Source organism: Halomonas halophila, assembly GCF_030406665.1.
GTDB lineage: Bacteria > Pseudomonadota > Gammaproteobacteria > Pseudomonadales > Halomonadaceae > Halomonas > Halomonas halophila.
Map to the genome: position 1 here is coordinate 1,630,861 of NZ_CP129121.1, position 55,529 is coordinate 1,686,389.

The 55,529-nt window shown below is 68.0% G+C and carries 52 protein-coding genes and 3 tRNA genes (2 of these 55 only partly in view); 27 read left to right on the top strand and 28 right to left on the bottom strand.

Features of this window, described 5'->3' with window-relative positions; translation table 11 throughout:
- Nucleotides 1-1,017 carry the 3' portion of an AI-2E family transporter gene (locus tag QWG60_RS07485; RefSeq protein WP_046080266.1) on the top strand. 60 nt of this gene lie to the left of the window's left edge, so 1,017 of the gene's 1,077 nt are visible here — the last part of the coding sequence; its start codon lies off the left edge, out of view; the stop codon is at nt 1,015-1,017.
- On the top strand, nt 1,014-1,715 hold the full coding sequence (hda, locus tag QWG60_RS07490) for a DnaA regulatory inactivator Hda (protein WP_046080267.1): 702 nt from the start codon (nt 1,014-1,016) through the stop codon (nt 1,713-1,715). Before QWG60_RS07485 ends, hda begins: the two co-directional genes overlap by 4 nt.
- Before the next feature lie 35 nt (nt 1,716-1,750).
- On the opposite strand, the gene ehuB is transcribed toward hda, so the two are convergent.
- The 3 genes from ehuB to QWG60_RS07505 form a co-directional block, all read right to left on the bottom strand.
- Nucleotides 1,751-2,611, bottom strand: a complete 861-nt coding sequence (gene ehuB, locus QWG60_RS07495) for an ectoine/hydroxyectoine ABC transporter substrate-binding protein EhuB (RefSeq protein ID WP_146908257.1) — start codon at nt 2,609-2,611, stop codon at nt 1,751-1,753.
- Nucleotides 2,612-2,701: 90 nt separating this feature from the next.
- The gene (locus QWG60_RS07500; protein ID WP_246124651.1) at nt 2,702-3,250 is read right to left on the bottom strand and encodes a hypothetical protein; all 549 of its coding nucleotides are present in this window, start codon (nt 3,248-3,250) and stop codon (nt 2,702-2,704) included.
- 147 nt (nt 3,251-3,397) lie between these two features.
- Nucleotides 3,398-3,766: a phasin family protein gene (locus QWG60_RS07505; RefSeq protein ID WP_146908260.1), complete on the bottom strand. Its 369-nt coding sequence runs from the start codon at nt 3,764-3,766 to the stop codon at nt 3,398-3,400.
- A 199-nt stretch (nt 3,767-3,965) separates the two neighbouring features.
- On the opposite strand from QWG60_RS07505, the gene QWG60_RS07510 reads away from it, so the two are divergent.
- On the top strand, nt 3,966-5,345 hold the full coding sequence (locus tag QWG60_RS07510; RefSeq protein WP_107182007.1) for a class II fumarate hydratase: 1,380 nt from the start codon (nt 3,966-3,968) through the stop codon (nt 5,343-5,345).
- Nucleotides 5,346-5,369: 24 nt separating this feature from the next.
- On the opposite strand, the gene QWG60_RS07515 is transcribed toward QWG60_RS07510, so the two are convergent.
- The 5 genes from QWG60_RS07515 to phnD all read right to left on the bottom strand — a co-directional run bounded on the left by QWG60_RS07515 (nt 5,370) and on the right by phnD (nt 10,069).
- On the bottom strand, nt 5,370-6,434 hold the full coding sequence (locus tag QWG60_RS07515) for an endonuclease/exonuclease/phosphatase family protein (RefSeq protein WP_146908263.1): 1,065 nt from the start codon (nt 6,432-6,434) through the stop codon (nt 5,370-5,372).
- A 161-nt stretch (nt 6,435-6,595) separates the two neighbouring features.
- Nucleotides 6,596-7,405: a phosphonate ABC transporter, permease protein PhnE gene (gene phnE / locus QWG60_RS07520; protein WP_146908265.1), complete on the bottom strand. Its 810-nt coding sequence runs from the start codon at nt 7,403-7,405 to the stop codon at nt 6,596-6,598.
- Nucleotides 7,399-8,205 (bottom strand): phosphonate ABC transporter, permease protein PhnE, encoded by an 807-nt coding sequence (gene phnE / locus QWG60_RS07525; RefSeq protein ID WP_146908268.1) that lies wholly within the window; start codon nt 8,203-8,205, stop codon nt 7,399-7,401. Before phnE (QWG60_RS07525) ends, phnE (QWG60_RS07520) begins: the two co-directional genes overlap by 7 nt.
- The gene (gene phnC / locus QWG60_RS07530; protein ID WP_035598623.1) at nt 8,192-8,989 is read right to left on the bottom strand and encodes a phosphonate ABC transporter ATP-binding protein; all 798 of its coding nucleotides are present in this window, start codon (nt 8,987-8,989) and stop codon (nt 8,192-8,194) included. The genes phnE (QWG60_RS07525) and phnC overlap by 14 nt, the downstream gene beginning before the upstream one ends.
- 78 nt (nt 8,990-9,067) lie before the next feature.
- Nucleotides 9,068-10,069: a phosphate/phosphite/phosphonate ABC transporter substrate-binding protein gene (phnD, locus tag QWG60_RS07535; RefSeq protein WP_082090964.1), complete on the bottom strand. Its 1,002-nt coding sequence runs from the start codon at nt 10,067-10,069 to the stop codon at nt 9,068-9,070.
- A gap of 123 nt (nt 10,070-10,192) precedes the next feature.
- On the opposite strand from phnD, the gene QWG60_RS07540 reads away from it, so the two are divergent.
- A complete protein-coding gene (locus QWG60_RS07540) occupies nt 10,193-10,780 on the top strand; it encodes a histidine phosphatase family protein (protein WP_046080274.1) in 588 nt (195 codons plus the stop codon).
- Between the two features lie 37 nt (nt 10,781-10,817).
- On the opposite strand, the gene glpD is transcribed toward QWG60_RS07540, so the two are convergent.
- Complete coding sequence (gene glpD, locus QWG60_RS07545) at nt 10,818-12,356, bottom strand: glycerol-3-phosphate dehydrogenase (RefSeq protein WP_146908271.1); 1,539 nt, start codon at nt 12,354-12,356, stop codon at nt 10,818-10,820.
- Nucleotides 12,357-12,509: 153 nt separating this feature from the next.
- On the bottom strand, nt 12,510-13,268 hold the full coding sequence (locus tag QWG60_RS07550; protein ID WP_035598632.1) for a DeoR/GlpR family transcriptional regulator: 759 nt from the start codon (nt 13,266-13,268) through the stop codon (nt 12,510-12,512).
- 214 nt (nt 13,269-13,482) lie between these two features.
- On the opposite strand from QWG60_RS07550, the gene glpK reads away from it, so the two are divergent.
- From glpK to QWG60_RS07570, 4 genes are all read left to right on the top strand, one after another.
- Nucleotides 13,483-14,991 carry a glycerol kinase GlpK gene (glpK, locus tag QWG60_RS07555; RefSeq protein WP_046080276.1) on the top strand — a complete coding sequence of 503 codons (1,509 nt, stop codon included), beginning with the start codon at nt 13,483-13,485 and terminating at the stop codon, nt 14,989-14,991.
- A gap of 111 nt (nt 14,992-15,102) precedes the next feature.
- Nucleotides 15,103-15,179 (top strand) — tRNA-Val (locus QWG60_RS07560).
- Nucleotides 15,180-15,195: 16 nt separating this feature from the next.
- A tRNA-Val gene (locus QWG60_RS07565) sits at nt 15,196-15,272 on the top strand.
- 21 nt (nt 15,273-15,293) lie between these two features.
- Nucleotides 15,294-15,370, top strand: a tRNA-Val gene (locus QWG60_RS07570).
- A 121-nt stretch (nt 15,371-15,491) separates the two neighbouring features.
- On the opposite strand, the gene QWG60_RS07575 is transcribed toward QWG60_RS07570, so the two are convergent.
- From QWG60_RS07575 to QWG60_RS07590, 4 genes are all read right to left on the bottom strand, one after another.
- Nucleotides 15,492-15,947 carry a GAF domain-containing protein gene (locus QWG60_RS07575; protein WP_146907576.1) on the bottom strand — a complete coding sequence of 152 codons (456 nt, stop codon included), beginning with the start codon at nt 15,945-15,947 and terminating at the stop codon, nt 15,492-15,494.
- A gap of 86 nt (nt 15,948-16,033) precedes the next feature.
- The gene (locus QWG60_RS07580) at nt 16,034-16,849 is read right to left on the bottom strand and encodes a MetQ/NlpA family ABC transporter substrate-binding protein (protein ID WP_146907574.1); all 816 of its coding nucleotides are present in this window, start codon (nt 16,847-16,849) and stop codon (nt 16,034-16,036) included.
- A 234-nt stretch (nt 16,850-17,083) separates the two neighbouring features.
- Nucleotides 17,084-17,737, bottom strand: a complete 654-nt coding sequence (locus QWG60_RS07585) for a methionine ABC transporter permease (RefSeq protein ID WP_035598641.1) — start codon at nt 17,735-17,737, stop codon at nt 17,084-17,086.
- Nucleotides 17,718-18,767 (bottom strand): methionine ABC transporter ATP-binding protein, encoded by a 1,050-nt coding sequence (locus QWG60_RS07590; protein WP_035598734.1) that lies wholly within the window; start codon nt 18,765-18,767, stop codon nt 17,718-17,720. Before QWG60_RS07590 ends, QWG60_RS07585 begins: the two co-directional genes overlap by 20 nt.
- A 443-nt stretch (nt 18,768-19,210) precedes the next feature.
- Between QWG60_RS07590 and QWG60_RS07595 the strand changes: the two genes are divergently transcribed.
- The 9 genes from QWG60_RS07595 (at nt 19,211) to QWG60_RS07635 (ending at nt 28,164) form a co-directional block, all read left to right on the top strand.
- Nucleotides 19,211-19,840, top strand: coding sequence for a riboflavin synthase subunit alpha (locus tag QWG60_RS07595; RefSeq protein ID WP_107182004.1), 630 nt, complete (start codon nt 19,211-19,213; stop codon nt 19,838-19,840).
- Between the two features lie 181 nt (nt 19,841-20,021).
- Entirely contained in the window at nt 20,022-21,326 is a 1,305-nt protein-coding gene (locus QWG60_RS07600; protein ID WP_035598646.1) for an NCS2 family permease, read from the top strand.
- A 21-nt stretch (nt 21,327-21,347) separates the two neighbouring features.
- The gene (locus tag QWG60_RS07605; RefSeq protein ID WP_016854700.1) at nt 21,348-21,893 is read left to right on the top strand and encodes an adenine phosphoribosyltransferase; all 546 of its coding nucleotides are present in this window, start codon (nt 21,348-21,350) and stop codon (nt 21,891-21,893) included.
- 4 nt (nt 21,894-21,897) lie between these two features.
- Nucleotides 21,898-22,377 carry a xanthine phosphoribosyltransferase gene (gene gpt, locus QWG60_RS07610; protein ID WP_035598737.1) on the top strand — a complete coding sequence of 160 codons (480 nt, stop codon included), beginning with the start codon at nt 21,898-21,900 and terminating at the stop codon, nt 22,375-22,377.
- 3 nt (nt 22,378-22,380) lie between these two features.
- On the top strand, nt 22,381-23,067 hold the full coding sequence (gene ung / locus QWG60_RS07615; protein ID WP_107182003.1) for a uracil-DNA glycosylase: 687 nt from the start codon (nt 22,381-22,383) through the stop codon (nt 23,065-23,067).
- 226 nt (nt 23,068-23,293) lie between these two features.
- Nucleotides 23,294-23,923 (top strand): uracil phosphoribosyltransferase, encoded by a 630-nt coding sequence (gene upp, locus QWG60_RS07620; RefSeq protein WP_046080281.1) that lies wholly within the window; start codon nt 23,294-23,296, stop codon nt 23,921-23,923.
- Between the two features lie 270 nt (nt 23,924-24,193).
- Nucleotides 24,194-25,438: a uracil-xanthine permease family protein gene (locus QWG60_RS07625; protein ID WP_146907571.1), complete on the top strand. Its 1,245-nt coding sequence runs from the start codon at nt 24,194-24,196 to the stop codon at nt 25,436-25,438.
- Nucleotides 25,439-25,587: 149 nt separating this feature from the next.
- Nucleotides 25,588-26,769 (top strand): acyl-CoA dehydrogenase, encoded by a 1,182-nt coding sequence (locus tag QWG60_RS07630; RefSeq protein WP_046080283.1) that lies wholly within the window; start codon nt 25,588-25,590, stop codon nt 26,767-26,769.
- Nucleotides 26,770-26,916: 147 nt separating this feature from the next.
- Nucleotides 26,917-28,164 carry a CaiB/BaiF CoA transferase family protein gene (locus QWG60_RS07635; protein WP_146907569.1) on the top strand — a complete coding sequence of 416 codons (1,248 nt, stop codon included), beginning with the start codon at nt 26,917-26,919 and terminating at the stop codon, nt 28,162-28,164.
- A 40-nt stretch (nt 28,165-28,204) separates the two neighbouring features.
- Here the strand turns inward: QWG60_RS07635 and ppsR are convergent, their stop codons facing one another.
- Nucleotides 28,205-29,038 (bottom strand): posphoenolpyruvate synthetase regulatory kinase/phosphorylase PpsR, encoded by an 834-nt coding sequence (gene ppsR, locus QWG60_RS07640; protein WP_035598661.1) that lies wholly within the window; start codon nt 29,036-29,038, stop codon nt 28,205-28,207.
- Nucleotides 29,039-29,268: 230 nt separating this feature from the next.
- Here ppsR and ppsA point away from each other — a divergent pair, with 230 nt between their 5' ends.
- From ppsA to QWG60_RS07665, 5 genes are all read left to right on the top strand, one after another.
- Nucleotides 29,269-31,641: a phosphoenolpyruvate synthase gene (gene ppsA / locus QWG60_RS07645; RefSeq protein ID WP_107182000.1), complete on the top strand. Its 2,373-nt coding sequence runs from the start codon at nt 29,269-29,271 to the stop codon at nt 31,639-31,641.
- A gap of 141 nt (nt 31,642-31,782) precedes the next feature.
- Nucleotides 31,783-32,334, top strand: a complete 552-nt coding sequence (locus QWG60_RS07650; protein ID WP_107181999.1) for an anti-virulence regulator CigR family protein — start codon at nt 31,783-31,785, stop codon at nt 32,332-32,334.
- 63 nt (nt 32,335-32,397) lie between these two features.
- Nucleotides 32,398-34,764 carry a Lon protease family protein gene (locus tag QWG60_RS07655; protein WP_146907567.1) on the top strand — a complete coding sequence of 789 codons (2,367 nt, stop codon included), beginning with the start codon at nt 32,398-32,400 and terminating at the stop codon, nt 34,762-34,764.
- Complete coding sequence (locus tag QWG60_RS07660) at nt 34,757-35,512, top strand: hypothetical protein (protein WP_052719407.1); 756 nt, start codon at nt 34,757-34,759, stop codon at nt 35,510-35,512. The genes QWG60_RS07655 and QWG60_RS07660 overlap by 8 nt, the downstream gene beginning before the upstream one ends.
- Nucleotides 35,513-35,574: 62 nt before the next feature.
- Nucleotides 35,575-36,111: a hypothetical protein gene (locus tag QWG60_RS07665; protein ID WP_146907565.1), complete on the top strand. Its 537-nt coding sequence runs from the start codon at nt 35,575-35,577 to the stop codon at nt 36,109-36,111.
- On the opposite strand, the gene QWG60_RS07670 is transcribed toward QWG60_RS07665, so the two are convergent.
- From QWG60_RS07670 to acnB, 3 genes are all read right to left on the bottom strand, one after another.
- Complete coding sequence (locus QWG60_RS07670; protein WP_146907563.1) at nt 36,108-37,988, bottom strand: glycerophosphodiester phosphodiesterase family protein; 1,881 nt, start codon at nt 37,986-37,988, stop codon at nt 36,108-36,110. The genes QWG60_RS07665 and QWG60_RS07670 overlap by 4 nt on opposite strands.
- 85 nt (nt 37,989-38,073) lie before the next feature.
- Complete coding sequence (rraA, locus tag QWG60_RS07675) at nt 38,074-38,559, bottom strand: ribonuclease E activity regulator RraA (RefSeq protein ID WP_107181994.1); 486 nt, start codon at nt 38,557-38,559, stop codon at nt 38,074-38,076.
- 196 nt (nt 38,560-38,755) lie between these two features.
- On the bottom strand, nt 38,756-41,359 hold the full coding sequence (gene acnB / locus QWG60_RS07680; protein ID WP_046080293.1) for a bifunctional aconitate hydratase 2/2-methylisocitrate dehydratase: 2,604 nt from the start codon (nt 41,357-41,359) through the stop codon (nt 38,756-38,758).
- 254 nt (nt 41,360-41,613) lie between these two features.
- On the opposite strand from acnB, the gene QWG60_RS07685 reads away from it, so the two are divergent.
- From QWG60_RS07685 to QWG60_RS07695, 3 genes are read left to right on the top strand one after another with little or no spacing between them, the layout of a single operon-like run.
- Entirely contained in the window at nt 41,614-42,048 is a 435-nt protein-coding gene (locus QWG60_RS07685; RefSeq protein WP_046080294.1) for a DUF1289 domain-containing protein, read from the top strand.
- Nucleotides 42,049-42,079: 31 nt separating this feature from the next.
- Entirely contained in the window at nt 42,080-42,715 is a 636-nt protein-coding gene (gene miaE / locus QWG60_RS07690; RefSeq protein ID WP_046080295.1) for a tRNA-(ms[2]io[6]A)-hydroxylase, read from the top strand.
- A gap of 33 nt (nt 42,716-42,748) precedes the next feature.
- A complete protein-coding gene (locus QWG60_RS07695; protein WP_146907561.1) occupies nt 42,749-46,648 on the top strand; it encodes an AAA family ATPase in 3,900 nt (1,299 codons plus the stop codon).
- Between the two features lie 132 nt (nt 46,649-46,780).
- On the opposite strand, the gene QWG60_RS07700 is transcribed toward QWG60_RS07695, so the two are convergent.
- Genes QWG60_RS07700 through queC form a run of 4 tightly spaced genes read right to left on the bottom strand, consistent with a single transcriptional unit; the run spans nt 46,781 to nt 49,293 of the window.
- Nucleotides 46,781-47,050: a YkgJ family cysteine cluster protein gene (locus QWG60_RS07700; RefSeq protein WP_146907583.1), complete on the bottom strand. Its 270-nt coding sequence runs from the start codon at nt 47,048-47,050 to the stop codon at nt 46,781-46,783.
- A gap of 14 nt (nt 47,051-47,064) precedes the next feature.
- Nucleotides 47,065-47,910, bottom strand: a complete 846-nt coding sequence (locus QWG60_RS07705; protein ID WP_107181993.1) for a 6-carboxytetrahydropterin synthase — start codon at nt 47,908-47,910, stop codon at nt 47,065-47,067.
- Nucleotides 47,910-48,551 carry a 7-carboxy-7-deazaguanine synthase gene (gene queE / locus QWG60_RS07710; protein ID WP_046080530.1) on the bottom strand — a complete coding sequence of 214 codons (642 nt, stop codon included), beginning with the start codon at nt 48,549-48,551 and terminating at the stop codon, nt 47,910-47,912. The genes QWG60_RS07705 and queE overlap by 1 nt, the downstream gene beginning before the upstream one ends.
- Nucleotides 48,544-49,293, bottom strand: a complete 750-nt coding sequence (gene queC, locus QWG60_RS07715) for a 7-cyano-7-deazaguanine synthase QueC (protein WP_046080298.1) — start codon at nt 49,291-49,293, stop codon at nt 48,544-48,546. Before queC ends, queE begins: the two co-directional genes overlap by 8 nt.
- A gap of 200 nt (nt 49,294-49,493) precedes the next feature.
- Here queC and trhP point away from each other — a divergent pair, with 200 nt between their 5' ends.
- Both trhP and QWG60_RS07725 read left to right on the top strand, forming a co-directional pair.
- Complete coding sequence (gene trhP / locus QWG60_RS07720; protein ID WP_146907559.1) at nt 49,494-50,882, top strand: prephenate-dependent tRNA uridine(34) hydroxylase TrhP; 1,389 nt, start codon at nt 49,494-49,496, stop codon at nt 50,880-50,882.
- Nucleotides 50,883-50,962: 80 nt separating this feature from the next.
- Nucleotides 50,963-51,373 carry an SRPBCC family protein gene (locus QWG60_RS07725; protein WP_146907557.1) on the top strand — a complete coding sequence of 137 codons (411 nt, stop codon included), beginning with the start codon at nt 50,963-50,965 and terminating at the stop codon, nt 51,371-51,373.
- Nucleotides 51,374-51,463: 90 nt separating this feature from the next.
- Here QWG60_RS07725 and QWG60_RS07730 read toward each other — a convergent pair whose 3' ends face one another.
- The 6 genes from QWG60_RS07730 to QWG60_RS07755 all read right to left on the bottom strand — a co-directional run.
- Nucleotides 51,464-51,700, bottom strand: a complete 237-nt coding sequence (locus tag QWG60_RS07730; RefSeq protein ID WP_146907555.1) for a DUF2789 domain-containing protein — start codon at nt 51,698-51,700, stop codon at nt 51,464-51,466.
- A 108-nt stretch (nt 51,701-51,808) separates the two neighbouring features.
- Nucleotides 51,809-52,861 (bottom strand): asparaginase, encoded by a 1,053-nt coding sequence (locus tag QWG60_RS07735; RefSeq protein ID WP_146907553.1) that lies wholly within the window; start codon nt 52,859-52,861, stop codon nt 51,809-51,811.
- 77 nt (nt 52,862-52,938) lie between these two features.
- Nucleotides 52,939-54,162 carry an MFS transporter gene (locus QWG60_RS07740; RefSeq protein ID WP_246124615.1) on the bottom strand — a complete coding sequence of 408 codons (1,224 nt, stop codon included), beginning with the start codon at nt 54,160-54,162 and terminating at the stop codon, nt 52,939-52,941.
- A complete protein-coding gene (locus QWG60_RS07745) occupies nt 54,149-54,682 on the bottom strand; it encodes a hypothetical protein (protein WP_046080303.1) in 534 nt (177 codons plus the stop codon). The genes QWG60_RS07740 and QWG60_RS07745 overlap by 14 nt, the downstream gene beginning before the upstream one ends.
- A gap of 3 nt (nt 54,683-54,685) precedes the next feature.
- Nucleotides 54,686-55,189 (bottom strand): hypothetical protein, encoded by a 504-nt coding sequence (locus QWG60_RS07750; RefSeq protein ID WP_035598708.1) that lies wholly within the window; start codon nt 55,187-55,189, stop codon nt 54,686-54,688.
- Between the two features lie 59 nt (nt 55,190-55,248).
- On the bottom strand, nt 55,249-55,529 hold the final stretch of the coding sequence (locus tag QWG60_RS07755; protein ID WP_035598710.1) for a DEAD/DEAH box helicase. Its footprint extends 1,081 nt past the window's final position; 281 of the gene's 1,362 nt are visible here — the last part of the coding sequence; its start codon lies off the right edge, out of view; its stop codon occupies nt 55,249-55,251.

Below are 55,529 nucleotides of genomic sequence, written 5' to 3' on the forward strand. Positions count from 1 at the left end.
AGCATCGAGCCGGTGCTGATGCCGTTCTTCGTCAGCATGGTGCTGGCCTATCTTGGCGACCCGCTGGCCGACCGGCTGGAAGAGAAGGGGCTGTCGCGGCGACTGGCGGTGTCGCTGGTGTTCCTGCTGCTGACGCTGATCATCGTGCTGACGCTGCTGCTGGTGATTCCGCTGCTGGGGCGTCAGATCGGCCAGCTGGCCCAGCTGCTGCCGGCGGCCCTGGACTGGGTGCAGGTCACGGTGCTGCCCGAGTTCCGCGAACTCACGGGCATCGACCTGGGCACCGATTTCGACCAGCTGCGTCGGGCGTTGCTCGACAACTGGCGCGAAACCGGCACCGTGGCCGCGACCCTGCTGGCCAAGGCCTCGAAATCGGGGCTGGCGCTGGCGGCCTGGATCGGCAACCTGGCGCTGATCCCGGTGGTGACCTTCTACCTGCTGCTCGACTGGGACGTGCTGGTGGCCAAGCTGCGCGGTTCGCTACCGCGCCAGTGGGAGCCGGCGGCGGCGCGCCTGGGCCACGAGTGCGACGAGGTGCTGTCGGCCTTCCTGCGCGGCCAGCTGATCGTGATGCTGTGCCTGGGCGTCATCTACGCCGTCGGCCTGACCCTGCTGGGGCTCAAGTTCGGCCTGCTGGTCGGCCTGCTGTCGGGACTGGCCAGCATCGTGCCCTACCTGGGCGTGATCGTCGGCATCAGCGTCGCTGGCCTGGTGGCCTTCTTCCAGTTCGGCGACTGGCTGATGCTGCTCGCCGTGGCCGGGGTCTTCGGCTTCGGCCAGCTGGTCGAGAGCACGGTGCTGCAGCCCAAGCTGCTGGGCGACAAGATCGGCCTGCACCCGGTGGCGGTGATCTTCGCCGTGCTGGCCGGCGGCCAGCTGTTCGGCTTCACCGGCATCCTGCTGGCGCTGCCGGTGGCCGCCGTGGTGATGGTGGTGTTGCGTTATCTTCACGAGCATTATAAAAACAGCACACTTTACGATGCGGGACGCGGCCCCCAGGACGAGGAGTCACCATGAGTCGATCACCCGCGCAGCTCCCGCTGGGCGTGGGGCTGCGTGACGACGCCACCTTCGCCAACTTCCACCCCGGCCCCAGTGCCACCCTGGTCGATCACCTGACGCGGCAGCTGGACGACGACGGCGAGCCCTTCCTGTACCTGTGGGGCGGCGAGGGCGTGGGTCGCAGTCACCTGTTGCAGGCCGCCTGTCACGCCGCCTCGGACCGCGACCGTCGCGCGCTTTACCTGCCGCTGGAGGAGCTCGGCCATTTTCCGCCGCTGATGCTGGAGGAAGTGGAACGTCTCGATCTGGTCGCCATCGATGACCTGGAGCGCGTGGTGGGGCGCAAGCGCTGGGAAGAGGCACTGTTCCACGCCTTCAATCGCCTGCGTGACGCGGGCAAGCGGCTGGTGATCGCCGCCGAGGCGCCACCGCGTCAGCTGGCGGTCAAGCTGCCCGACCTGGCCTCACGGCTGACCTGGGGTATGACCTTCCACGTACAGGGGCTGGGCGACGACGACCGCCTGACCGCCCTGCAGCTGCGGGCTCGGGTGCGCGGCATGCAGCTGCCGGATGAGGTGGCGCGCTACATCCTCCATCGCGGGCCGCGCAGGCTGGAAGCGCTGTTCGATGCCCTGGAAACTCTCGATCGCGCCTCGCTCTCCGCCCAGCGCAAGCTGACCATTCCCTTCGTCAAGCAGGCGCTGGGCTGGTAGCAGGGAGATGACGTTCACCCCTGATGGCGACACAGTCAGTCGGTATCGAAGCGGAAGGCGTTGAGGACGTCGTCCTGGGTGAAGCCATAGCCTTCCAGAGTGTCTTCCCAGGCCTGGGTATTGCGATAGTCGAGCAGCACCTCGTCGAAGGCGTCGCGTAGCGTGGTGGCGTCCTTCGGGAAGGCGAAGGCGCCCCAGCTGCGCACGATCTCCCCTTTCACCTTTGGATCCTCGAAGCCCTGCACGATCTCGACGCCGGGGTGCTGTGCGTCCAGTTGGCTCACGGTGAGTCCGGTGCCGGCGTAGGCGTCGGCCCGGTCGGCGAGCAGGGTGTCGATGGCCGCCGCATTGTCTTCGATGCTCACTACCCGGTCATCCGGGACGCCCAGCGCCGACATGATGTCGACCTGGGTCGCGCCGGCGAGTACCGCGACGCGAATGTCGTCGCGTTCGGTGAAGTCCTGGTAGCCGTTGATCTCGAGCGGATTGGAGGCGCGCACCAGCAGGCCTTCCCCGTAGGAGGTATTGGGGGCCGAGAACAGCACCCGCCGGCAGCGCTCGGGGCGAATCGCCATCTCGGCAGCCGCCATGTCGAAGCGGCCCTCCTCGAGGCCGGGTATCAGGTCGCCGAAGGCGGTCACCTCCCACTCGATGTCGTCGATGCCGAGTTCACCGAGCACATGGCGGGCGACGTCGGGGCCTGCTCCTCTTGCCTCGCCGTTCTCATCCAGGTAGCCATAGGGCGCTTCGTCGGCCACCGCGACCCGAATGCCACCGCGCGCCTGAAGCGTGTCGAGGTCGGCTGCGAACGACTGGATGGCGACGGTCATCGCCAGCGGCAGTGCCGCCCAACGGACGCGCGTGGTCCAGTCGGCGTCGTACATGCTCCGTTTCATGTCGTGTCTCCTGTCCGACCTGGCGACGCAGGGCGACGCAGGCCTCGACTTCAGGGTAGAAGCCTGCCGGGAGGGGTGCCATCGGAGGCGTCAGCGATTGAGCCGTACCTCGCGATGCTGGCCGTCGGAGAGCGACACCTGATGGACGATCACCCGGCGCTTGCCGCTGGTGGGGTCGACCACGCTGCCGGAGACATAGAAGCTGCCGGACGGCAGGCCGCGCAGCATGAAGTAGCCGTCGCCGTCGGTGCGGGCGGTGTGGGTGTAGGCCCGGGCCCGTGGGTCGGCGGGCTCCACCGCGCGTCCGGCCAGGGCCTGTTCGGCGGCCTCGGCGGAGTAGGTGGTGATCGGCGCCACCGAGACCGTCTCGCCGCGGCCGACCACGGTGCCCGAGACGGTGTCCAGGGTCAGCCGGCCGCTGAGGGCGGCGCTGCCGGTCTTCTCCAGGGCGGCGTACTCGTCGGCGGGGAAGGCCACCTGGCGTGGCACGCGGCCCTCCGGCGACGGTGCCGTGTCGGGGGCCCGCTCGCCGATGTCGATCACCTCGGCGGGGCCGCGCCGCGTGGCGCCGTCGGGCGGCAGTATCTGGCAGCCGGTGAGGATCATGCCCATCAGGATGGGCAGGAAGGCAGGTCGCATGGCGCACGTCGTTGCGCGGTTCATCGTACTGGTCATCGCACTCTCCCGTGAGGGTTGGCCCTGTGCGGGGGAGAGCTTAACGCATATGCACAACGAAAGGGCCACCGCCGATGGCGGTGGCCCTGGGAGACTGTCTGACCCTGGGGCTTACTTGGCGGCCTTGGTCGCGGTCTCGGTGGCCTGCTTGACGTTCTCTTCGGTCAGCTTCTGGCTCTGCTGGACGAAGTCCTGCTGCAGGGAGACGACCTTCTCGGCGTCGCCCTTCAGGCGCTCGGTGAGGTCCTTGGCGACCTTCTGCTGGCCTTCCATGTAGGTGCGCAGGCCTTCGGCATCCTTGACGTCGAGCAGGGCGCGAAGCTGGGCCATGCCGGTTTCGCTGTAGGCGCGACCGGCCTCGAGCTGGGCGTTGGTCAGCTTCTCGGCGAAATCCACGGACAGGCTGGCATAGGCACGGGCCGGGCCGAAGAACATGGACTCGAACTGTTCGGTGAACTGCTTGGTATCGAAGTTTTGCATCGTCTTCGCCTCCTGTGATGGCGCACGTTGCGAAGGCCTGGGCGGGATGCCATCGCCTTCTCTCTTCTGTTGCAATGCACAATAGCAGCGCATTTTGTGCAGTGCAACATCTCCGTTTCGGCTTTTCGTCGTGTCGGCGTCTTGCAAGCCGGCGGGCGCGCCACCATGGTGACAGGAGACCATCAGCCAGGAGGCGAACATGAGCGAGCACCGCATCGAGCGCGACAGCATGGGCGAGCTGGAGGTCCCGGCCGATGCCCTCTACGGCGCCCAGACCCAGCGGGCGGTGAACAACTTCCCGGTCTCCGGCCGGGCGATGCCGACCGGCTTCATTCATGCCATCGCCCGCATCAAGCTGGCGGCGGCCCGGGTCAATCGCGACCTGGGGCTGCTGGACGCGGCCCGGGCCGAGGCCATCGAGGCGGCCGCGGAGGCGGTGATCGCTGGCGACCACGACGACCAGTTCCCGGTGGACGTCTTCCAGACCGGCTCCGGCACCTCCAGCAACATGAACGTCAACGAGGTGATCGCCCATCTGGCCAGCCGCGATGGCCTGGAGGTAGGGCCCAACGATCATGTCAACATGGGCCAGTCGAGCAACGACGTCGTGCCCACCGCGCTGCATCTCTCGGCGGCGCTGGGCGTGGCCTGCGAGCTGCGCCCGGCGCTGGTGCACCTGCGCGGGACCATCGACGTGCGCGCCGAGGCGCTGGACGGCGTGGTCAAGACCGGTCGCACCCACCTGATGGATGCCATGCCGCTGCGCCTGAGCCAGGAACTCGGCGGCTGGTCGAGCCAGGTCGGCCAGGCCATCGAACGCTTCGACGACGCCATGGGGCGACTGTGCCGGTTGGCCCAGGGCGGCACCGCGGTGGGCACCGGCATCAACGCCCATCCCGAGTTCGCCAGCCGGATGGCCCAGGAGCTCGGCCGGCAGACCGGGCTTGCGCTTGCGCCCAACGACAGCTTCTTCGCCAGCCTCGGCAGCCAGGACGCCGCGGTGGAGCTCTCCGGCCAGCTCAAGGCGCTGGCCTGCACGATCATGAAGATCGCCAACGACCTGCGTTGGATGAACTCGGGGCCGCTGGCGGGGCTTGGCGAGATCGAGCTCGAGGCGCTGCAGCCGGGCAGCTCGATCATGCCGGGCAAGGTCAATCCGGTGATTCCCGAGGCCGCCGCCCAGGCCGCCGCCCAGGTGATCGGCCACGACGCGGCGGTGACGGTGGCGGGGCAGAGCGGCAACTTCCAGCTCAATGTCATGCTGCCGCTGGTGGCGGACAACCTGCTGGATTCGATCACCCTGATGCGCAATGCCGCCTGGCTGCTGGCCGACCGCGCCATCGCCACCTTCAAGGTGCGCGAGGATCACCTGAGCGAGCCGCTGTCGCGCAATCCGATCCTGGTGACCGCGCTGAACTCGGTGATCGGCTACGACGCCGCGGCGGCCATCGCCAAGAAGGCTTACCAGGCGGGGAGGCCGATCATCGACGTGGCGGACGAGGAGACCGACCTCGGCCGCGAGGAGCTCGAGCGGCTGCTCGATCCGGCGGCGCTGACCCATGGCGGCATCCCGGGCTAGCCCTCGGCGAGGTGGCCGGGAGCGTCAGTCGTCCTGCTCGCGCTCCCGGGCCTCTTCGATGGTCACCACTGCGTCTCGATGCTCTTCGGTCGTCGCTGTCGGGTTGTCGTGCTCGTCGGCGCGGGAGGGGCGATAGCAGAGCGTGGTCAGGATCGGGAAGTGGTCCGAGCCGAAGGGTGACAGGCGCCGCATGCGCCGGAGGGTGAAATGCTCGCTGGCGAAGACGTGATCCAGCGGCCAGCGCAGCAGCGCGTGCTGGGCATGGAAGGTGCTGAACATGCCGCGCCCGCGGCGCGGATCGAGCATGCCGCTGACCCGGCAGAACAGCCGGGTGCTGCGGGACCAGGCCACGTCGTTGAGATCGCCCGCCACCACGGTGGGCACCGGGTCCTGGTGGATGAGCTTGGCCACCAGCATCAGCTCTCCATCCCGCCACAGCGACTCCTCGCTCTCGCTGGGCGCCGGCGGGCGCGGGTGCAGGGCGTGGAAGCGGATGTGATCGCCACTCTCCAGCTCGATGCCGCAGTGGATCGAGGGGATGTCGTCCTGGATCAGCCACTTGACCTTCGGGTCGACCAGCGGCCGGCGCGAATACAGGTGCATGCCGTAGAGGTTGTCCAGCGGCACGCGCACCGCATGCGGCCAGTCGTCGCCGAGTCCCTTGTCGAGGCGCTCGCCCCACCAGGCGTCGGACTCCAGCGTCAGGATCAGGTCGGGGTCCTGCTCGCGGATGATCGCGAGCAGGGCCTCGCTCTGGCGGTTGGGGGTCAGCACGTTGGCCACCAGCAGCGTCAGGCAGCGGTCCGGTCGGTCGTTCCGGGCGCGCTTCACCTGCACCGGCCACAGCGGCGTCCAGGGCAGGATGTAGCGCAGCTGGATGGCGAACACGATGACGCCCGTGGCGGCGATCCAGGGCGTCACGGCCGCATCGGCCAGCGGCGAGGCCAGCGCGCAGGCGGCGCCGGCGAGGCCGATCTGCAGGCGGGGAAACTCGCAGGCCCGCAGCCACCACCAGTGCCCGGGCACCCGGGCGATCAGGCTGGCCAGCAGGAGAAGGGCGGCGATCCCGCCGAGCAGCCATCCGTGCATGTCGCGTCATCCCTCCGGCATGTCCACCTCGAAAGGGCGTGACCTCACGCCCTCCTCAACATGATGCAACTCGCTCTCCGCTGATCGGTGCCGAGCCATCGCGGTGGCTGAAAGCAGGACCTCGGCCAAGCCCGCTCCAGCCGTCAGGATGGCGCCGGCCGCTAGAGCACCTTGCGGCGCAGCAGGCCTGTCACCGCCTCCCCGACCAGCACCAGCGCGATGATGGCGATGAGGATCGTCGCCACGGTAGGCCAGGCGAAGGTGTCGATGGAACCCTGCAGGATGACCCCGATGCCGCCGGCGCCCACCAGTCCCAGCACTGTGGATTCGCGGATGTTGATATCCCAGCGCAGGATGACGATGGCGAAGAAGGCCGGCATGACCTGGGGCACCACCGCATAGGCGATCACCTTGGCCTTGGAGGCGCCGGTCGCCTCCATGGCCTCCACGGGGCGGCGGTCGATCTCCTCGATGGCCTCGCCCATCAGTTTGCCGATGAAGCCTACCGAACGGAACATGATGGCCAGTATGCCCGCGAGCACCCCAGGGCCGAAGATCGCCACGAACAGCAGTGCCCAGATGATGGTGTTCACCGAGCGGCTGGAGACCTGGATGAAGCGCCCCAGCCACAGGCAGGCGCGGTTGGGCGTGGTGTTCTGCGCAGCGATGTAGGAGACCGGCAGGGCGATGAAGATGGTGAGCATGGTCGCGAGGGTGGCGATGTGCACCGTCTCGATCATAGCATCCGCGATCTCGGCGAGCCGGGTCGGATCCGGCGGCCACATGCGCGCGCCCAAGCTCGAGATCTGGTTGGGGGCGTCCCATACCCATGGCCAGAAGATATCGATGTCGCTGACGGCCCAGACCACCACCATCAGGGTCAGCAGCATCACGCCGTAGCGGATCAGCCGCTGCTTGGGATTGTGCCGTCGCCAGATGCGATCGGCCAAGAGGTCGGTATCGTCTACCATATCTTCTTCCTTACCCAGCCGCTGACGCCTTCGCTGGCCAGGATCACCGCGATGATCACCAGCAGGATGGCGAAGGCGAAGTCATAGTCGTAGCGCCCGAAGGCGTTCATCAGGGTGCTGCCGATGCCGCCGGCGCCGACGATGCCGACCACCGCTGAGGCTCGAAGGTTGCTGTCGAGCTGATACATGGAGAGTCCTACCTGGCGGGGCAGGATCTGCGGGAAGACGGCGTAGAAGAGCGTCGTCAGATAGCCGGCGCCGGTGGAGCGCATCGCCTCCACCTGTCCCCAGTCGATCTCCTCGGCGAGCAGCTTGCCGACGAAGCCGATGGAGTAGAGGGTCAGCGTCAAGATCCCCGCCAGCGGGCCGAAGCCCACCGCCGCGACGAACAGGATGGCCACGATCACCGGGTGGAAGCTGCGCGAGACGATGATCACCGCGCGCCCCAGCAGGTAGATCGGCAGCGGTGCGACGTTTCGAGCCGCCATCACCGCGAACGGCACCGACAGCAGCACGCCGAGCAGCGTCGCCAGGATGGCGATCTGCAGGCTCTCGGTGAAGCCGGTGAGCAGCAGGTCGAAGCGCGACAGGCTCGGCGGGAAGCCGCCGCCGAAGATGCGCGCCGCCCGCGGAAGCCCCTCGCTGATGCGCTCCCAGTTGAAGGGCAGGCTGCCGAAGGCCCACACCAGGTAGGCCGCCAGCACCACCAGCAGGCCGTAGCGCACCAGCGGGTTGGCGATGAAGGGTGGCTTGCGCCAGGTGCGCGGCGTGGCGCGCGCCTCGCGGTCAGGACTGGCCATCGCGCACCTCCTCCGCGGGGGGCGGGGCGAGTTCGTCTTCCGGCGCCTCGATACCGCCGTAGATGGCATCCAGGGCGGCCTTGTCGAAGTCCGCAGGAGCACCGTCGAAGATCATGGTGCCGTGGCGCAGCCCGACGATACGGTCGGTGTAGGTCCTCGCCTGCGCCACGTTGTGGATGTTGATCAGCACCGGCAGCGCGAGCTCGCTCGCCAGGCTCTGCAGCAGCACCATGATCTGCTCGGAGGTACGAGGGTCGAGCGAGGCCGTGGGCTCGTCGGCGAGCAGCACCTCGGGCTCCTGCATCAGTGCCCGCACCACGCCGACGCGCTGGCGCTCGCCGCCGGATAGCTCGTCGGCACGCTTGTTGGCGTAGTGGGCGATTCCCACGCGCTCCATCAGCACGAAGGCGCGCTCGATGTCCGCCTCCGGGTAGCGCCGGGTGATGGCCTGGAAGAGGTTGACGTAGCCGAGTCGACCGGCCAGCACGTTCTCCATCACGGTGAGACGGTCGATCAGGTTGAAGCCCTGGAAGACCATGCCGATCTTGCGTCGGGCGCGGCGCAGTTCTCCGTGGCGCAGCGTGACAAGCTCGGTACCGTTGAGCTTGATCGAGCCCGAGGTCGGCTCCACCAGGCGGTTGATACAGCGCAGCATGGTGCTCTTGCCGGCGCCGGAGGCTCCCACGATGGAGACGACGCTGTTGCCTTCCACGGTCAGGTCGAGTCCCTTGAGGACCGGCTCGTCGCGGCCGTAACGCTTGATCAGGTTGGATATCTCTAGCATGAGGGGTCCGTCGAGAAAGGATCATCAAGACGTCGACGCCGGCCCTGCGGGAAGGCCGGCGCCGCTGACTCGTGAAGGTTACTGGAGGTTGTCGGGGGTGTACTCGACGCCGTTGGCACTCTGGATCGTGCGGATGACCTTCCAGTTGTCCTGATAGTTGATGGGGACGAACTTCTCGACGCCCTCGAATTCCTCGCCAAGCTCGGTGCCTGTGAACTCGAAGCTGAAGAAGGCCTCCTCGATCTTCTCGACCAGGTCGGGATGCAGGTTGTGGGCGTAGTTGTAGGAAGTGGTCGGGAAGCTGTCCGACTCGTAGATGATCTTGACGTCTTCCGGATCGTAGAGGCCGCGGGCGGCCATGCGATCGACCACCTCCGAGGCCACCGGAGCCGCGTCGTAGTCCTGGGCCACTACCCCGAGCATGGATTGATCATGACTGCCGGAGTACACCACCTCATAGTCTTCGCCGGGCACGATGTCCATTTCGGGGAACAGTGCCCGCGGCGCCTGGTTGCCGGAGTTGGAGGTCGGCGAGGTGTGGGCGACGCGCTTGCCCCTCAGGTCCTCCATCTCGTCGATGCCGGAATCGACGTGGGTATAGAGCTGCAGGGTGTAGCCGAAGCGACCGTCGTCAGAGCCCATCAGCGCGAAGGGCACGGCGCCCGCCAGGTTGACGGCGAAGGGGGTCGGGCCGGTGGAGAAGCCGGCGATGTGCAGGCGGCCGCTGCGCATGGCCTCGACCTGGGCCGAGTTGGACTGCACGGCGAAGAAGCGTACGTCGCGTTCGGTCACCTCCTCAAGGTGCTCGATAAACGGCTGCCAGATGTCGGAGTAGATGGCCGGATCCTCGACCGGAGTGTAGGCGAAGATCAGCGTGTCGGGATTGGCCCATTCGGACTCGTCTGTCGGCCGGTCGGCGACCATGTCGCCATTCTCGTCGCAGTAGATATTGGCCAGTGCGCCGCGCTCGCACTCCTCCTGCGCCTGGGCCTGGCTCGCCAGCATGGCCAGCGGCAGCAGCGTGGAGAGGGCGATGGGGACGAGCGAGCGATTTCCGGGGCGAGCGGAAGGGTAGATCATGGCGTGCCTCACGATTATTGTTTTAGGGCATGTGGTGTGTTGCATGTTCGGATATCGACATCAGCGAGCCACTGATGATTGATTCCGAATAACCTCTTTCAATCTAGGGTTTGTTACGAAACCATGTCAAACACTTTCCCCGGCGCCGACGGCGCCTGGCGCAACCGCTACCTGCTGATGCGTCACGGGCACAGCCAGGCCAACCAGGAGGGGCGGATCATCAGCTCGCCCGCGCTCGGCCTGACGGGGTTCGGCCTCTCGTCCCAGGGGCATGCTCAGCTCGACCAACTGCTGGCCGACTGGCGCTGGGCCAGGCCCCGGCGCATCCTGCACTCGGACTTTCTGCGGACCGCCGAGACTGCCGAGCGCGTCGCCACGCATTTCGGCCTGGCGCTCACCGTCGAGCCGCGCCTGCGGGAGCGTCATTTCGGCGAGCTCGAGGGGCAAAGCGACGCGCGCTATGCCGAGGTCTGGGCGCTCGACGCTCAGGATCCGACGCTGCGCCAAGGGGGCGTCGAGGCCGTGGCCGAGGTGGCGGCGCGCATGCGCGCCGTGATCGACGAGATGGAGGCGCGCCACCGCGACGAGACGATCCTGCTGGTCAGCCACGGCGATCCGCTGCAGATCCTGCTGACCGCCCTGGAGGGGCGCGCGCTGAGCCTGCACCGGGAGCGGGAGCCCCTGGCGCCGGCCAGCATCACGTCTCTATAAGTTCGCCGTCGCCACAACGACGCGCCTGGGGCCGGGCTCAGGCGGGGTGGCGGGCGCCCGCATCCGATGTCTCGGGGCCGAGCGTGGCGGACGGTAGTGCGGCCTCGAGGTAGTCGTTCAATCGCTGTCGCTCGGTGTCGGTGACTCGAAGCGCCAGCTTGGTGCGTCGCCAGAGAATGTCCTCGGCGCTGCGTGCCCACTCCTGCTCGACCAGATAGTCGACCTCGGCGGCGGTCAGGCCGGCCCCGAAGGCCTCACCCAGGGCCGCCTGACTGTCGCGGCCGTCGAGGAAGGCTCGGCACAAGGTGCCGTAGGTGCGGGAGAAGCGACGCGCCTGGTGGGCTTCCAGATAGGGATAGTCGACGAGCAGACGAGCCTCGAAGCTCGTTGGGTCGTCGATCTCGCCCCCTGGCAGCGGTGCCGCGGCAGTCCAGGGAGGGTGCATCCCGGTCAGGAAGGGGGAAAGCATCTCGAGGGCCGCCTCGGCCAGCTTGCGGTAGGTGGTGATCTTGCCACCGAAGACCGACAGCAGCGGGGCGCCATGAGTGTCGAGGTCCAGGGTGTAGTCCCGGGTCATGGCCGACGGGTCGGCGGACTCGTCATCGCAGAGCGGGCGCACGCCGGCGAAGGTGCGGATGACATCGTGGCGGGTCAGGGGAGTCTCGAAGTGGTCGTTGACGACATCGAGCAGATAGTCGATTTCCTCGTCGCTGGCTTCGACCCGGGCGGGATCGCCCTGGTATCGCCGGTCCGTGGTGCCGATCAGGCTGAAATCTTCCTCGTAGGGCAGCACGAAGACGATGCGCTTGTCGGTGTTCTGCAGAATGAAGGCGCGATCGTCGTGATTGCGCCGCGGGACGATGAGGTGGCTACCCTGGATCATGCGTACGCCGTAACGCGACGTGCGCGGTGTCATGCCGCGAATGACGCCTTCCACCCAAGGGCCTGCCGCATTGATCAGCGTGCGCGCGTGTCGCGTGAAGCGCGTGCCGCTTTCCGCGTGCTCCAGTTCGATTTCCCAGTGGCCATCGACCTCCCGAGCGTTGACGCATCGGGTGCCGACCATGATCTCGGCGCCTTGTTCGCGCGCCTGGATGGCGTTGAGGACCACGAGTCGAGCGTCGTCTACCCAGCAGTCGGAATACTCGAATCCTCGGGACAGATCGGTGGACAGTCCCAGTTCCGGCGTCAGGCGGAGCCCCTGTGACGCCGGCAGGCGTTCACGCCTGCCGAGATGGTCATACAGGAACAGGCCGGCACGGAGCATCCAGGCCGGACGCAGATGGGAGCGGTGGGGCAGGATGAAGCGCAGTGGCCAGATGATGTGGGGCGCCTTGGCGAGCAGTACCTCACGTTCGCGCAGCGCCTCGCGCACCAGTCGGAATTCGTGATGTTCCAGGTAGCGCAGTCCGCCATGGATCAGTTTGCTGCTGGCGGACGAGGTGGCACTTGCCAGGTCCGATTGTTCGCAAAGGCCGACCGAGAGGTCGCGCCCGGCCGCATCGGCGGCGATGCCGGCGCCATTGATGCCGCCGCCGATCACGAACAGATCCAGAATGTCGGGAGACGTCGCCATATCATGCTCCGTCGGGCGCAGGCCCTTGTGAAATATCGGTGATGTTGGAAAGCGAAAATAGGGTATTTGGAAGCGAACATCAAGCGGGCGTCATGCGAACCGCGTTGCCCCGAACGAGGGGGCTGGCGGCGGCGGAGGGCGGGCAGGGTGCGCTCAGGCGAGGTGCAGGGCGACGTCGTGCTGGCGAAGCAGTTCCTGGATGCGCTCAGAAGGCGGTCGGTCGGTGAACAGCGCATCGAGCTGGGAGAGGTTGCCCTGGCGCACGACGGGGTTGCGCTGAAACTTGGAATGGTCGGCGGCCAGGAAGACCTGACGAGAGTTCTGGATGATCGCCTGGGCCACGCGGACTTCCTGGTAATCGAACTCGAGCAGCGAGCCGTCTTCGTCGATGCCGCTGATGCCGATGATCCCGAAGTCGACCTTGAACTGATGGATGAAGTCGATGGTCGCCTCGCCGATGATGCCGCCGTCCCGCGAGCGGACCTGGCCGCCGGCGACGATAACGTTGAAATCTTCCTTGCGCTGGAGGATGGCGGCCACGTTGAGGTTGTTGGTGATGACCTCGAGGCCGCTGTGATCGAGCAGGGCTTCGGCAACGACTTCGTTGCTGGTGCCGATGTTGATGAAGAGCGAAGCGTGATCGGGGATATGCTGGGCGAGCAGATGCGCGATGCGCTGCTTGGCTTCCAGGTTCAGGTTCTTGCGCATCGCATAGGCGGTGTTGACCGTGCTGGATTCGAGGCCGGCGCCGCCGTGAACACGCCGGAGCTGGCCTTCCCCGGACAGTCGGTTGAGATCGCGGCGGATCGTCTGCGGGGTGACGGCGAAATGCTCGGTGAGCTGCTCGATGCTGGCGTAGCCCTGGCGTCGAACGAGTTCGACGATGCTGTCCTGGCGCTGCTGTGGGGTCATGCTAACTCCTTGAAGGTTGGCTATCTGCGCCAACCCGGACGCCGCTGCAGGCTGATGCTCGGCCCGTGGGGGCGCCGAAAGTCTTAGTCGTGAGGCGGCATCGCCAATTGAGTGCTATCAGTCGCTAGCGTAATCTTTTGATCATAATTGAACATTTTTCGGTGAAAAAGCGAAAGTGTTCCCGTGACAACGAGCCATCTCAGGATGCTTTCTCATGGCTTCTTACCTGCTTGCTATCGACCAGGGGACCACCAGCTCGCGCGCGATACTCTTCGATCGAGAGAGTCGCGGCATCGCGATGGCCCAGAGCGAGTTTCCTCAGCGGTTTCCGGCCGACGGATGGGTCGAGCACGACCCCGAAGCCATCTGGGAGAGCGTGCTGGCGACCTGTCGCGAGGTGATCGCCGAGCAAGGAGTGGCCATCGAGGAGATCGCCGGGATCGGCATCACCAATCAGCGGGAGACCACGCTGCTGTGGGATCGGGAAACCGGCAAGCCGCTTCACGACGCGATCGTATGGCAGGATCGGCGTACCGCCGAACACTGCCAGCGGCTTAGAGACGCCGGGCATGCCGAGCTGGTGCAGGCGCGTACCGGGCTTCTGATCGATCCCTATTTCTCGGCCACCAAGCTGGCCTGGCTGCTGGATAACGTCGAGGGTGCCCGGGAGCGAGCCGAGCGTGGCGAGCTGGCATTCGGCACGGTGGATACCTTCCTGATCTGGCGTCTCACCGGTGGCCGGGTGCACGCGACGGATGCGACCAATGCGTCGCGCACAGCACTGTTCGACATTCATTCGCAGCGCTGGGACCCGGATCTGATGGCGCTGTTCGATATCCCGGCCAGCCTGCTACCCGAGGTCAAGGACTCCAGTGACGACTTCGGTCGCACCGATGCCCATTGGTTCGGCGGCGAGCTGCCCATTGCCGGGGTGGCGGGTGACCAGCAGGCGGCCCTGGTGGGCCAGGCTTGCTTTCGCCCCGGCATGGGCAAGAGCACCTATGGCACCGGCTGCTTCATGATCGTCAACACCGGCGAGCGGGCGGAAGTCTCGCGGAATCGCCTGCTCACGACAGTGGGTTATCGCCTGAATGGCGTTCCGACCTATGCCATGGAGGGCAGTATCTTCGTGGCTGGAGCGACCGTCCAATGGCTGCGTGACGGGCTGAAGCTGTTCGCCGATGCGTCCGAGACCGAGTCCCTGGCGCGTGAGACCAAGAGTAGTAACAGCGTGTATCTGGTGCCGGCCTTTACCGGGTTGGGGGCGCCGCACTGGGATCCCAAGGCCCGCGGTGCGATCCTCGGGCTGACCCGAGACACCGGCATTGCCGATATCGTGGCCGCCGGCCTCCAGGCGGTCTGCTATCAGACGCGGGATCTGCAGGTGTGCATGAGTGACGACATGCGCACGCCGCCGGGCACCCTTCGGGTGGATGGCGGCATGGTGGTCAATGGCTGGGTGATGCAGTTTCTGGCCGACATGCTGGGCGTGCAGGTGGACCGTCCGGGCATTCTCGAGACCACGGCGCTTGGGGCGGCTTATCTGGCCGGTCTGCGACTTGGCTGGTACCGGGATCTCGAGGAGATAGCGGCACTCTGGCAGAGCGAGCGCAGCTTCTTCCCGTCAATGGAGGAGGGCGAGCGCGAGCGCCTCTATAGCGGTTGGCTGGAAGCGGTGGAACGCGTGCGCTGTGACCCTGAAGGTGCAGCGCCAAGCTCCTGATCCACCGTGACTTGTTTGTGTCGTGCCTGGAAAAAGCGCTTGCATATTTTTGCAGGGTCCGTAGAATACGCATCCGTTGTCACGGCACAGATCGCCGGAAACAGCGACAGTAGGACCATAGCTCAGTTGGTTAGAGCGCCACGTTGACATCGTGGAGGTCGGCGGTTCAAATCCGCCTGGTCCTACCAACGCGACATCGATAGCAGGACCATAGCTCAGTTGGTTAGAGCGCCACGTTGACATCGTGGAGGTCGGCGGTTCAAATCCGCCTGGTCCTACCATCGCGCCGCGACATCGACAGCAGGACCATAGCTCAGTTGGTTAGAGCGCCACGTTGACATCGTGGAGGTCGGCGGTTCAAATCCGCCTGGTCCTACCAGATTCCGCAAAAACGCCCCGAGGCTTACGCTTCGGGGCGTTTTTCGTTGTGCCTATGGCTCGGGCGGGGGGCGATGCGCTTCCGCCCGGCGGCATTTGCGGCCGCCGGGCGGAGCAAGTCCCTAGCCGAGATCGCTGCGCTCGATGAACACCTTCACCAGGGCCTCGAGGCCGGCCTGGTCGTCGGCGCCGAAGCGGCCGCGGGTCGGGCTGTCCAGGTCGAGCACGCCCCACAGGCGGTCGTTGACCACGATCGGGATCACCAGCTCGGCCCGGGAGGCGGCGTCACAGGCGATGTGGTCGGGGATAGCGTGGACGTCCTCGACGCGCTGTGTCTCGCGGGAGCGCGCCGCGGCGCCGCACACGCCCTTGCTGAACGGAATCGGATGGCAGGCGGGCTGGCCCTGGAAGGGGCCGAGCGACAGCACCTCGGGCTGGCGCTGCAGGTAGAAGCCGGCCCAGTTCAACTCGGGCACCTGCTGCATGATGAAGGCGCAGGTCTGGGCGCTGTTGGTCAGCCAGTCACGGGTGTCCAGCAGGGCGTCGAGCTGGCGGGCGAGCAGGGCGTAATCGGTCATGGTCTCTCCTTCAACGACAGGGGCCGGCTCAGCGGCCGGCCCCATCGGTAGCGTGATCTGCGATCGCGCTGGTCTGGCTCTTCGGTTTACTCGGCCTGTTCCGCTTCGTCGATCCAGCCGGGCACGGCGGCGCCGTCGAACAGCTCCTCGGCCTTGGCGGCCACTTCGTCGCTCTGGTAAGCGTCGACCAGCTGCTGGATCGCCTCGCGGTCCTCGTCACCGGCGCGCACGGCGATCAGGTTGACGTAGGGGGAGTCCGGGCCTTCCTTGATCAGGGCATCGTCCAGGCTCAGGCCGGCCGGCTGGGCGAAGGTGTTATTGATGAAGGCCATGTCCACATCGGGCAGCACGCGGGGCAGCTGGGCGGCCTCGATCTCGCGGAAGTCGAAGTCGTGCGGGTTCTCGACCACGTTCAGCGGGGTGGCCTCGAGGTTCGCCGGATCGTCCAGGGTGATCAGGCCCAGCTCGTGCATCAGGATCAGCGAGCGGCCCTCGTTGGTCGGGTCGTTGGGCAGGGCGATGGTGGCGCCGTCCGGCAGCGCGTCGATGCTGTCGAACTTCTCGGAGTAGGCGCCGATCGGATAGACGAAGGTGCGGCCGGCGATGGCGAAGTCGTAGCCGCGGTCGTCGATCATCGACTGCATGTACGGCTCGTGCTGGTAGGCGTTGGCATCCAGGCTGCCGTCGGCCAGCGCGGCGTTGGGCGTGACGTAGTCGGTGAACTCGACGATCTCGACGTCCAGGCCGTACTCGCGCTCGGCGACGTCGGCGGCGACCTGCATGACGTCGGTCTCGGGGCCGGCCACGGTGCCGACCTTGATGCCGTGCTCGTCGGCGTTGGCCTGGCCGATCGCGAGGGCCAGGGCGGAAGCGGCGAGGCCGCCGATCAGGATGCTGCGCATATATTAAACCTCCTATCGTATTGCTTTGATACTAAAGGAATAAGCAGGGTAATTTAAATATCTTTTCGTTATTTGACAGATGCCATCTCGAAGGGTGGCGCTGATTGACGTCGCGAGCGAAGACAGGCTGGTTGCCGCCGGAGCGCAGCTCCCGGAGTGTAGCCTGCTACATGAGGAGAGCGAGCACCGCCGGCGGCCAGGATGTCGAGCGCAGCAGTCAATCAGTGTCGGCCCTCACTTGTGATCGCTCTTGCGCACTAGATAGTCCCCCAGGCTCTGGAAGCCCTGCACCATGACCACCAGGATCACCACGGTGATGAGCATGATGGTGGGGTTGAAGCGATTGTAGCCGTAGCGGATGCCTAGATCGCCCAGGCCGCCGCCGCCTACCGCGCCGGCCATGGCGGAGTAGCTGATCAGGGTCACGACGGTCACGGTCAGGGCGGTGAAGATACCGCCGCGGGCTTCGGGAAGCAGCACTCGGGTGATGATCTGCCAGGGCGTGGCGCCCATGGACTGGGCGGCTTCCACCAGGCCCGGCGGGATCTCGTTCAGCGCGCCTTCGACCAGGCGTGCCACGAACGGGATGGCGGCGATGGTCAGCGGCACCACCGCGGCGTTGGTGCCGATGGAGGAGCCGACCAGGGTGCGGGTGAAGGGGATGATGGCCACCATCAGTATGATGAAGGGCACCGAGCGGCCGACGTTGGTGATGATGCCCAGCACGCCGTTGAGCGCCGGCTGGGCCAGTACCTGGCGGGGTCGGGTGACGTTGAGCAGCACGCCTAGCGGGATGCCCACCGCGGCGGAGATCAGTCCGGAGATCGCCACCATGTAGAGGGTGTCTAGGGTGGCTTCGAGGATCAGTTCAATCATCGCGCTGGACATGGCCGAGCACCTCCACCTTCAGGTCATGGGTTTCCAGGTAGGCGATGGCGCGACGCGTCTCGTCCGCGTCGCCCATCAGTTCGGCGATCATCAGGCCCAGGGTGCGATCCTGGATCGACTCCACCTTGGCCTGAAGAATGCTGACGTCGACGCCGCACTCACGGGCCAGCCGCGAGATCAGCGGCGTGGAGACGGCGTCGCCGGAGAAGGCCAGGCGTACCACCGGATGCGTCTTCGCACCGGGCGACTCCTCAAGGCGTTCGACCAGCGTGCGTGGCGGCTCGAGCTCGAGGAAGTCGTTGAGGAAGTCGCGCCCAAGCCGGGTGCCGGGGGCGGTGAAGAAGTCGCCGACGTCGGCTTCCTCGACCAGCTCGCCGCCGGAGATCAGGCTGACGCGATGGCAGATGGTCTTGACCACCTCCATCTCGTGAGTGATCAGCAGGATGGTCAGCCCGAGCTTCTGGTTGATGTCCTGCAGCAGCTCCAGGATCGCGCCGGTGGTATGCGGGTCGAGCGCCGAGGTGGCCTCGTCGCACAGCAGCACCCGCGGACGGCTGGCCAGCGCCCGGGCGATGGCCACGCGCTGCTTCTGGCCGCCGGAGAGCTGGGCCGGGTAGTGGCTGGCCTTGTCGGCCAGGCCGACGAGCTCCAGCAGTGGCGTGACGCGCTCGCGGATTTCCGCTTTCTTCACGCCCATCAGCTCCAGCGGCAGCGCGACGTTGTCGAAGACGGTGCGCGAGGTCAGCAGGTTGAAATGCTGGAAGATCATGCCGATGCGATGGCGCGCCTGGTTGAGCGCGTCGCGGGACAGGCCGGTGAGTTCCTGGCCGTCCACCGTGACGGTGCCCGTGGTGGGGCGCTCGAGCAGGTTCACGCAGCGGATCAGGGTCGACTTGCCGGCGCCGGACAGGCCGATCACGCCGTGGATCTGCCCCTGGGGCACGTGCAGGTCAACGGGCTTGAGCGCTTCGACGCCGTCGCGCTTGCCCTTGGTGAAGTAGGTCTTGGATACGTTCTGGAGTCGAATCATCTGGGCCACCGGGGTGGCGCCGGGGGAGGGGCGGGCCGTCAGCCGGCGAGCGGCCAAAAAAAAGGCCACCCTGACGGGTGGCCATCAACGCTGGACACACCCTTTTAGCTGCACTTCCTGCCGCACGGCTCGAAAACCATGCGTCAGCGGCGCCCGCAATCCGGGTCCAAATCGGCGCCGTCAAAATGTGCGCGTATCCTAGGGTTCGAACGGGCGTATGTCAAACCATTTGGTCCAAGTTGGTGTTCGCTAGCCGGGCTGATGGTGAGAATACCCAGAAAAACGCCTGAGACAGGAAAAACGTCTGGCGTAAGGGGCAGGAAGGGGCATCCGGTCGCTCCCGCGCCTCACCGGTGCCGCCATGGACGCCAGGTGTTGCCTTTCCCTACACTGATCGCCTTTGCGCCCGTCCGGGCGGCATGACACGAGAGGAAGATCAGCACATGTTCACAGGCATCGTGCAGGGCATCGCCGAGGTAGTGGCCATCGAGGAGGCGGAAGCCTTCCGCACTCATGTAGTGCGCCTGCCGGGGGCGCTGGGCGAGGGGCTCGAGATCGGCGCCTCGGTGGCCCACAACGGGGTCTGCCTGACCGTCACCGAGATCGAGGGCGAGCGCGTCAGCTTCGACCTGATGCGCGAGACGCTGCGCGTCACCAACCTCGGCGAGCTGGCCGTCGGCGACCGGGTCAACGTCGAGCGCGCGGCGCGCTTCGGTGACGAGATCGGCGGCCACGCCATGTCAGGCCACGTGATCGCCACCGCCGAGCTGGTGTCCCTCGACGAGGCGCCCAACAACCGCCGGCTGTGGTTCGAGCTGCCGGAGTCTCTGGGCCGCTTCGTGTTCGACAAGGGCTACATCGGCGTCGACGGCGCCAGCCTGACCATCGGCGAGGCGCGGCCGGCCACTGCCGAGCACGCCCCGCGCTTTTGCGTCGATCTGATCCCCGAGACCCTGGCGCGCACCGTGCTTGCCGACCGGGTGCCGGGCGACCGCGTCAACATCGAGATCGATCCCCAGACCCAGGCCATCGTCGAGACGGTGGAGCGGGTGATGGCCTCTCGCGACGCCTGAGGCGTTCAGCGTGCGTTGGCCAGTCCGCTGGCCAGCGTTCCAAGCATCCCTTATATATCAGGAAGCCGTGCCGCATCGCCGGTAGCGGATGGCGCCTCGATTCCCGGGACGCCATCCGCTACCATGTGCGGCTTTTCTCGCACCCAGCAGGACGCCAAGCGCCGCACAGGACGAATTCTCCATGCAGAAAAGCCTGATCGAACGTCACTTCAAGCTCGCCGAACACGGCACGAACGCGAAGACCGAGATCATCGCCGGGATCACCACCTTCCTGACGATGGCCTACATCATCTTCGTCAATCCGAGCATCCTCTCCGAATCCGGCATGGACTACGGTGCGGTGTTCGTGGCCACCTGTCTGGCCTCCGCGGTGGGCTGTCTCATCATGGGGCTGTGGGCCAACTATCCCATCGCCCTGGCGCCCGGCATGGGTCTCAACGCCTTCTTCACCTATGGCGTGGTGATGGGGATGGGCTACAGCTGGGAAGCGGCGCTGGGCGCGGTCTTCCTGTCCGGTTTCACCTTCTTCCTGCTTAGCGTGTTCCGCATCCGCGAGTGGATCATCAACTCGATTCCCATGTCGCTGCGCCTGGGGATCGCCGCCGGTATCGGCCTGTTCCTGGCCATGATCGCGCTGCAGAATTCCGGCATCGTGGTGGCCAACGAGGCAACCTACGTGGCTCTCGGCGATCTGTCCGAGCCCGCGGCGCTCTACGCGCTGCTCGGCTTCTTCGTGATCACGGCGCTGGCACACCTGCGCGTCACCGGCGCGGTGATGATCGGCATCCTCGGCATCACCGCGCTGTCGATGCTGCTCGGCCATAACGAGTTCGGCGGCATCGTCTCCATGCCGCCCTCCATCGCGCCGACCCTGATGCAGCTCGACCTGGCCGGTGCCCTGGATGTGGCCATGCTCAGCGTGGTGTTCGCCTTCCTGTTCGTCGACCTGTTCGACACCTCCGGCACCCTGATCGGCGTCGCCCATCGGGGCGGCCTGCTCGACAAGGACGGCAAGCTGCCGCGTATCGGCCGCGCCATGATGGCCGACAGCGGCGCCTCCATGGCCGGTGCCGCGCTCGGTACCTCGACCACCACCAGCTACATCGAGTCCACCGCCGGCATCATCTCCGGCGGACGCACCGGCCTGACCGCCGTGGTGGTCGGCGTGCTGTTCTTGATCAGCCTGTTCTTCTCGCCGCTGGCGGGCTCCATCCCGGCCTTCGCCACCGCCGGCGCGCTGCTCTACGTGGCGGTGCTGATGGCGGGCAGCCTGGCCCACGCCGACTGGAACGACGCCACCGAGGCGGCGCCGGTGCTGATTGCGGCACTCGCCATGCCGCTGACCTTTTCCATTGCCGAGGGCATCGCCCTGGGCTTCGTCAGCTACGCCGCCATCAAGGCCCTGTCCGGTCGCTTCCGCGACCTGAATCCGGCCGTGGTGGTGCTGGCGCTGGTCTTCAGCGCCAAGCTGCTGTTCCTCGACTGACACCGACCGACGAGAATCGTGATGAGCATCTACGGCGACTACATCAAGTCCGTCATCCGCACCGTACCCGACTGGCCGCAGCCGGGCGTCAACTTCCGTGACATCACGCCGCTGCTGCAGAACAGCTCGGCCTTCCGCAAGCTGATCGACAGCTTCGTGCACCGCTACCAGGACCTGGAGCTCGACGCCATCGCCGCCATCGACGCGCGCGGCTTCATCGTCGGCGCGCCGCTGGCCTACGAGCTGGGCTGCAGCTTCGTGCCGGTGCGCAAGAAGGGCAAGCTGCCGTTCAAGACCATCAGCGAGACCTATACGCTGGAATACGGCGAAGCCGAGGTCGAGCTGCACAGCGACGCCTTCCGCGAGGGCGACCGCATCCTGGTGGTCGACGACCTGATCGCCACCGGTGGCACCATGCTGGCCGCGGCCAAGCTGATCACCCGCAGCGGCGGCCATGTGGTGGAGACGTCCACCATCGTCGACCTCCCGGACCTGGGTGGCGCCGATCGTATTCGCGAGGCCGGTTTCAACGTCTTCGCGGTCTGTTCCTTCACCGAGGACGAGTGACGCCATCATGAGTCATCGCTATCACCAGCACTTCACCGTGTCCTGGGACCAGCTGCACCGGGACGTGCGCGAGCTTTGCCATCGACTGGTCGAGCGCGACTTCCAGGGCATCGTCGCCATCACCCGCGGCGGCCTGATTCCGGCGGCGCTGATCGCCCGCGAGCTCAATGTGCGACTGATCGACACCGTCTGTATCAAGAGCTACGAGGGGCAGGACCAGGGGGCGCTCGAGGTGATGAAGGGCGTCGACCACGACGGCGACGGCTGGCTGCTGGTGGACGATCTCGTCGATACCGGCAAGACGGCGCGCAAGGTACGCGAGATGCTGCCTCGCGCACACTTCGTCACCGTCTATGCCAAGCCGGAGGGGCGCCCGCTGGTTGACCAGTACCTCACCGAGGTGGCCCAGGACTGCTGGATCCAGTTCCCCTGGGACATGGGGGTGACCTATGTCGAACCCCTGGCCGACCGGATCAAGCGCTGACGCATGAATAGCCCGTTACCCGACAGCTGGCAGCGCTGGCTCGGCGACGAGTTCGCCGCGCCCTACATGCAGGCGCTGCGTGACTTCCTGGCGGCCGAGAAGGCCGCCCGCAAGGTCATCTACCCGCATTCCTCCGACTGGTTTCGCGCCTTCGAGCTGACGCCACTGGATCGGGTCAAGGTGGTGATCCTCGGCCAGGACCCTTACCACGGGCCGGGCCAGGCCCACGGCCTGTGCTTCTCGGTGCGTCCCGGGGTACGCATTCCGCCGTCGCTGGTCAACGTCTACAAGGAGCTGGCCACCGACGTCGACTTCGTGCCCGTCGACCACGGCAACCTGGAGCACTGGGCGCGCCAGGGCGTGCTGCTGCTGAACACCTCGCTGACGGTGGAGCAGGGCAACGCCGGCTCCCATCGCGGCAAGGGCTGGGAGACGTTCACCGATCGCGCCATCGCCACGGTCAGCGAGCACGCCGAGCCCACGGTCTTCCTGCTGTGGGGTAGCCACGCGCGCCAGAAGAAGGCGTTGATCGACACCTCGCGCCATCTGGTGCTGGAGTCGCCGCACCCGTCGCCGCTGTCGGCGCACCGCGGCTTCTTCGGTAACCACCACTTCTCGCGAGCCAATGCCTTCCTCGCCGAGCACGGCCGTGAGCCGGTCGACTGGCAGCTGCCGGCCACGCCGGAGTGACGGACCGCCGTTCCCGGGAGTGGCGACTCGCCCGGGAACGGCCGTTTCCGTCGCTGATTTCGCGTCGTTCAACGCCTGTTCCACGACGATCGAGTCGTGTCGTTCCGCTGTCAACGGTCGCCTTAACCTTGGGCCGGCTTGCGGGTAGAATGGCGCGCGATTTTGCGCACGCCCCGTGTGCGACTAAGCTTGCCGACGAATCCCCACGCCCGAAGAGGTCCGCCCCATGAGTGTCCATGCCATCCAGCATCCCCTGGTCCAGCACAAGCTGGGACTGATGCGCGAGGCCGGTATCAGCACCAAGAGTTTCCGAGAACTGGCCGGCGAGGTGGCCAAGCTGCTGACCTACGAGGCGACCCAGGATCTGGAGCTGGAAACCACCGAGCTCGACGGCTGGAGCGGCAACAAGATTCCCGTCCAGCAGCTCAAGGGCAAGAAGACCACTATCGTGCCGATCCTGCGTGCCGGTCTCGGCATGCTCGACGGCGTCACCGATCTGATTCCCAGCGCGCGGATCAGCGTGGTCGGCCTCTACCGCGACGAGGAGACCCTCGAGCCGGTGCCGTACTTCTCCAAGTTCGCTGGCGAGATGGACGAGCGCATGGCCATCGTCATCGATCCGATGCTGGCCACCGGCGGCACCATGGTCGCGACGCTGGACATGCTGCGCGAGCGCGGCTGCCAGCACATGAAGGTGATCGTGCTGGTGGCCTCGCCCGAGGGCATCGAGCGCGTGCAGGCATCCTACCCGGACATCGAGATCTACACCGCCGCGGTGGATGAGCGCCTGGACGAGCACGGCTACATCGTCCCCGGGCTGGGGGATGCCGGGGACAAGATCTTCGGCACCCGCTGATTGTTGACCGGCACCTGGCTGCGCTCGAACCATTGACAAGAAGCGCCTCGCACGCGAGTCCGATCAAGATGCTCATTTACTTCAGTAAACTCCGCTCTTTCCTCGCTTCTTGCCTTGTGACCCACAGGGACTGTGGGAAATGCGTAGCCCTCGTCGGGAACGAGGCTAGCCGGTCGTCGCTCGCCGTGGTGCCCGCTCAACAATAGATTCTTTGCTATGACGCCCCTTCTTCTGGGGCGTTTTTCTGCCTGGCTCTTACGGAGATTTCGGATGACGGAAAGTACCGCTTCCTCGACCGCCCCGACGGTCGAATCCCCGCTGCGTACGCTGATCGTCGGCGCCCAGATGCTGTTCGTGGCCTTCGGCTCGCTGGTGCTGGTGCCGCTGCTGACCGGTCTCGATCCCAACGTGGCGCTGTTCACCGCCGGCATCGGCACCCTGGTGTTCCACGCCGTGACCCGCAACAGCGTGCCGGTGTTTCTGGCCTCGTCCTTCGCCTTCATCGCGCCGATCCAGAGCTCGGTGGCGAGCTTCGGCGTGTCCGCGACCCTCGGCGGGCTGCTGGCCGCCGGCGTGGTCTACGTGGTGATCTCTCAGATCGTGCGCCTCAAGGGCACCGTCTGGCTGCATCACCTGTTGCCGCCGGTGGTGGTGGGCCCGGTGATCATGGTGATCGGCCTGGCCCTGGCGCCGGTCGCGGTGGACATGGCCACCGGCGGCACCAGCGATGCCATCGGCTACGGCCGAGCGATGGTGCTGTCCATGGCCAGCCTGCTGGTGACCCTGGTGCTGGCGGTGTTCGGCCGCGGCCTGATCCGTCTGATCCCGATCCTCGGCGGCATCGTCACCGGCTACGTGCTGGCCGCGCTGATGGGCGTGGTCGACTACACGCCGGTGCGTGAGGCGGCCTGGCTGGCGATGCCCGAGTTCGTGGCGCCGAGCTTCCACTGGGCGGCGGTGCTGTTCATGATTCCGGTGGCCATCGCCCCGGCGGTGGAGCACATCGGTGACATGATCGCCATCGGCTCGGTGACGCGTCGCAACTACCTGGACAAGCCCGGCCTGCACCGCACCCTGCTGGGCGACGGTCTGGCGACCTGCACGGCTTCGCTGTTCGGCGGCCCGCCCAACACCACCTACTCCGAGGTCACCGGTGCCGTGACCCTGACTCGCGCCTTCAATCCGCGGATCATGGTGGTCACCGCGGTGATCGCCGTGCTGCTGTCCTTTTTCGGCAAACTCGGTGCCGTGCTGCAGACCATTCCCGGCCCGGTGATGGGCGGCATCATGACCCTGCTGTTCGGCTCCATCGCGGTGGTCGGCATGAACACCCTGGTGCGCGCCGGCAAGCCGCTGACCGCACCGCGCAACCTGGTGGTGGTGTCGCTGATCCTGGTCTTCGGCATCGGCGGCATGCAGCTCGGCGGTGGCCAGTTCACGCTGCAGGGCGTCGGCCTCGCCGCGCTGGTGGGTATCCTGCTCAACGCCATCCTGCCGCGCGCCGAAGAGGAATAAGGCCTCGCCGCCGGCGCTGTCGCGGCCGTGACAGCGCCGGCGGCCTTTCTTGTTCCTTCCTGTGTGTTCTCCTCCCTTGGTCTGGCTTGGCAAGGAGGCTTCTCGGGTCTATATTTTTATAAAATGTAGAAATTATCCGGAGCGCCTTCATGAGCCAGATCACTCCCATGACCTGGGATGACCCCTTCCGCCTCATCGATCAGCTGGACGGCGACGAACGCCTGGCCCAGCAGACCGCCCACGACTACTGCCAGGAGCAGCTGCTGCCCCGGGTGCGCGAGGCCAACCGCCTGGAGCGCTTCGATCGCGAGATCATGACCGAGATGGGCGAGCTCGGCCTGCTCGGGGCGACCATCGACGGCTTCGGCTGCGCCGGGATGAACTATGTCAGCTACGGGCTGATCGCCCGCGAGGTCGAGCGGGTCGACTCCGGCTATCGCAGCGCCATGAGCGTGCAGTCGAGCCTGGTCATGTACCCGATTCACGCCTTCGGCAGCGAGGCCCAGAAGGATCGCTACCTGCCGAAGCTCGCCAGCGGCGAGTGGGTCGGCGCCTTCGGTCTCACCGAGCCGGATCACGGCTCCGATCCCGGCGCCATGTCGACCCGTGCCCGGCGCACCGGCGGTGGCTGGCGGCTCAGCGGCACCAAGACCTGGATCACCAACGCGCCGATCGCCGACGTCTTCGTGGTCTGGGCCCGGGACGAGGAGGGCACGATCCGCGGTTTCGTGCTGGAGCAGGGCATGACGGGACTGTCGGCCCCCAGGATCGACGGCAAGTTCAGCCTGCGTGCCTCGACCACCGGTCAGATCGTGATGCAGGACGTGGAGGTCTCGGACGACGCCCGTCTGCCCGGCGTCACCGGCCTCAAGGGGCCCTTCTCGTGCCTCAACCGTGCCCGCTTCGGCATCGCCTGGGGCAGCATGGGCGCCGCCGAGGCCTGCTGGCACGCCGCCCGTCAGTACACCCTCGACCGGCAGCAGTTCGGTCGCCCCCTGGCCGCCAATCAGCTGATCCAGAAGAAGCTCGCCGACATGCAGACCGAGATCGCGCTGGGGCTGCAAGCCGCGCTGCGGGTGGGGCGGATGATCGACGACGGCCAGCTGGTGCCCGAGACCATCTCGCTGATCAAGCGTAACAACTGCGGCAAGGCCCTGGACATCGCCCGTCAGGCGCGGGACATGCACGGCGGCAACGGCATCAGCGACGAGTATCCGGTGATCCGCCACGTCATGAATCTCGAGGCGGTCAACACCTACGAGGGCACCCACGATATTCATGCGCTGATACTCGGCCGGGCGCAGACCGGCATTCAGGCCTTCACCGGATAACGCTTATATCGACGAGCGAGGAGCGCCGGGGGCAAGCCTGAGAGGAGGTCCTACGCCAAGGAAGGCGTCGGTAGCGTACAGGGAGGTATTCACAGCGCCTCCTCGATGGCTTGACGCCGGAGCAGCTCCGAGAGGAGGGGGAACTCAATGAGCGGACCGCTGGAAGGCGTGGTGGTGCTGGACCTGTCCCGGGTGCTGGCCGGGCCCTGGGCGGGGCAGCTGCTGGCCGACCTGGGCGCTCGGGTGATCAAGGTCGAGCATCCCGAGCGCGGTGACGACACCCGCGGCTGGGGGCCGCCCTGGCTGGAGGGCGAGGTTAGCGGAGAGGACGGCAGCGAGGAGGGCGCCGAGCGTCTGGCGGCCTATTACCTTTGCGCCAATCGCGGCAAGCAGTCGCTGGCCGTGGATATCGCCACCGAGGCGGGCCAGGCGCTGGTGCGTCGGCTCGCCGCCGGCGCCGACGTGGTGCTGGAGAACTTCAAGGTCGGCGGTCTGGCCCGCTACGGGCTCGATCATCAGAGTCTCAAGGCAGTGAACCCCGGCCTGATCGGCTGCTCGATCACCGGCTTCGGCCAGGATGGCCCCTACGCCCATCGGGCCGGCTATGACTTCATGATCCAGGCCCTGGGCGGGCTGATGAGCCTGACCGGCGAGCCCGACGGCATGCCGATGAAGACCGGGGTGGCGATCACCGACGTGATGACCGGCCTCTATGCCGCTATCGGCGTGCTGGCGGCGCTGTACGAGCGGCAGCAGGGCAAGGGGTCATCACCCTCAGGGGGGCGTCATATCGACGTGGCGCTGCTCGACGTCCAGCTGGCGACCCTGGCCAATCAGGCGCTCAACGCCCGGGTGACGGGCGAGAACCCCGCGCGCCACGGCAACGCCCATCCCAATATCGTGCCCTACCAGGCCTTCGCCTGCGCCGACGGCTACCTGGTGCTGACGGTGGGCAACGATGCCCAGTTCGCGCGCCTGGCCGAGCTGCTGGGTCATCCCGAGTGGTCCGGCGATCCCGCCTTCGCCACCAACGCCGCTCGGGTTGCCCACCGCGAGTCGCTGGTGCCGCGGATCGCCGAGGCGCTCCTGACACGAGGGCGCGACGCCTGGCTGGCCGACCTCGAGGCCCTCGGCGTTCCTGCCGGGCCGATCAATACCCTGACCGAGGCCTTCGACGATCCTCAGGTGCGTCATCGCGGCCTGTGCCGCAGCCTGGCGCATGCCGATGGCCGGACGGTGCCGCAGATGGCCAACCCGCTGCGCTTCGACGGCGAGAGCGCCACCTCCGATTGCCCGCCGCCGGGCCTTGGCCAGGACAGCGATGCCGTGCTCGCCGAGCTGGGCCTCGACGCCGAGGCGATCGCGCGGCTGCGGCGGCTGAATATCGTGCGTTGAGGCGCTTCGTGACCTGGGCCCGGTGTTCCCTGAGGCCTGGTCAGCGCGGCGAGAAGCGTCGGCTGATGCCAGTCTCGGCGATCATCCGTGTCGAGATCTCCTCCACCGAGAAGCGCGTGGTATCGATGTAGGGGATGTGCATGCGACGATACAGCGCCTCGGCCTCGGCCACTTCCTGCACGCACTGATCCATGGAGCTGTAGCGGCTGTTGGGACGTCGTTCGTGGCGGATCGCCGCCAGCCGGCGCGGATCGATGGTCAGGCCGAACAGCTTGTGGCGATGCTTGGCCAGCACCGGCGGCAGCTTGAGGCTGCCGTTCTCGTCCTGGTCGTCTTCGGTCAGCGGGTAGTTGGCGGCGCGGATGCCGAACTGCAGCGCCAGGTACAGCGAGCTCGGCGTCTTGCCGCAGCGTGACACCCCGACCAGGATGATGTCCGCCTTGTCGTACTGGTGAGTGCGGGCACCGTCGTCGTTGTCCAGGGCGAAGTGCACCGACTGGATGCGGTCCATGTAGACATCGTCGCTGCCGATGGCGTGGGTACGGCCCACGCTGTAGGAGGAGTGGGTGGCCAGCTCCTGCTCCAGCGGCTCGAGGAAGGTCGAGAAGATGTCGACCTGGAAGCCCTCGGCGTCGCGGATCACGGCGCGCACGTCCTGGTCGACGATGGTGTCGATGATGATCGGCGTGTTGCCGTCCTTGACTGCGGTGGCCTGGATCACCTCGACCAGGCGCTTGGCCTTTTCGACGCTGTCGATGTAGGGCTTGGTCAGCATGCGGATCTCGACGTTCTCGAACTGGGCCAGCAGGCTGCGACCCAGGCTCTCGGCGGTGATGCCGGTGCCGTCGGAAATGAAGAAGGCGGTGCGTGTCATGGGGCTCGCTCGGGCGGGGGAGAATGGCCTCATTGTCGAGTCTCGCGCGGGGCCAGACAAGCGCGACTACAGGAAACGCCAGGATCGGCGAATTGTTGTAAAAAACCTTCAGTGACTTAGCTGTTAGACCAATGGCGAATATGGAAGGCCGTTGATAGAGTCGTTCGCATCCACCCATGACGCTGCGTCATGCACTTTCCGGTGTCGGTTTCCAATCCTAAGGGGGTTTCGTGGACGATTACATTCAGTGGTTCGATCAGCTGGGCATGAACGACGTCGAGCGCGTCGGCGGCAAGAATGCCTCGCTCGGCGAGATGATCTCCAACCTGGCCGAGGCCGGCGTCACCGTGCCCGGCGGTTTCGCTACCACCGCCCACGCCTACCGCGAGTTCCTGTCCCACGAAGGCCTCAACGAGCGCATCAACCAGGCGCTGTCCACGCTGGACGTCGATGACGTCGCCGAGCTGGCCCGCGTCGGTGCCCAGATCCGCCAGTGGGTGATCGACACGCCGCTGCCCCCGACCTTCGAGGCCGCCCTGCGCGAGAGCTACGACAAGCTCGCCGCCATGCACCCCAACCTCAAGGTCGCGGTGCGCAGCTCCGCCACCGCCGAGGACCTGCCGGACGCGTCCTTCGCCGGCCAGCAGGAGACCTTCCTCAACATCGAAGGCTTCGACAACATCAAGCGTGCCGTGCACGAGGTGTTCGCCTCGCTGTTCAACGACCGCGCCATCTCCTACCGCGTGCACCGCGGCTACGCCCACGAGAACGTGGCGCTGTCCGCCGGCATCCAGAAGATGGTGCGCTCCGAGACCGGCGCCTCCGGCGTGATGTTCACCCTGGACACCGAGTCCGGCTACCGCGATGCGGTCTTCGTCACCGCCTCCTGGGGCCTGGGCGAGACCGTGGTGCAGGGTGCGGTGAACCCCGACGAGTTCTATGTCCACAAGCCGACCCTGGCCGCCGGCCGCCCGGCCGTGCTGCGTCGCAATCTGGGCTCCAAGCTGATCAAGATGGTCTACACCGAGGATGCCAGCGCCGGCAAGTCGGTCGAGACCGTGGACGTCCCGCTGGCCGACCGCGCGCGCTTCTGCGTCGACGACGAGCAGGTCATGGCACTGGCTCGCCAGGCGGTGATCATCGAGCAGCACTACGGCCGCCCGATGGACATCGAGTGGGCCATGGACGGCGACGACGGCAAGCTCTACATCGTCCAGGCGCGCCCCGAAACCGTGGTCTCCCAGCAGGAAGGCGGCAAGCTCGAGCGTTTCCAGCTCAAGGAAAAAGGCCGCACTCTGGTGACCGGCCGGGCCATCGGTCAGCGCATCGGCAGCGGCGCGGTCAAGGTCGTCGAGACCCCCGAGGACATGGACAAGATCCATGCCGGCGACGTGCTGGTCACCGACATGACCGACCCCGACTGGGAGCCGGTGATGAAGCGCGCCTCGGCCATCGTCACCAACCGCGGCGGCCGTACCTGCCACGCGGCGATCATCGCCCGCGAGCTGGGCATCCCGGCCGTGGTCGGCTGCGGCGACGCCACCGAGGTGCTCGAGGACGGCCGCGAGGTCACCGTGTCCTGCGCCGAGGGCGACACCGGTCACGTCTACGACGGCCAGCTGGCCTTCGAGCGCAACGTCACCAGCGTCGACGCCATGCCGGAAATCCCGTTCAAGATCATGATGAACGTCGGCAACCCGGACCGCGCCTTCAGCTTCGCCGGCCTGCCCAACGCCGGTGTCGGCCTGGCGCGCCTGGAGTTCATCATCAACCGCATGATCGGCGTGCACCCCAAGGCGCTGCTCGACTACGAGACCCTGTCGCCGGATCTGCAGCAGACCATCGACGTGCGTACCGCCGGCTACGACGACCCGGTCAGCTTCTACGTCGACAAGCTGGTCGAAGGCGTCTCCACCCTGGCGGCCTCCTTCTACCCGCAGCGGGTCATCGTGCGCCTCTCGGACTTCAAGTCCAACGAGTACGAGAACCTGATCGGCGGCAAGCTCTACGAGCCGGGTGAAGAGAACCCGATGCTCGGCTTCCGCGGCGCCTCGCGCTACCTCTCCGAGGACTTCCAGGCCTGCTTCGAGCTGGAGTGCCGGGCGATCAAGCGCGTGCGCGACGAGATGGGCCTCGACAACGTCGAGATCATGGTGCCCTTCGTGCGTACCACCGAGGAAGCGAGCGGCGTCATCGACCTGCTGGCCGCCAACGGCCTGAAGCGCGGCGACAACGGCCTCAAGGTCATCATGATGTGCGAGCTGCCGGCCAACGCCCTGCTGGCCGACGAGTTCCTCGAGTACTTCGACGGCTTCTCCATCGGCTCCAACGACCTGACCCAGCTGACCCTGGGCCTCGACCGCGACTCCGGCATCGTCGCCGGCCTCTTCGAGGAGCGTAATCCGGCGGTCAAGAAGCTGCTGTCCATGGCCATCCAGGCCTGCAAGACCCAGGGCAAGTACGTGGGCATCTGCGGCCAGGGCCCGTCCGACCACCCCGACCTCGCCAAGTGGCTGATGGAGCAGGGCATCGACTCCGTGTCCCTGAACCCGGACGCGGTACTGGAAACCTGGTTCATGCTGGCCGGCGAAACCCTGGGCTGATCGCCCGAGATCGCTGAGTCGGACATCACGACACCCGGGCCAAGGCCCGGGTGTCGTCGTTTCTGCACGCCCTTTGCACGCTCGATGGCGCGCGAGTGGCTAGACTGCAGGCATCACTCAGGCAAAGGAAGAATGCCCGTCATGCCCTCACAGAGACGTCGATTCCATCGCCTGGCGCCGACCGGCGCCCTGATCCTCGGCCTCGTGGCGCTGCCGGCGCTGGCCAATCCCGGCAACGGCGGCGGACCGCCGGAGCATGCCAAGGGCGGACAGGGAGGACAGGGAGGACAGGGCAGTCAGGGGCCATCGGAACGGCTGCACCGGGACGCGACCGACCGGGATCGCGAGCGACATGAGGAGCGCCGCTTCGATGATCGGGACTGGGATCGTGACCGCGACCGTTATGGCCGTGACGGCCCCAGCCTCGAGGAAGCGCTGATCCGCGATATCTTTTACGGGCATCGCGATCGCTATGCCCGTGAGGATCGCGCCTCGATTCCCCCGGGGGTGCGGCAGAACCTGGCCCGCGGCAAGCCCATGCCTCCCGGCATCGGCAAGCGGTTCGACGACGACATCCGTCGCGACCTGCCGCACTACGACGGCTACGAATGGCGCCGCGTCGGTGTCGATGCGGTGCTGGTCGATATCACCAACGACATCATCTACGACGTGATCCGCGACGTGCTCGACTGATCCGCATAGAGCCGCCTTCCCGGGCATCCACCATACTGTCTCCGACGACAAGGGAGACGGACCATGGTGGAACCCCTCGAGGTGGAGGCGGTGTTCCGGCGCTGCCCGAGCGAGCACTTCGACTTCGCTCTGACCAGCGAGCTGGCGCCGCTGGACATGATCGAAGGCCAGCCCCGGGCGCGGGACGCCCTGACGCTGGGCACGGCGGTTCGCCATGACGGCTTCAACCTCTACGTGCTGGGGCCTCCCGACCACGGCCTGCAAGGCCTGGTGACCCGCTTTCTGGAGCGGCAGGCGGCATCGGCGCCGCCGCCGCCCGATCTCTGCTATCGCTACAATTTCGACGATCCCAGCGTGCCGCTGCTGTTGCGCCTGCCGCCGGGGCTCGGGCGCCAGCTGCGCGGCGATATCGAGCGGCTGATCGAGGAGCTCTCCGCCGCCATTCCCGCGGTGTTCGAGAGCGACGAATACCAGAATCGACTCCACGAGCTCGAGCAGGCCATGGGCGAGCGGCAGCGCGATGCGGTGGAGGCGGTGCGCCGCGAGGCCCGCGAGCACGACATCCTGCTGCTGTCCACGCCCAGCGGCTTCACCTTCGCGCCGGCCGATGCCGAGGGCGAGATGCTCTCGCCCGACGCCTACCAGCAGCTCGATCAGGCCGAGCGCGAGCGCATCGAGCGCACCGTCGAGATCTTGCAGACCAAGCTCGCCCAGGCCATCCGCCAGCTGCCCCGGCTGGCCAAGACCCTGCGCGAGCAGGTCGGCGCGCTCAACGAGGAGATGCTCCGGGACGCCATCGATGCGCCGCTGGAGGAGCTCGAGGCCCGCTACGACGCGCAGGAGGCCGTACTGGCGCATTTCACCGCGATACGCGAGGCGCTGCTGTTCCACGTCGAGAGCTTCCGCGAGGACGATCCCGAGATCCCGCCGGAGGCGGTGTTCAGCCGCTTCCGGCTCAACCTGCTGGTCGACAGCGCCGACGCCAGCGGGGCGCCGGTGATCCATCTGGATCTGCCCAGCCACCAGCATCTGGTGGGCCGGATCGAGCATCAGGTGCAGAACGGCACCCTGCTGACCGACTTCATGCTGATTCGCCCCGGCGCGCTGCACCATGCCAACGGCGGCTATCTGGTGCTCGACGTGCGCGGCCTGCTCAGCCAGCCCGGGGCCTGGGAGACCCTCAAGCGGGTACTGTCGACCGGGCGCATCCGCACCGAGTCCCTCGAGCAGGCCTACGGGCTGATCAGCACCCTGTCCCTGGAGCCGGAACCGGTGCCGCTGGACGTCAAGGTGGTGCTGCTCGGCGACCGGCTGCTCTATTACCTGCTTTGCGAGCACGACCCCGACTTCCTGGAGCTGTTCAAGGTTCAGGCCGACATGGACGACACGCTGGATCGCACGCCCGCCGGGCTCGAGGACTATGCGCGCATGGTGGCGAGGCTGGCGACCGAGGCCGATCTCCGGCCGCTGACCGCCGAGGGGGTGGCGGCGGTGATCGAGCGGGCCGGTCGCCTGGCCGACGACCAGCAGCGGCTCACCGCGCGCCATCGCGACCTGCACGATCTGCTGGTGGAGGCCGATCACTGGGCGGAGGCCGCCGGCGAGGCGGCGATCGATCGGGCCGCCGTGGAACGCACCGTGGCCGAGCAGCGCCGTCGCGCCGACCGGATTCGCGAGCGCAGTCACGAGCAGATCTTGCGCGGCACCCTGATGATCGCCACCGACGGCCGGCGGATCGGCCAGGTCAACGGCCTGACCGTGATGCGCCTGACCGACCATGGCTTCGGCCAGCCGATCCGCATCACCGCCACCGCGCGTCCGGGCCACGGCCAGGTGGTCGACATCGAGCGCGAGGCCAAGCTCGGCGGTCCGATCCACGCCAAGGCGGTGATGATCCTGTCGCGCTGGCTGGCCGGCCGCTATGCCCCGGACGCGCCGATGTCGCTGTCGGCCAGTCTGGCCTTCGAGCAGTCCTACGGCGGCGTCGAGGGTGACAGCGCCTCGGTGGCCGAGGCCTGTGCGCTGGTGTCCGCCATTGCCCGGGTGCCGCTGGACCAGCGCTTCGCCGTGACCGGCTCGATCAACCAGTACGGCGAGGTGCAGGCGGTGGGCGGCGTCAACGAGAAGATCGAGGGCTTCTTCGCCGTGTGCCGGGCGCGGGGCGAGCTCGAGGGGCGGGCGGTGATCCTGCCCGAGGCCAACGTCGAGCACCTGATGCTCGACGCCGAGGTGCGCGAGGCCGTGGCCGATGGCCGCTTTCGGCTCTATGCGATTCGTCGGGTGGAGGAGGCGCTGGCGCTGCTGACCGCCGGCGAGCCGGACCTCGATCTGGAGGCGCGGGTCGCCGAGCGGCTGGCGAGCTTCCGCCAGGCGGTGCGTCATCGCGATGACGACGGCGGCCGGCAAGATGAGGACAAGGGCGATGAGTGAGCCTGACGACGCCGGTCCCGCCCTGGAGGCGGTGCCCGAGACACCGGCGAGGGTGCTTGCGCTGCACGATGCTGCCGGTCCTGCTCAGGCGGCGCTCGCCGCGGCGGTGCGTCTCGCCGAGCGGCAGGGGCGCGAGCTGGTGGTGCTGGTCGTCGAGGATCAGGACCTGCTGCACAGCGCGGCCTTTCCCTTCGCCCGGGAGGTCGGGGGCCATTCCGGTCGAGTGCGCCGGCTCAGCGTCGCCGCGCTCGAGGCCGGGCTGGCCCGCCAGGGCGAGCGGGTGCGCCAGGCCCTGGCCCGTGCGGTGGCGGGGCGGCAGCTGCCGCATTCGCTTCAGGTGCGGCGTGGCCGGGTGCTCGAGGAGACGCTGGCGCTGGCCGTGCCCGGCGACCTGCTGCTGCTGAACCGGGCCGGCGAGACGGGCGCGTCGACGGCATGGCTCGGGGCGAGCGGTCTCGCGCTGATGCTGTCGGCGCCCTGCCCGGTGCTGGTCTGGCACGAGGCGGCCGCGGGGCCGCTGCTGGTGGCGTCCGTGGCCGGTGAGTCTCCGTGCGTGCCCGATCCGCTGCGGGCTCTGTTCGGCGAGGCCATGCCGCTGAGGTTCGAGGGCGCGGCCGCGCTGTCGCGTCGGCTGGCGACCTGTCGCGGTGGTGCGCTGCTGATGCGCCGGGAGACGCTGCGGGCGCTGCTGGCGGAGGACGCCGACTGGCTGTCGCGGCCGACGATTCCGGTGATCGTGCTGCCCTGAAGCCCCACAGAGGGCGCGGCTTTTGGCATCATGGGCGGTTGATTGTCTCGAGGAGCCGCCCGATGGCGTATTTTCTGGTAATGGGCGGGCTGGCCCTGACCGTGTGCTTCACCTTCGGATGGATCGTCTGGCGGATGCTGCGCTGGGCCTTCGCGCGTCTGGGGCGCCGTGCGCCGGCCGGAAGAAAGAAGAAGACGGCTGCCAGGGCGTCGCAGGGCAGGCAGGCGGCCGCCAAGGCGTCGGCCAGGGCGTCAAGCAAGGCACCGTCCAAGGAAAAGGGGCGAGCGTCGTCGTCACGCCGTGACGCCGCCGCCGCTGGAAAGGATGCCGCGCGCCGCGACAAGAAGGCGGAGCCGCAGCCGCCGTGGCGGCTGACCATGGCGCTGGCACCGCTGCGCGGCGCCTGGCCCCTGGCCGTGCTGCTCGCCGCGTTGTACGGCGGCGGGCGGCTGGTCGCCCATGGCATGGTGGCCCGGCCCCAGCACGCCCCCGATGCCTTTCGCCAGCTGGTCGAGGCCGTGGGCTGGGGCGCGATGGCGTTGGTCGGTGTCGCGCTGGTCGGCCTGTTGGCGAGCTGGCGCTGTCGGCGTCACGCCTAATCACGCAGCCAGTGACGCAGTTTCAGCAGCAGCAGGGCGCCGTCGCCCAGCGAACGGCGCTCGGTGAGCAGCCGGCGCAGCGCGGCCGGGTGATCGGTGATGATGCCATCCACGCCGAGGTCGATCAGTCGGGACATGCGGGCCGGGTCGTTGACGGTCCAGGCCATCAGGGCGTAGCCGTGACGGTGAGCGAGCCTCACCTCGCGGTCGTCGATGCGGTTGTGACGCAGCGCCAGGGCATCGTAGCCGCGCCGGGGAAGGGCGCCCCTTAGCGTCAGCTGGGCCAGCAGGATGCGGTGCATCGCGGGCGCCTGGCGGGCGACCTCGTCGAGCAGCTCATAGGACTGGGCGGCCAGCCATATTCTCGAGCTCAGGTCGGGCTCGCCGCAGGCCGCGCGGCGGACACCGTCCGGCGCGCGGTTCCGGCAGTCTCGCCGTGCCCGTGCCTCGGCCTCCAGTATCGCCACTACCCGGCTCACGAGCCGCTGGCGGCGGCCCGGGTCCGGCTTGAGCTCTATCACCAGCCCCGCACGCCCCCTGACCCTCTCCAGGGTCTCCTTCAGGCCGGGAATCCGCGTGCCCACGAAGGGGTCGCCGAACCACCCGCCCACGTCCACGTTGTCGAGCACGCCGCGATCGAGGTCGGCGATGCGGCGATCGTCGCCGGCCAGGCGGGACAGGGTGGCGTCGTGGTAGAGCACCACCTCGGCCTCGGCGGTGAGCCGGGCATCGACCTCGATCAGGTCGGCCCCGTCATGGATGGCCCGCTCGATGGCCGGCAGGGTGTTCTCCGGGGCTGCCATCGAGCTGCCGCGGTGGGCGATGTTGTCGACCTCCTCGCGGATCGTGGTGCCCTGGACGACCCACCAGGCCTGGGCGATGGCGAAGGCGAGAACGCCGAGCTCCACGCCCCAGGCCAGGCGCCCGGGGTGTGCGGCTGCCGGCGCCGGCGGACGAGGCTCGCGGTGCGCCAGGCGCAGGTAGAGGCAGCTTCCCAGCAAGGCGTTGGCGGCGATGCCGACGAAGACCGCGGCCAGGGTCACCAGGCCGTAGGCGGTGACATAGCCGAGCATGGCGGGTAGCAGTATCTCGCGACGCTCGGGGAGATGGCCCAGCAGCGGGGTGAAGAGGGCGTTGAAGAGGGCCCCGACCCCAAGGGGCAGTAGCAGGATCGCCGCCAGCAGCACCAGGATCGATGCCGCGATGCCGGTGCGCCAGCCGTGGGTCAGCCGGGCGCTGCGCTTCAGGGCGCGAAGCGGGCCGACGCCTTCCAGGATCAGCGCCGGCAGGGCCAGATGCCAGCGGGTGTAGAGGGTGGCGGCCAGGGCGGCCCAGCCCAGCACCACCGGGCCGATCGTGGCGAGGAAGGCCCACAGTACCGGGGGGCGCACCTGCTGGACATAATAGGGATCAAGGTCGCCAAGCAGGCGGCCGTGGAGCGTCACCACGATGCCGGCCACGGGCAGTATCAGCAGCAGCTGCGTGCCGACCTGGAGCAGGGCCAGGCCGGACAGCGCAGGCAGCCGTCGCAGGCTCTGCCATAGCGCCTCGGCGGCCAGGCGAAGATGGTTGTCACGGGGACGCACCGCGACCAGCGTCATGCCGGCCTGCTGCAGGTAGAGGATCAGGAAGGTGACGGCCAGCGTGGCCAGCAGCCAGGCCATACCGCCCGGTGTCCCCAGCACCGCGAACAGGGCCTCGAGGGTGATCAGCGGGCGGTCGAGGCGCCCCAGCATCCGGGCCAGGCCCCAGCCCGCCGCCGGCAGCAGCAGGCTGGAGGCGAGCAGGGTGAAGAAGGCGTGAAAGGCGATCAGCGGACGCAGATGGTGCTTGAGGCTGCGCAGCACATCGCCGCTCAGGCGAGGCGTGGTCAGCATGATGGTGGCATGTCGTGGAGCATGCTCTCACCCTGCCAGCCGAGTCAGTCGGGCGGCAAGCCGCCGGACCGTGTCCACCGGGGGGTCAGTCCAGCACGAGGCGGTCGTCGGCGATCAGGATGCCGTTGTTGTCGGCGTAGAGCCACTGGCCCGGCTCGATGGTCGCACCGCCGAAGCTGACCGGAATGTCCCGCTGGCCCTCGCCGTGCTTCTCGCTCTTGCGCGGATGGGCGGCCAGGGCCTGGATGCCGAGCTCGGTCTCGGCCAGCTCGTCCACGTCGCGCACGCAGCCGTACATCACCACGCCCGCCCAGCCGTTGCCGGCGGCCTGTTCGGCGAGACGGTCGCCGAGCATGGCGCAGCGGGTGGAACCGCCGGCGTCGACCACCAGCACGGCGCCGTCGCCGGGCTCGTTGACGGTCTGTCGCACCAGCGAGTTGTCCTCGAAGCACTTGACGGTGCGCACCGGGCCGAAGAAGGCCTCATGGCCGCCGAAGTTGACGAACATCGGCTCGAGCACGGCCACTTCGGGATAGGCGTCGCACAGATCGGGGGTGACGATGGCAGGCATGACGGGGTGTCTCCTCGGTCGATGTACCCTCGATGATGCCACAGTCAGGCGATGAGGAAAGTCCCCCTTGAGAGGAATCGCGACGCGGGCAGGGCGCACAAAAAAGCGCCCCGCACGGGGCGGGGCGCTTCGGTCGTCGACGGCCCGCCGGACGGCGGGCCTGCGATGTTGCGAGCATCGGTGACGATGGCGGTGATCAGGCTTCCTGGCTCACCGGGATCACGTTCGAGGCGGCCTTCTGGAATTCCTCGATTTCGTGGAAGTTCATGTAACGATAGATCTCGCCGGCCATGGCGTCGAACTCGCTCATGTAGCGGCGATATTCGCTGACGCTCGGCAGGCGACCCTCGACCGCGGCCACGGCGGCCAGCTCGGCGGACGCCAGGAAGACGTCGGCGCCGTCGCCCAGGCGGTTGGGGAAGTTGCGCGTGGAGGTGGAGACCACGGTGCTCTTGGCGGCGACGCGGGCCTGGTTACCCATGCACAGCGAGCAGCCCGGCATTTCCATGCGTGCGCCGGCGCGGCCGTAGATGCCGTAGTAGCCTTCCTCGGTCAGCTGGTGCTGGTCCATCTTGGTCGGCGGTGCCAGCCACAGCTTGGTCTTCAGGCTGCCTGCGGGCTGCTTCTCGAGCAGCTTGCCGGCGGCGCGGAAGTGGCCGATGTTGGTCATGCAAGAGCCGATGAACACCTCGTCGATGGACTGGCCGGCCACGTCGGAGAGCAGGCGGGCGTCGTCCGGGTCGTTCGGGGCGCACAGCACCGGCTGGTCGAGCTGGTCGAGGTCGATCTCGATCACCTCGGCGTACTCGGCGTCCTTGTCGGCGCGCATCAGGCTCGGGTTCTCGAGCCACTCTTCCATGCCCTTGATGCGGCGCTCGATGGTGCGCGCGTCGCCATAGCCGTTGGCGATCATCCACTTGAGCAGGGTGATGTTGGACTTCAGGTACTCGCTGACGCTGTCCTCGGAGAGGGTGATGGTGCAGCCGGCGGCGGAACGCTCGGCGGAGGCGTCGGAGAGTTCGAAGGCCTGCTCGACGGTGAGGTCCTCGAGGCCCTCGATTTCCAGCACGCGGCCGGAGAAGGCGTTCTTCTTGCCGGACTTCTCGACGGTCAGCAGCCCCTGCTGGATGGCGTAGTAGGGGATGGCGTGGACCAGGTCACGCAGGGTGACGCCGGGCTGACGCTGGCCCTTGAAGCGCACCAGCACGGATTCCGGCATGTCCAGCGGCATCACGCCGGTGGCGGCGGCGAAGGCCACCAGGCCGGAGCCCGCCGGGAAGGAGATGCCCATCGGGAAGCGGGTGTGGGAGTCGCCGCCGGTGCCCACGGTGTCGGGCAGCAGCATGCGGTTCAGCCAGCTGTGGATGATGCCGTCGCCCGGACGCAGCGAGACGCCGCCGCGGTTCATGATGAAGTCGGGCAGGGTGTGGTGGGTTTCCACGTCGACCGGCTTCGGATAGGCGCTGGTGTGGCAGAAGGACTGCATCACCAGGTCGGCCTGGAAACCGAGGCAGGCCAGGTCCTTGAGCTCGTCGCGGGTCATCGGACCGGTGGTGTCCTGGGAGCCCACGGTGGTCATCTTCGGCTCGCAGTACATGCCCGGGCGCACGCCTTCCATGCCGCAGGCCTTGCCGACCATCTTCTGGGCCAGGGTGAAGCCCTTGCCGGTGTCGGCCGGCTGCTCGGACAGGCGGAAGACGTCGGACGGGGCCAGGCCCAGGGACTCGCGAGCCTTGGCGGTCAGGCCGCGGCCGATGATCAGCGGGATACGGCCGCCGGCGCGCGCCTCGTCGAGCAGCAGCTGGGTCTTGAGCTCGAAGGTGGTCAGCACCTCGTCGGTGCCGTGCTTGCAGACCTTGCCTTCATACGGGTAGACGTCGATGACGTCACCCATCTCGAGGTTCTCGACGTCCATCTCGACCGGCAGGGCGCCGGAATCTTCCATGGTGTTGAAGAAGATCGGCGCGATCTTGCCGCCGAAGCAGAAGCCGCCGGCGCGCTTGTTCGGCACGTTGGGGATGTCGTCGCCGAAGAACCACAGCACGGAGTTGGTGGCGGACTTGCGCGAGGAACCGGTGCCGACCACGTCGCCGACGTAGACCACCTGGTGACCCTTGGCCTTCACTTCCTCGATCTGCTTGAGCGGACCGGTGACGCCGGGCTCGACCGGCTCGATGCCGTCGCGCGGGTTCTTGAGCATGGCGTTGGCATGCAGCGGGATGTCCGGCCGCGACCAGGCATCCGGGGCCGGGGAGAGGTCGTCGGTGTTGGTCTCGCCGGGCACCTTGAACACGGTCAGGGTGATCTTGTCGGCCAGCTTGGGCTTTGCGAGGAACCACTCGGCCTCGGCCCAGGACTCGATGATCTCCTTGGCCACGGCGTTACCGGCCTTGGCGCGCTCTTCCACGTCGTGGAAGGCGTCGAACATCAGCAGGGTGTGCTTGAGCTGCTCGCCCACTTCCTTGGCCAGCGAGTCGTCGTCCAGCAGCTCGACCAGCGAGGCGATGTTGTAGCCGCCCTGCATGGTGCCCAGCAGCTTGACGGCGTGGATCCGGTCGATCAGCGGGGACTCGGCCTCGCCCTTGGCGATGGCGGTCAGGAAGCCGGCCTTGACGTAGGCGGCCTCGTCGACGCCCGGCGGCACGCGGTTGGTCAGCAGGTCGAGGATGGCCTCTTCCTCGCCGGCGGGCGGATTCTTCAGCAGTTCGACCAGGGCAGCCGTCTGCTCGGCGTTCAGCGGCTTCGGCGGAACGCCCGCCTGGGCGCGCTCCTCGACATGTTGGCGATAGGCTTCAAGCACGTGGTGGCCCTCATTGGTTGGTAGTGGCCGAGCGTCCTGCGGCGGCGATGACGCCGCGGCGAGTCGCTCGGCTCGTCGGAATCAGCACGGTCAACGGTGGCGCTATTCTAGGAGAAACTGTCGACAATGTTAAGAATCCCGGCCATGGCGGGGGTCGAACTTTGGTCTCTGGTCATGTCCGAGCGCCTTCGGGGTGCCAGTGTGCGGGCGTCGCGTTACCATGGTGCGACTTTCATCAACGCAGAGGAGTGCCGATGGCGGGGCGTGTTGCTTCCCCCTGTGTGGGCCTGTGTTCGACGACGGTGGGCGATCGCGTCTGCCGCGGCTGTCAACGCATCGACGACGAGATTCGCGACTGGCCGGCCCTGGGCGGCGACGAGCGGGAGCAGCGCATGGCCGAGCTGGATGCCCTGCGCGTCGACGTGGCCGGGCGTCATCTGAGCGTGGTCGATGCCGACGCCCTGGAAGCCCAGCTGGTGCGCCACCGGATTCGCTTTCGCGCGGAGCAACCGCCGCTGTCCCGGGCGGTGGAGCTGCTGCGCGTCGGACGCGACCGTATCCGCGACCTGTCGCGTTACGGCCTGGCGCCGCTCGAGCCGCTCGATGCCACGACCCTGCACGCCCGTCTCGCCGCCGATCTGATGGCCGCCGCCGAGGCGCGCCGCGAGGCCAGAGCCTCGCACTCCTGATGCTTTCAGACACGAACCGCCGGACCCTTCGATGACCGCCATTGCCGACGCTCCATCCCCCGTTGACCTGTTGCCCGAGGGGCTGCTCGCCTTTCTTCACTGCCCGACCCCCGATGCCTGGATCGACTGGGCCCTCGACAACCCCGAGCTGCTGCTGATCGACCACGCCCAGTGCGAGAAGAAGGCCGCCTCCACGGCCATGAGCCTGCTCTACCGCTACGTGGATCACCCGCTGCTGCTGACCAAGATGTGCCAGCTGGCCCGCGAGGAGCTGCTGCACTTCGAGCAGGTGGTCAAGCTGATGGAGGAACGTGGCATCGTCTATCGTCACCTGTCGGCCTCGCGCTATGCCGAGGGGCTGCGGCGCCATGTGCGCACTGAAGATCCCGAGCGGCTGATCGATATCCTGATCGTGGGCGCGCTGATCGAGGCCCGCAGCTGCGAGCGCTTCGCCCGTTTGATTCCTCACCTTGACGATGAGCTTGCCAAGTTCTATCGCAGTCTGGTTAAGTCGGAAGGGCGTCACTATGAGGATTACCTGATGCTGGCCCGCCGGGCCGCCCCGGAGGCCATCGACGATCGCATCGCCTTCCTCGCCGCGCGAGAAGCCGAGCTGATCACCATGCCGGATACGGCATTTCGTTTTCACAGCGGTGTTCCCGCCTGAGTTCGGGGCGCCGCCCAGCAGGGCCTAACAATCATGCGGGATGCTTCCGACGCCGTAACCCGTGAAGAACAAGATCGCCTGGCGTTATTCGGTCATTTTTCGCTGACCCTGGGCGACGATGCGCTGACCCATTTCAGTTACGACAAGGTCAAGGCGCTGCTGGTCTACCTGCTGCTGCACGAGCAGCCGGTCAACCGCGCGACCCTCGCCGAACTGCTGTGGCCCGACCAGGGCCTCTCCTCGGGGCGGACCAACCTGCGGCATGCCTTGCACTGCCTGCGTCAGTCGCTCGGTGAGCAGGCCGAGGAGGTGCTGTCGGTATCCCGCCAGACCATCGCCTTCGAGCTGCCCGAGGCATGGCGGTTCGACCTCCACGAGCTCCAGTCGATGCTCGAGGCACCCGCCGAGGTGGCGACCCTGGAAGACATCCTGGAGTGCTACCAGGGTGACCTGGTGGAGGAGCTGCAGCTCGCCGCCTGCGCCGAGTTCCAGCGCTGGCTGGTCCAGGTCCGCAACGAGTGGCGTCAGCGCGTGATCCGCTACGCCGAGGCGGTGCTGGAACAGTCCGAGCCGCTGCCCGATTCGCTGCTGGAAACCCTGGTCAGCCGTTTCTCCGGCTACGGGCCCTTTCACGAGCGGCTGGTGCGCCAGCTCGCCGAGCAGGGCCAGCTGGCCGCCGCCCACGAGCAGTACAACGCCTACCTTCAGCTGCTGGCGCTGACCGGCCAGCAGCCGGACCCCGCCTTCCTTCAGCTGGCGCGCTACTGGTCGGATGGCGTCCCCGACGAGGCCAACGCCCCCGGCGTCGGCTTCTCGCGTACCCTGGCCGCGGACAGCGCGCCGCTGCGCGACGACGAGATCGAGATGCGTCAGCTGTCGGTGATGGCGATTCGCCTGGAGCTGGACGCGGATCTTTCCACCCGCGGTGAGACCCGGGCCTGCCTGACCCTGCAGATCGAGCTGATGCGCTGGCTCGAGCAGCAGTGCCATCACCTGGGCGGCTTCTGGCTGCCCGGTGCCGCCGGCGGCATCGGGCTCGCCTGCTTCGGCACCCACGGTCCGGCCCACCAGCTCGCCGAGCTGGTGGCGCTCTACGAACACTGCCAGCGCTCGCTCTCAGACGAGTGCGTCCGTCACTGGAGCGGGGAGGGCGAGCCGCCGGGCATCTGCCTCGCCGCCGGCCTCAACAGCGGCCAGGTGGTCTACCTGCCGGAGCGCCACCTGGTCGACCCGCTGGGCGAGGTGACCCAGGGCGCGCTGGAACTGATGGCCGCCTCCCAGGGCAGCGAGCTGGTGATTTCCCAGCAGGCCAGCCAGCACATGCCGCCGGCGCTCGACCTTCAGCCGCGGCTTTCCTCGCGGTTGGTGGCCAGCGACGGCCGTGTGTGGCTGCGGGCGCTGGTCCTCGGGGCGAATGAAGGCGGGCGCGAGGCGCTGCCGCCGAGCCTGATCGGTCGCGAGGGGGCGCTGCGCACGCTGCGCGATGCCCTGGCCCGGGCCGGCATCGGGCTGCGCCAGAGCGTGCTGGTCCGGGGCCCTTCGGGGCTCGGCAAGTCGGCGCTGCTGGTCGGCTTCCGCCATCTCGAACAGAGCCGCGAGGCGGCGATCTGCTGGCAGCCCACCACCCGGCTGTCGATCCAGGAGCCCTATGGCGTGGCTCGGCAGCTGCTGCACTGGCACTTCGGCGATGACGTCGATGCCGAGCGACTGGCGTCGCTGATGCCGGAAGACCTCGGCGACGAGTCGCGGCTGCTGCTGGAGGAAGCGCTCGGCGTCTGCGAGCCCCGCGAGGTGGCCATGCTCACCCAGAACGGCGAGGCCGTGGAGCTGGTGGTCGGGGTGCTGCAGCGCCTGATCGAACGTCTCACCGAGTCGCGCACCCTGGTGCTGATGGTCGACGACCTGCAATGGCTCGACGAGCCCTCCTTCAAGGTGCTGGCCGGCCTCCAGGCGCGCCTGCCGATCAACTGTCCTTTCCTGATGGTGGCCAGCCACCACGGCCGCGAAGCGCTGCCGACCTCGCTCGACTGGGATCAGCAGATCACCCTCGGGCGGCTCGACCCCATGCAGTCGTCCCGGCTGCTCACCCAGCTGGCCCGGCGCTATCGGCTGCAGCTCAGCCCGCGCCTGCGCAGCCAGATCGTCGAGCGCTGCGACGGCGTGCCGCTGTACCTGCAGGAGATCTGCCGCCGCGTCGACCTGGATCGTCGCGAGGGGCGCCAGGTCGACCTCGACGAGCTGCCGCGGGGCCTGCTGGGGCTGCTGGCCAGCCGCATCGACCAGCTCGACGCCGACCGCGAGGTCGCCCACGTGGCGGCCGTGCTCGGCCGCCGCTTCCGGCTCGATTTCCTCGCCGAGTGCAGCGACCGGGAGATGCCGCAGCTGAATGCGGCGCTGGAGCAGATGATCCGCCTGGAGATCGTCGAGCCGGTCGACGAGACGGAAGAGGGGCGCGAGTATCAGTTCACCCATCAGCTGCTGCAGGAAGCGGCTTACCTGTCCTGCCCGCGGGACGTGCGTGTGGCGCTGCATCGCCAGGTCGTGTCGCTGATCGAGGAGCGCTTTCCGGTGTGGATCAGCCGCCACCCGGGCGATTTCGCCGTCCATCTGCGGCGCAGCGGCCACCATGCCCGCGGGGCGCGCTACTTCGAGCTTGCCGCCCGCGAGGCGCTCAAGGTCAGCGCCAACCGCACCGCGCTGCGCATGGCCGACTTCGGGCTGGCCAGCCTGCGTCACGTGGAAGGCCAGGAAGAACGCGAGGTCAGCCTGCACACGGTGCGTGGCCAGGCCGCCTTCGCTCTGGAAGGGCACGGCTCACCCACCGCCCACGAGAGCTTCGTGCGTGCCCGAGAGCTGCTGACCTGTACCGATGAGGTGCCGGAGGACAGCGAGGACCTGGAGCAGGTGTTTCTGGTCAAGTGGGGCCTGTGGGTCGGCTGCAGCCAGCGCAACGCCCACGCCGATGCCTTCCTGCTGGCCTCGCGGTTGGCGGACCTGGCCGCGCGGCTCGAGGACCCGCGCTACCGGCGCCTGGCCGATTTCGCCCGGGCCAGCTGCGAGTACTGGGCCGGCCGCATCCAGCAGGCCTACGAGCATCTCGAGGAGATCGACCCGCTCAATTCGCCGATGATGATCGAGTGGCTGCCGTTCTCCGATCACCCCCAGGTGGCGGCGACCTGCTTCCAGAGCTGGGCGTTGTGCCTGCGCGGCGACTATCATCGCGCCCAGCAGCAGGTGGAGTCGGCGATCCGCCTGGCCGAGCGCATCAATCACCCGGGCAGCCTGGCCATGGCCCTGATGTATGCCGCGGCGCTCTATCGCCAGGTGGGACACGAGCATCTGGCGTCCCAGCGCGCCGAGCGCGCCTACGAGATCACCGGCACGCCGGACCTGCAGCTGTGGCAGGTCTCGGCGCGGCAGGTGCTGGGCTGGCAGCGGGCGCTGTCCGGCGATCGCGAAGGACTCAAGCGCATCGAGGCGGCCCAGGAGGAGTTCGTCGAGGTCACCGGTCGCGATCCCTACCAGCGGCCCTCGCTGTGGTGGGTGGACGCCTGTACGTCGCTGGGCGAGCTGGCCCGGGCCGAGGACTATCTCGACCAGTGCCTGCTGATTGCCCGTGAGCGGACCACGCTGTTCGTCGCCGAACTGGCGGTGCACCTGGCGAAGGTGCGCCACCGCCTGGGGCATCCCGCCGAGGAAGTGCGCGGTCTGATCGAGCAGGCGCTCGAGCAGGCACGCGGCGACGGCAACCTGCACCAGCAGCTGTGCGCCCTGGAAGCCTGGCTGACGATGGTCGATCCGGAGGATGAGGACGCGCGCATGGCCTTCCGGGGCCTGCTGGGCGAGGTCAGTCACAGCGATGCCCCGGTGCTGGTGCGCTGGCGGACCCTGCTCGACAAGCGGCTGCCGCATACCGCCGACCTGGAGGACTGACGGCGCACACGCCTGAGGTGCCATGGAAGAAGCAAAACGCCCGGCGAGGCTCGAGAGACGAGCGTCGCCGGGCGTTTTGTGTCGTGCGGGAGGTCGTGTGAGAGAGCCTTTGGAAGCGCGAGGCGTCGAGGCTCAGGTGGCGACTTCCAGCGCGGCGATCCGCGCCAGCGCCTGATCGCGGTGGTCGCCGCACAGTTCGCGGTCGTAAACGAAGCGGGCGCAGACCGCTGGCCGCTCGGGCCGGCCGAACAGCCGGCACAGGTTGTCGTCGTCGAGCTGGGCGCAGCGCACCCCGGCGGGCTTGCCGTCCGGCATGCCGGGGATCGGCGAGCTGATCGACGGCGCGATGCAGCAGGCGCCGCAGCCGGGGCGGCAGCCGCCGGCGTCCTGTTCTTCGCTCATGGCCGGGCGCGAGCTCACGCCTCGGCCTCCGCCAGCGCCCCCTTGTCGATGCCCTCGAAGGCCTGCACGCGGGTGGCGCGGCCGGTCTCGCGGGCGATCTCGCCGGCCAGCCAGGCGGCGATATGTTCCACCGTGGTCGGCGTCGGCATCGGGATGCAGCGCTCCCGCGGCAGGGTCAGGGCGAAACGCCCCTGCTCGGCCGTGTAGCGGGTGGTCAGCCGGCCGGTGAAGGCGGCATCCAGGCCCTCGACCACGTCGGCCTCGTCCACCAGGTAGCGATCCGCGAGGCGTTCGGCCCACTCGGTCTCGAGCGCCGGGCACCGTTCGCCGTCCTGCCACACGTGCAGCCGCGAGCGGTGGCCGTGGGCGATGCGCTGGCAGTTGCCGGCGTGGCGCTTGAGGCCGTGGCTGTAGGTGTAGGCGGCGCCGTCGATGGCCTCGTCGGTCAGCGTCAGGCGGATCGCCTCGACCCGGGCCGGCGGCTGGCGGCTGAGCGAGGCCGACAGGTGCTCGGCCAGGCGCTCGGCGGTGATGGCCGGCCAGGGCAGCAGGGCGAAAGCCTGGCGCGGGCCGCGGACCTCGAACGGGTAGGGCGACTCGGCGCGCACGCACAGGCCCTCGGCGCACTCATGGACGCTGATGCCGGGCGCCTCGGTGGGCACCAGCAGGGTGTGATCGGGGCCCTGGTCGATGCGCGACTTGATCCACGGCTTGACCTCGCCGAAGTCGAACAGCATGCCGTCCTCGCCGAGCTCGCCGTCGAGTTCGGCGTCGACCCGCCAGCTGGCGCCGATCAGCCCGCGTTCGGGGCACCACAGGGAGGCGTCGAGATGGGTGAGGCGGTTGACGAACAGCGTCATCAGTCGATCCCCGTGATCTTGTGGGTCTGCAGTGAGAGCCGCCACTGCGGATGGCTCAGGCAGTAGGCCACGGTCTCGGCCGTGACGTCACCGCCGCCGACCGCCGCGGTGTCCATCGGCTGAAGGAAGAAATGATGGAAGTCCAGGTCGGTGAAGCGCTCGGGCGGGGCGTCGCTCTGCGGATAGACCAGCTTGAGCTCGTCGCCGGAGGTCTGGGCCAGCACGCTCTCGCCCTTGGGGCTGACGCACAGCCAGTCGATGCCCGGCGGGGCCGGCAGGGTGCCGTTGGTCTCCACGGCGACGTCGAAGCCGCGCTCGTGCATGGCGGCGATCAGGGGCTCGTCGAGCTGCAGCAGCGGCTCGCCGCCGGTGAAGATCACCTGGGGCGTGGCGGTGCCCGGGGCATCCGGCCACAGCGCGGTCAGGTGATCGACCAGGGCCTCGGCATCATGGAAGCGTCCGCCGTGCTGGCCGTCGGTGCCGCGGATGTCGGTATCGCAGAAGCGGCAGGCCGCGGCGGCGCGATCGGCCTCGCGCCCGGACCACAGGTTGCAGCCGCTGAAGCGGCAGAACACGCTGGCGCGTCCGGCCTGGCCGCCTTCGCCCTGCAGCGAGTAGAAGGCTTCCTTGACGCTATACATGGTCGGACCCTTCGGCGGCGTCGGCGGCGGCATCAGGCCGCTGTGAAGAGACGTCGGCCTCGTCGCCGGTGGTGTCATAAGCGATGGGGTCGACGGCGCCGTTGGCGGCGAAGGCCGAAAGCCGTTCGCGGCAGCTGCCGCAGCGGCCGCAGGCCAGGGCTTCACCACGGTAGCAGGTCCAGGTCCTGGCGTAGTCGAGCCCCATGGCCAGGCCCTCGGCGAGGATCTCGTCCTTGCCGGCGCGCAGGTAGGGCGCGTGCAGGGTCACCGGCTCGAAGTTGGCGATGCCGGCGACGTCGTTCATGGCCTCGACGAACTCGGGGCGGCAGTCCGGGTAGAGCACGTGATCGCCGCCATGGGCGCCGTAGTCGACCCGATCGGCGCCGATGTTGACCGCCTTGGCGATCGCCAGCGACAGCAGGATCATGTTGCGGTTGGGGACCACGGTGGCCTTGAGGTTGGCCTCGGCGTAGTCGGCGTCGGGCAGCTCCTGGCTGGAGTCGGTGAGCGCCGAGGCGTCGATCAGGCCATGGATGGCGGTGATGTCGACCACCTGGTGGGGCACGCCCAGCTCGCGGCAGACCTCGCGGGCGACCGCGAGCTCGCGGGCATGACGCTGGCCGTAGTCGAAGGACAGGGCGTGGACCTCGCGGCCTTCGCGCAGGGCGCGATGCAGCACGGTAAAGGAGTCCATGCCACCGGAGTAGATCACCACGGTGGCCGGTGCGGCGGATTCTGACATGGGATACCTGTGGGGCGGAGAATTTGTCTGCCCGGCGCGCGTCACGGGCGCGGCGGGACCTTGGCCGGGGTCCGGTCCGGCAGGGGCGCACAGTGTACTTGACCAACGGGACAGGCGCCAAGGACGCTGATACATGTCATTCAGCGTGGACAGGCGACGTTGCTAGACTTCGCCCCTTTGCCACCGGTGATGTGAGCCTCATGGAAGCCCCCGAACTGCTGTCGCCCGCCGGCACCGTCAAGAACATGCGCTACGCCTTCGCCTACGGCGCCGATGCGGTTTATGCCGGGCAGCCGCGCTACTCGCTGCGCGTGCGCAACAACGATTTCAGGGTCGACAACCTGCACGAGGGCATCGCCTATGCCCACGAGCGGGGCAAGGCGTTCTATGTGGCCTCCAACACCGCGCCGCACAACAGCAAGCTCAGGACCTACCTGCGCGACATGGAGCCGGTGATCGAGGCCGGTCCCGACGCCCTGATCATGTCGGATCCCGGGCTGACCATGATGATTCGCGAGCGCTGGCCCGATCAGGTGATCCACCTGTCGGTGCAGTCCAACGTCGTCAACTATGCGGCGGCGACGTTCTGGCAGCGGCAGGGCATCCGCCGCATCATCCTGTCCCGCGAGCTGTCGCTGCAGGAGATCGGCCAGATCCGCGCCGAGTGCCCCGACCTCGAGATCGAGACCTTCGTGCACGGCGCGCTGTGCATCGCCTACTCCGGGCGCTGCCTGCTCTCCGGGTACTTCAACCGCCGCGACCCGAACCAGGGCACCTGCACCAACGCCTGCCGCTGGAAGTATCACACCGTGACGGCCGCCGAGGACGAGACCGGCGACCTGGTGCCGGCCAATGCCGCCCACGACGCCAGCGGCATCTGGACACCGGGTCAAGACAGGAGGCAGGACGGCGGCATGATCGCCTCCGCCGGTGGCAGGGAGGGCCAGGACACGCTGTCGGCGCTGATCGAGGACCGCTCGCGGCCGGGCGAGCCGATGCCGATGTACGAGGACGAGCACGGCACCTACATCATGAACTCCAAGGACCTGCGCGCCGTCCAGCACGTCCCGCGGCTCGCCGAGATGGGCGTGACCTCGCTGAAGATCGAGGGACGCACCAAGTCGCCCTACTACGTGGCGCGCACGGCCCAGGTCTATCGCCGCGCCATCGACGACGCCATGGCCGGTCGGCCCTTCGACATGCGCCTGATGGACGAGCTCGAGAACCTGGCCAACCGCGGCTACACCGAAGGCTTCTATCGCCGCCACGTCCACGACGAGTATCAGAACTACGAGCTCGGCCACTCGGTGGGCGTGCACCAGCAGTACGTCGGCGAGGTGCTGGGCTACGATCCCGCTCGCGGGGTGCTGGATATCGACGTCAAGAACCGCTTCGAGGTCGGTGACGGCATGGAGCTGATGCTGCCCGGCGGCAACCGTCGCTTCGCCCTCGAACGCATCGAGAACAAGCGCGGCGAAGCGGTGGGCGTGGCCCCGGGATCGGGCCACGTGGTGCGCATCCCGGTGCCGGGCGAGGCCATCGCGCCGGAACGCATCGAGTTCGCCCTGCTGATGCGCGACCTCGCCTGAGGCCGTGCCGGGCTGGACACCACCCGGGACCTTCGGTGAAGCTGACACGGCAGCACAGGCCCCCAGCACAAGGAACCGGCATGGCCACCATCGAACATCGCACCATTCTCGAGGCGCCGCCCGAGCGTGTCTTCGCCCTGCTCGAGCGGGTCGAGGACTTCGTCGACTATTCGGACCTGATCGAGCGCATCGAGCCGCTGGGCGAGGGGCGCTATCGCTGGCACGTGCACGCGGTGCGCATGGACTGGACCTTCGAGGTGGCGATCACCGAGCATCAGCCGCCCGAGGTGCTGGCCTGGGAATCGCTCAGCGGGGTGTGGAACCGAGGCCGCTATCGGCTGACGCCGGTGCCCGAAGGCACCGAGGTGGCGCTGACCCTGGAGTACGAGATTCATAACCGGCTGGTCGAAAAGGCGGTCAAGCGCGCGGTGACACCGTTGGTCAATCGCGTCAGCCAGCAGATTCTCGACCGCGTCGCGGCCAGACTATAGCGTGATCCGAAAGCGAGAACGCCGCCCATCCGGGCGGCGTTCTCGTTTGGTGGCTTTGCTTTGTTCCAGGCACTTTCCGGCGCTGCCTGGTCAGCCCTTGCGCAGCAAGGCATTGAGATGGTCGACCACCTCGGCCCAGTCGGCGTCGGCTTCGAGCGCCTCGCGCAGGAACTCCGCCTGGCCTTCGTTCCAGCAAGGCGCGTCGGGCAGTTCCACGTTCTCGGGCAGCGGCGAGTGGCGCTCGATGAAGCGCTGGATGGCCGCCGGCTCCGAGGCCAGGCCGAGCTGTTCGAAGAGTTCGCTGAACGGATGATCGGGATGTTCCATGGCAGGGCACCTGTGCGGGCGGACGTGTGTCTCCACTCTAGCCGTTCGGGCCCCGTCATGGCGATGGTGCGGTCGAGGCGTCTTCAACGCTCGGTCCCCCGTTCCGCCTCAGGGGGCGGCACGCTCGCCGACCAGCGGGGTCAGGAAGCGCCGGCGCCGTTCCTCATCGGGGAGCGGCTGGGCCAGCAGGTGGACCAGCTTGGCCACGGCGGCTTCCGGCGTCATGTCGTCGCCGGACAGCACGCCGGCATCGGACAGCGCCTGACCGGCGGCGTAGTGGCCGATGGCCACCGCCCCGTGGGGGCACTGGCTGATGGCGGCGAGCAGCTTGCCCTCGCCGACGGCCTGGGCCAGTACGCCGGCCAGGCGCGGATCGTCGGGCACGTTGCCGCCGCCCCAGACCTCCAACAGCGCGCCCTTGACGCGATCGTCCAGCAGCCAGGCCTCGAGCTGCCAGGCGGCGAGTCCCGGCCACAGCACGATGCGCGGCACCGCGCCGGCGGCCAGCGGCGCATAGTCGGGCAGTTCGAAGCGTGGCGCGCCGCGCTGGGCACGCTCCAGGCCGCGGCCGGGGTAGAGCACGGCGTCGTCGTCGACCCATTCGCCGAGCGGCGGGTGGTTGGGGCTGACGAAGGCGTCGGCCTCGCGAGCCTGCCACTTGCGGCTGCGTGCGCCGCGCAGCAGGCGGCCGGCGAAGCAGATCGCCACCTCCTGCAGCCGCGGATCGGCGGCGAAGCGCAGCGCCGCCTCGACGTTGGTCAGCGCATCGCTGCCGGGCGCTTCCAGCGGCTGCATGGCGCCGGTGATCACCACCGGGCGGTCCAGCCCCTGCAGCTGATAGGCCAGGCTGGCGGCGGTCCAGGCCAGAGTATCGGTGCCGTGGATCACCACGATGCCGGCATGGTCGGCGTAGTGTTCGGCGATCAGCCCGGCCAGGCGCTGCCAGTCCGCGGGGGTGGCGGCGCTCGAGTCGATGGGCGTCGGCGTGGCGATGAGTCGGAAGTCGGCCAGTCCGGCCTGGCGCGCCGGGGGCAGGGTCGCCAGGGTGCGCCGCAGGCGCGACTCGATGTCGTGGCCGGGGATCAGTCCGTCGGGACTGTCCACCATGCCGAACGTGCCACCGGTGTAGATCACCAGCAGGGAAGAAGCGGTTGACGTCATGGGAGCTCCAGGCGGAAGACGCCCACCATGATAGGGCGCCGGCGCCGGCACACAAGAGGGCCTGGGGTGGGGCGGGGTCAGCGCACCACGAGGTGGCCGGTCTCGTCGCTGGCCAGGCGACGATCGCGTCCGGCCAGCAGGGCAAAGACCATGGCGGCGGCAGTCACGGCCGTCAACGCCAGGGTGATGCCTGGCAGCCCCAGGTCTAGCTCGAGCATCACGCCGATGCCCAGCGGGCCCAGCGAGGCCAGGGCGTAGCCCACGCCCTGCACCATGCCGGAGAGCTTGCCGGCCAGTCGGGCATCCGCGGTACGCAGCACGATGAGCGACAGCGCCAGGCTGAAGCCGCCGCCCTGGCCGAAGCCGAGCAGCGCCACGCCGGCCCAGCGCCACTCGATCGGTCCCTGCAGCAGTACCCAGAAACCGCCGGCGATCAGGCTCAGCACCAGCATCAGCGCCGGTCGCTGGTCGCGGCCGAGGCGGGCCAGCCAGGGGGCGGACAGCGCCGCGCCCAGCTGCAGCATCACCGAGGCGCCGGTCATCCAGCCGGCCTCGGCGTCGTCGTAGCCGCGTTCCACCAGCAGGGTCGGCAGCCAGCCGAAGACGATGTAGGCCAGCGAGGACTGACAGCCCATGTAGAGGGTGACCTGCCAGGCCAGTGGCTGGCGCAGCAGCGCGCCGGTATCGCCGCGGGCCGAGGCTTGCCTCCGCGGTGGCGGTGATGCCGGCATCAGCGTCTGCCAGGCGATCAGGCTGATCGCCGCGAGCGCCGCCCAGCTGGTGAGCGCCGGCGCCCAGCCGCCCAGCGTCTCGGCCAGGGGGATGCTGAGGCCGGCACCCAGGGCGCCTCCCAGGCACAGCGCCATGGTGTAGACACCGGTCATCAGGTCGGCGCTGTCGGGAAGCTCTCGCTTGACCAGCCCGGGCAGCAGCGTGCCGGCGACGCCGATGGCGGCGCCCACCAGCAGGGTACCGCCGAACAGCCACGCCGGTGCGGCCAGTCCGCGCAGGGCGAGGCCGACGGCCAGGATCAGCAAGGCCAGCGACAGGGTGCGCTCGGGGCCCAGGCGTCCTGACAGCCAGGGCGCCAAGGGGGCGAAGAGTCCGAGGCAGAGTACGGGCAGGGTGGTCAGGGCGCCGATGGCCAGCACCGGCAGGCCGCTGTCGGCTTCGATGCGAGGGAGCAGTGGGGCCAGTGACGATAGTGCCGGCCGCAGGTTGAGCCCGACCAGCACCATCAGGGCGATGAATGCCAGGGAGGAAGGCGCGGCCCGTCGGCGCGCGCCGTCAGTGATCGCCATCCGGCTCCTCCGTCTGTCGACGGCGCTGCCAGCGTGCGGCGAATTCGGCCTCACCCTCGAGCTCATCGGCCGCGCCGAACTGCAGGTGCCGCCCGTCGGACTGGGCGTCGCTGTTGGCACGCTGGCGGATGCCGCTGACGTCCTCGCTGCTGACCAGATCGAAGTCGCCGTGGGTCATGGTGTGCGCGACCAGCGGCCCGTCGTAGGTCCAGCAGCGCTGGGGAACCTTGGAGACGTGCCACCGCTGGCCCTGCCAGTGGGCGATGCCGTCGGCGTCGAGCCGGAAGGCGTCGTCCGGCAGCAGGGCCGCGAACAGACGGGCGTTGAGCACCAGGCCGTTGTCGATCATTTCCACGGGGCCCTGGTACTCGCCCCGCTTCAGGGCGCTGAGCATGTCGTCACGGGCCCGCTTGCCCTCGGGAGTGATCCTGCCCTCGCCGCACAGGTGCAGCAGGTCGCCGTCGACCTGCTTGATGACCCAGACGCGAATCGGGGGCTTGCCGAACAGTCGCTTCCACATGGTTCAGCTCATATGTTGACGCAGGTCGCCTCTCACACTGTCGATCAGGGTGATGAAGTGGCTGTCGCCGCTGGCATCGATGCGATCGACCCGCGCCATGCTGGCCAGGCCGCGATCGACCAGCAGCTGGTCGAAGATCTCCAGCGTGATGGATTCGACGCCGGCCTCTGCCGGCGGCAGGGTGCCGTCGGTCAGGGTGAAGCTCGGCAGCAGGGCGGCGCGTACGCGGGTGGCGCCGCCCTCGGCGAGGACCCGGCGCACGAACAGCCAGCCCTCGCAGGCCAGCCGCTCCCCCGATTCGAGCTCACGCTGGAAGAGGGTGCGATAGCAGGCCCCCTGGGTCGCGGCCTTGTCGGCCATGCTGCGGTAGGCTTCGGTGGTGCGCTGGGCCGAGACCCCGGCGGATTCCAGCTGCTGCCAGGCCGCGCGATGCTCGCGGTCGAGTTGTGCCTGGCGCTGAAAGCGCTGCCAGAGTCGGTAGTCGTTGATCAGCTCTCGCGTGTCCATGGGCATCCTTGCAGGCGTCGTGTCGGCCGATAAGGCGAATACATTCGCATTATCGGATATCAATTGCCAGTGCGCTGGCGATCCTGTCCGCCGCGCCGACGCCGGCGCCGCCCCGGTGACTGGCCGTCGCGGTCGCCGCCGTTTCCGCCATGGTTACCGCCGGCGCTGCTGCGGTTGCCACCGTTACCGCTGCGACCACCGCCGCCGTTGCCGCGACCGTTGCCACCACGGCCATTGCCGCCACGGCCACGATTGCGGCCGTTCTCGATCGGCTCGGGTTTGGCGTTGGGGTCGGGCTCGAAGCCGGGCTCGATGTGCTTGGTCAGGTCGCGCTTCATCA

Coding starts and splice junctions, on each gene's coding strand:
- glpD (WP_146908271.1), bottom strand. CDS start 12,356: ATGGCGACGTCTCCCGACATTCTGGATCTGTTCGTGATCGGCGGCGGC.
- ung (WP_107182003.1), top strand. CDS start 22,381: ATGAATAGCCCGTTACCCGACAGCTGGCAGCGCTGGCTCGGCGACGAG.
- queE (WP_046080530.1), bottom strand. CDS start 48,551: ATGTATAGCGTCAAGGAAGCCTTCTACTCGCTGCAGGGCGAAGGCGGC.
- QWG60_RS07590 (WP_035598734.1), bottom strand. CDS start 18,767: ATGATTCGACTCCAGAACGTATCCAAGACCTACTTCACCAAGGGCAAG.
- phnD (WP_082090964.1), bottom strand. CDS start 10,069: ATGATCTACCCTTCCGCTCGCCCCGGAAATCGCTCGCTCGTCCCCATC.
- hda (WP_046080267.1), top strand. CDS start 1,014: ATGAGTCGATCACCCGCGCAGCTCCCGCTGGGCGTGGGGCTGCGTGAC.
- QWG60_RS07625 (WP_146907571.1), top strand. CDS start 24,194: ATGACGGAAAGTACCGCTTCCTCGACCGCCCCGACGGTCGAATCCCCG.
- QWG60_RS07705 (WP_107181993.1), bottom strand. CDS start 47,910: ATGACGCTGTTCGTCAACCGCCTCACCCATCTCGACGCCTCCCTGTGG.
- glpK (WP_046080276.1), top strand. CDS start 13,483: ATGGCTTCTTACCTGCTTGCTATCGACCAGGGGACCACCAGCTCGCGC.
- QWG60_RS07630 (WP_046080283.1), top strand. CDS start 25,588: ATGAGCCAGATCACTCCCATGACCTGGGATGACCCCTTCCGCCTCATC.
- phnE (WP_146908268.1), bottom strand. CDS start 8,205: ATGGCCAGTCCTGACCGCGAGGCGCGCGCCACGCCGCGCACCTGGCGC.
- QWG60_RS07540 (WP_046080274.1), top strand. CDS start 10,193: ATGTCAAACACTTTCCCCGGCGCCGACGGCGCCTGGCGCAACCGCTAC.
- QWG60_RS07740 (WP_246124615.1), bottom strand. CDS start 54,162: ATGGCGATCACTGACGGCGCGCGCCGACGGGCCGCGCCTTCCTCCCTG.
- QWG60_RS07510 (WP_107182007.1), top strand. CDS start 3,966: ATGAGCGAGCACCGCATCGAGCGCGACAGCATGGGCGAGCTGGAGGTC.
- QWG60_RS07515 (WP_146908263.1), bottom strand. CDS start 6,434: ATGCACGGATGGCTGCTCGGCGGGATCGCCGCCCTTCTCCTGCTGGCC.
- QWG60_RS07585 (WP_035598641.1), bottom strand. CDS start 17,737: ATGTCCAGCGCGATGATTGAACTGATCCTCGAAGCCACCCTAGACACC.
- QWG60_RS07505 (WP_146908260.1), bottom strand. CDS start 3,766: ATGCAAAACTTCGATACCAAGCAGTTCACCGAACAGTTCGAGTCCATG.
- phnC (WP_035598623.1), bottom strand. CDS start 8,989: ATGCTAGAGATATCCAACCTGATCAAGCGTTACGGCCGCGACGAGCCG.
- ehuB (WP_146908257.1), bottom strand. CDS start 2,611: ATGAAACGGAGCATGTACGACGCCGACTGGACCACGCGCGTCCGTTGG.
- ppsR (WP_035598661.1), bottom strand. CDS start 29,038: ATGACACGCACCGCCTTCTTCATTTCCGACGGCACCGGCATCACCGCC.
- QWG60_RS07735 (WP_146907553.1), bottom strand. CDS start 52,861: ATGACGTCAACCGCTTCTTCCCTGCTGGTGATCTACACCGGTGGCACG.
- QWG60_RS07730 (WP_146907555.1), bottom strand. CDS start 51,700: ATGGAACATCCCGATCATCCGTTCAGCGAACTCTTCGAACAGCTCGGC.
- miaE (WP_046080295.1), top strand. CDS start 42,080: ATGACCGCCATTGCCGACGCTCCATCCCCCGTTGACCTGTTGCCCGAG.
- QWG60_RS07580 (WP_146907574.1), bottom strand. CDS start 16,849: ATGCGCAGCATCCTGATCGGCGGCCTCGCCGCTTCCGCCCTGGCCCTC.
- QWG60_RS07605 (WP_016854700.1), top strand. CDS start 21,348: ATGAGCATCTACGGCGACTACATCAAGTCCGTCATCCGCACCGTACCC.
- QWG60_RS07670 (WP_146907563.1), bottom strand. CDS start 37,988: ATGCTGACCACGCCTCGCCTGAGCGGCGATGTGCTGCGCAGCCTCAAG.
- queC (WP_046080298.1), bottom strand. CDS start 49,293: ATGTCAGAATCCGCCGCACCGGCCACCGTGGTGATCTACTCCGGTGGC.
- phnE (WP_146908265.1), bottom strand. CDS start 7,405: ATGGTAGACGATACCGACCTCTTGGCCGATCGCATCTGGCGACGGCAC.
- QWG60_RS07700 (WP_146907583.1), bottom strand. CDS start 47,050: ATGAGCGAAGAACAGGACGCCGGCGGCTGCCGCCCCGGCTGCGGCGCC.
- rraA (WP_107181994.1), bottom strand. CDS start 38,559: ATGCCTGCCATCGTCACCCCCGATCTGTGCGACGCCTATCCCGAAGTG.
- QWG60_RS07595 (WP_107182004.1), top strand. CDS start 19,211: ATGTTCACAGGCATCGTGCAGGGCATCGCCGAGGTAGTGGCCATCGAG.
- QWG60_RS07600 (WP_035598646.1), top strand. CDS start 20,022: ATGCAGAAAAGCCTGATCGAACGTCACTTCAAGCTCGCCGAACACGGC.
- QWG60_RS07655 (WP_146907567.1), top strand. CDS start 32,398: ATGGTGGAACCCCTCGAGGTGGAGGCGGTGTTCCGGCGCTGCCCGAGC.
- QWG60_RS07660 (WP_052719407.1), top strand. CDS start 34,757: ATGAGTGAGCCTGACGACGCCGGTCCCGCCCTGGAGGCGGTGCCCGAG.
- upp (WP_046080281.1), top strand. CDS start 23,294: ATGAGTGTCCATGCCATCCAGCATCCCCTGGTCCAGCACAAGCTGGGA.
- QWG60_RS07750 (WP_035598708.1), bottom strand. CDS start 55,189: ATGGACACGCGAGAGCTGATCAACGACTACCGACTCTGGCAGCGCTTT.
- QWG60_RS07745 (WP_046080303.1), bottom strand. CDS start 54,682: ATGTGGAAGCGACTGTTCGGCAAGCCCCCGATTCGCGTCTGGGTCATC.
- QWG60_RS07725 (WP_146907557.1), top strand. CDS start 50,963: ATGGCCACCATCGAACATCGCACCATTCTCGAGGCGCCGCCCGAGCGT.
- trhP (WP_146907559.1), top strand. CDS start 49,494: ATGGAAGCCCCCGAACTGCTGTCGCCCGCCGGCACCGTCAAGAACATG.
- QWG60_RS07500 (WP_246124651.1), bottom strand. CDS start 3,250: ATGCGACCTGCCTTCCTGCCCATCCTGATGGGCATGATCCTCACCGGC.
- QWG60_RS07550 (WP_035598632.1), bottom strand. CDS start 13,268: ATGACCCCACAGCAGCGCCAGGACAGCATCGTCGAACTCGTTCGACGC.
- QWG60_RS07635 (WP_146907569.1), top strand. CDS start 26,917: ATGAGCGGACCGCTGGAAGGCGTGGTGGTGCTGGACCTGTCCCGGGTG.
- QWG60_RS07695 (WP_146907561.1), top strand. CDS start 42,749: ATGCGGGATGCTTCCGACGCCGTAACCCGTGAAGAACAAGATCGCCTG.
- QWG60_RS07575 (WP_146907576.1), bottom strand. CDS start 15,947: ATGACCGATTACGCCCTGCTCGCCCGCCAGCTCGACGCCCTGCTGGAC.
- QWG60_RS07650 (WP_107181999.1), top strand. CDS start 31,783: ATGCCCTCACAGAGACGTCGATTCCATCGCCTGGCGCCGACCGGCGCC.
- QWG60_RS07665 (WP_146907565.1), top strand. CDS start 35,575: ATGGCGTATTTTCTGGTAATGGGCGGGCTGGCCCTGACCGTGTGCTTC.
- QWG60_RS07685 (WP_046080294.1), top strand. CDS start 41,614: ATGGCGGGGCGTGTTGCTTCCCCCTGTGTGGGCCTGTGTTCGACGACG.